The sequence below is a fragment of the Amphibacillus jilinensis Y1 genome (genome assembly GCF_000306965.1).
Taxonomy (GTDB): Bacteria; Bacillota; Bacilli; order Bacillales; family Amphibacillaceae; genus Amphibacillus_C; species Amphibacillus_C jilinensis.
Map to the genome: position 1 here is coordinate 627,225 of NZ_JH976435.1, position 48,889 is coordinate 676,113.

52 protein-coding genes and 2 pseudogenes are annotated in these 48,889 nt (G+C 35.6%); 12 read left to right on the top strand and 42 right to left on the bottom strand.

Going from position 1 to position 48,889, the window contains the following annotated elements:
• Nucleotides 1-5: 5 nt before the first annotated feature.
• From B494_RS0109975 to lpdA, 5 genes are all read right to left on the bottom strand, one after another.
• Nucleotides 6-2,048: a methyl-accepting chemotaxis protein gene (locus B494_RS0109975; RefSeq protein ID WP_017472257.1), complete on the bottom strand. Its 2,043-nt coding sequence runs from the start codon at nt 2,046-2,048 to the stop codon at nt 6-8.
• 292 nt (nt 2,049-2,340) lie between these two features.
• Nucleotides 2,341-3,573, bottom strand: coding sequence for a dihydrolipoamide acetyltransferase family protein (locus tag B494_RS0109980; protein WP_017472258.1), 1,233 nt, complete (start codon nt 3,571-3,573; stop codon nt 2,341-2,343).
• A gap of 19 nt (nt 3,574-3,592) precedes the next feature.
• Nucleotides 3,593-4,579 (bottom strand): alpha-ketoacid dehydrogenase subunit beta, encoded by a 987-nt coding sequence (locus tag B494_RS0109985; RefSeq protein WP_017472259.1) that lies wholly within the window; start codon nt 4,577-4,579, stop codon nt 3,593-3,595.
• 17 nt (nt 4,580-4,596) lie between these two features.
• Nucleotides 4,597-5,580 carry a thiamine pyrophosphate-dependent dehydrogenase E1 component subunit alpha gene (locus B494_RS0109990; protein ID WP_017472260.1) on the bottom strand — a complete coding sequence of 328 codons (984 nt, stop codon included), beginning with the start codon at nt 5,578-5,580 and terminating at the stop codon, nt 4,597-4,599.
• A gap of 18 nt (nt 5,581-5,598) precedes the next feature.
• On the bottom strand, nt 5,599-7,026 hold the full coding sequence (gene lpdA, locus B494_RS0109995; protein WP_017472261.1) for a dihydrolipoyl dehydrogenase: 1,428 nt from the start codon (nt 7,024-7,026) through the stop codon (nt 5,599-5,601).
• A gap of 294 nt (nt 7,027-7,320) precedes the next feature.
• On the opposite strand from lpdA, the gene B494_RS20545 reads away from it, so the two are divergent.
• A protein-coding gene (locus B494_RS20545; RefSeq protein WP_144032153.1) for an IS3 family transposase occupies nt 7,321-8,876 on the top strand; the annotation gives its coding sequence in 2 pieces (ribosomal slippage) (nt 7,321-7,960 and nt 7,960-8,876; 1,557 coding nt in all).
• A gap of 107 nt (nt 8,877-8,983) precedes the next feature.
• Here the strand turns inward: B494_RS20545 and B494_RS0110010 are convergent.
• From B494_RS0110010 to B494_RS0110165, 31 genes and pseudogenes are all read right to left on the bottom strand, one after another.
• Nucleotides 8,984-9,616, bottom strand: a complete 633-nt coding sequence (locus B494_RS0110010) for a type 1 glutamine amidotransferase family protein (RefSeq protein WP_017472262.1) — start codon at nt 9,614-9,616, stop codon at nt 8,984-8,986.
• 75 nt (nt 9,617-9,691) lie between these two features.
• The gene (locus B494_RS0110015; RefSeq protein WP_017472263.1) at nt 9,692-10,654 is read right to left on the bottom strand and encodes a helix-turn-helix transcriptional regulator; all 963 of its coding nucleotides are present in this window, start codon (nt 10,652-10,654) and stop codon (nt 9,692-9,694) included.
• 136 nt (nt 10,655-10,790) lie between these two features.
• A pseudogene (gene tnpA, locus B494_RS20550) lies at nt 10,791-10,999 on the bottom strand (IS200/IS605 family transposase); the annotation flags it as partial.
• A 184-nt stretch (nt 11,000-11,183) separates the two neighbouring features.
• The gene (locus B494_RS0110025; protein WP_017472265.1) at nt 11,184-12,542 is read right to left on the bottom strand and encodes an aspartate kinase; all 1,359 of its coding nucleotides are present in this window, start codon (nt 12,540-12,542) and stop codon (nt 11,184-11,186) included.
• A gap of 162 nt (nt 12,543-12,704) precedes the next feature.
• Nucleotides 12,705-13,298 (bottom strand): SafA/ExsA family spore coat assembly protein, encoded by a 594-nt coding sequence (safA, locus tag B494_RS0110030; RefSeq protein WP_017472266.1) that lies wholly within the window; start codon nt 13,296-13,298, stop codon nt 12,705-12,707.
• Nucleotides 13,299-13,355: 57 nt separating this feature from the next.
• Entirely contained in the window at nt 13,356-14,084 is a 729-nt protein-coding gene (gene spo0A / locus B494_RS0110035) for a sporulation transcription factor Spo0A (protein ID WP_241211416.1), read from the bottom strand.
• Between the two features lie 455 nt (nt 14,085-14,539).
• Entirely contained in the window at nt 14,540-15,820 is a 1,281-nt protein-coding gene (gene spoIVB / locus B494_RS0110040; RefSeq protein WP_017472268.1) for a SpoIVB peptidase, read from the bottom strand.
• 174 nt (nt 15,821-15,994) lie between these two features.
• Complete coding sequence (gene recN, locus B494_RS0110045; RefSeq protein ID WP_017472269.1) at nt 15,995-17,722, bottom strand: DNA repair protein RecN; 1,728 nt, start codon at nt 17,720-17,722, stop codon at nt 15,995-15,997.
• 31 nt (nt 17,723-17,753) lie between these two features.
• On the bottom strand, nt 17,754-18,203 hold the full coding sequence (ahrC, locus tag B494_RS0110050; RefSeq protein ID WP_017472270.1) for a transcriptional regulator AhrC/ArgR: 450 nt from the start codon (nt 18,201-18,203) through the stop codon (nt 17,754-17,756).
• A gap of 26 nt (nt 18,204-18,229) precedes the next feature.
• Nucleotides 18,230-19,051, bottom strand: a complete 822-nt coding sequence (locus B494_RS0110055) for a TlyA family RNA methyltransferase (protein ID WP_017472271.1) — start codon at nt 19,049-19,051, stop codon at nt 18,230-18,232.
• Nucleotide 19,052: 1 nt separating this feature from the next.
• Entirely contained in the window at nt 19,053-20,948 is a 1,896-nt protein-coding gene (gene dxs, locus B494_RS0110060) for a 1-deoxy-D-xylulose-5-phosphate synthase (protein WP_017472272.1), read from the bottom strand.
• A 33-nt stretch (nt 20,949-20,981) separates the two neighbouring features.
• Nucleotides 20,982-21,566: a hypothetical protein gene (locus B494_RS0110065; protein ID WP_017472273.1), complete on the bottom strand. Its 585-nt coding sequence runs from the start codon at nt 21,564-21,566 to the stop codon at nt 20,982-20,984.
• Between the two features lie 695 nt (nt 21,567-22,261).
• The gene (locus B494_RS0110075) at nt 22,262-23,146 is read right to left on the bottom strand and encodes a polyprenyl synthetase family protein (protein WP_017472275.1); all 885 of its coding nucleotides are present in this window, start codon (nt 23,144-23,146) and stop codon (nt 22,262-22,264) included.
• Nucleotides 23,139-23,375: an exodeoxyribonuclease VII small subunit gene (locus tag B494_RS0110080; RefSeq protein WP_017472276.1), complete on the bottom strand. Its 237-nt coding sequence runs from the start codon at nt 23,373-23,375 to the stop codon at nt 23,139-23,141. The genes B494_RS0110075 and B494_RS0110080 overlap by 8 nt, the downstream gene beginning before the upstream one ends.
• A complete protein-coding gene (gene xseA / locus B494_RS0110085; RefSeq protein ID WP_017472277.1) occupies nt 23,368-24,717 on the bottom strand; it encodes an exodeoxyribonuclease VII large subunit in 1,350 nt (449 codons plus the stop codon). The genes B494_RS0110080 and xseA overlap by 8 nt, the downstream gene beginning before the upstream one ends.
• Before the next feature lie 18 nt (nt 24,718-24,735).
• On the bottom strand, nt 24,736-25,587 hold the full coding sequence (folD, locus tag B494_RS0110090) for a bifunctional methylenetetrahydrofolate dehydrogenase/methenyltetrahydrofolate cyclohydrolase FolD (protein WP_017472278.1): 852 nt from the start codon (nt 25,585-25,587) through the stop codon (nt 24,736-24,738).
• Between the two features lie 17 nt (nt 25,588-25,604).
• Complete coding sequence (gene nusB, locus B494_RS0110095) at nt 25,605-25,988, bottom strand: transcription antitermination factor NusB (RefSeq protein WP_017472279.1); 384 nt, start codon at nt 25,986-25,988, stop codon at nt 25,605-25,607.
• A gap of 362 nt (nt 25,989-26,350) precedes the next feature.
• Nucleotides 26,351-26,746: an Asp23/Gls24 family envelope stress response protein gene (locus tag B494_RS0110100; RefSeq protein ID WP_017472280.1), complete on the bottom strand. Its 396-nt coding sequence runs from the start codon at nt 26,744-26,746 to the stop codon at nt 26,351-26,353.
• Nucleotides 26,747-26,788: 42 nt separating this feature from the next.
• The gene (gene accC, locus B494_RS0110105; RefSeq protein ID WP_017472281.1) at nt 26,789-28,153 is read right to left on the bottom strand and encodes an acetyl-CoA carboxylase biotin carboxylase subunit; all 1,365 of its coding nucleotides are present in this window, start codon (nt 28,151-28,153) and stop codon (nt 26,789-26,791) included.
• Between the two features lie 9 nt (nt 28,154-28,162).
• On the bottom strand, nt 28,163-28,642 hold the full coding sequence (accB, locus tag B494_RS0110110; protein ID WP_017472282.1) for an acetyl-CoA carboxylase biotin carboxyl carrier protein: 480 nt from the start codon (nt 28,640-28,642) through the stop codon (nt 28,163-28,165).
• A gap of 434 nt (nt 28,643-29,076) precedes the next feature.
• Nucleotides 29,077-29,676 carry a SpoIIIAH-like family protein gene (locus tag B494_RS0110115; protein ID WP_017472283.1) on the bottom strand — a complete coding sequence of 200 codons (600 nt, stop codon included), beginning with the start codon at nt 29,674-29,676 and terminating at the stop codon, nt 29,077-29,079.
• Between the two features lies 1 nt (nt 29,677).
• Nucleotides 29,678-30,322 (bottom strand): stage III sporulation protein AG, encoded by a 645-nt coding sequence (gene spoIIIAG, locus B494_RS0110120; protein WP_017472284.1) that lies wholly within the window; start codon nt 30,320-30,322, stop codon nt 29,678-29,680.
• A gap of 2 nt (nt 30,323-30,324) precedes the next feature.
• Complete coding sequence (gene spoIIIAF, locus B494_RS0110125) at nt 30,325-30,933, bottom strand: stage III sporulation protein AF (RefSeq protein WP_017472285.1); 609 nt, start codon at nt 30,931-30,933, stop codon at nt 30,325-30,327.
• A 138-nt stretch (nt 30,934-31,071) separates the two neighbouring features.
• Entirely contained in the window at nt 31,072-32,253 is a 1,182-nt protein-coding gene (spoIIIAE, locus tag B494_RS0110130) for a stage III sporulation protein AE (protein WP_017472286.1), read from the bottom strand.
• A 23-nt stretch (nt 32,254-32,276) separates the two neighbouring features.
• Nucleotides 32,277-32,666: a stage III sporulation protein AD gene (spoIIIAD, locus tag B494_RS0110135; protein ID WP_017472287.1), complete on the bottom strand. Its 390-nt coding sequence runs from the start codon at nt 32,664-32,666 to the stop codon at nt 32,277-32,279.
• Between the two features lie 4 nt (nt 32,667-32,670).
• Nucleotides 32,671-32,877: a stage III sporulation protein AC gene (gene spoIIIAC / locus B494_RS0110140; protein ID WP_017472288.1), complete on the bottom strand. Its 207-nt coding sequence runs from the start codon at nt 32,875-32,877 to the stop codon at nt 32,671-32,673.
• A 15-nt stretch (nt 32,878-32,892) separates the two neighbouring features.
• Nucleotides 32,893-33,402: a stage III sporulation protein SpoIIIAB gene (gene spoIIIAB / locus B494_RS0110145; RefSeq protein ID WP_026065219.1), complete on the bottom strand. Its 510-nt coding sequence runs from the start codon at nt 33,400-33,402 to the stop codon at nt 32,893-32,895.
• Nucleotides 33,347-34,321 (bottom strand): stage III sporulation protein AA, encoded by a 975-nt coding sequence (gene spoIIIAA / locus B494_RS0110150; protein ID WP_017472290.1) that lies wholly within the window; start codon nt 34,319-34,321, stop codon nt 33,347-33,349. The genes spoIIIAB and spoIIIAA overlap by 56 nt, the downstream gene beginning before the upstream one ends.
• A 220-nt stretch (nt 34,322-34,541) precedes the next feature.
• The gene (gene efp, locus B494_RS0110155) at nt 34,542-35,099 is read right to left on the bottom strand and encodes an elongation factor P (RefSeq protein WP_017472291.1); all 558 of its coding nucleotides are present in this window, start codon (nt 35,097-35,099) and stop codon (nt 34,542-34,544) included.
• Nucleotides 35,100-35,187: 88 nt separating this feature from the next.
• The gene (locus B494_RS0110160; RefSeq protein ID WP_017472292.1) at nt 35,188-36,249 is read right to left on the bottom strand and encodes a M24 family metallopeptidase; all 1,062 of its coding nucleotides are present in this window, start codon (nt 36,247-36,249) and stop codon (nt 35,188-35,190) included.
• A 116-nt stretch (nt 36,250-36,365) separates the two neighbouring features.
• On the bottom strand, nt 36,366-36,833 hold the full coding sequence (locus B494_RS0110165; protein WP_017472293.1) for a YqhR family membrane protein: 468 nt from the start codon (nt 36,831-36,833) through the stop codon (nt 36,366-36,368).
• Between the two features lie 173 nt (nt 36,834-37,006).
• On the opposite strand from B494_RS0110165, the gene B494_RS0110170 reads away from it, so the two are divergent.
• Nucleotides 37,007-37,381, top strand: coding sequence for an SA1362 family protein (locus tag B494_RS0110170; protein ID WP_017472294.1), 375 nt, complete (start codon nt 37,007-37,009; stop codon nt 37,379-37,381).
• A 264-nt stretch (nt 37,382-37,645) separates the two neighbouring features.
• Here the strand turns inward: B494_RS0110170 and B494_RS0110175 are convergent, their stop codons facing one another.
• Complete coding sequence (locus B494_RS0110175) at nt 37,646-38,536, bottom strand: patatin-like phospholipase family protein (RefSeq protein WP_017472295.1); 891 nt, start codon at nt 38,534-38,536, stop codon at nt 37,646-37,648.
• Nucleotides 38,537-38,628: 92 nt separating this feature from the next.
• Nucleotides 38,629-39,051, bottom strand: coding sequence for a transcriptional regulator MntR (mntR, locus tag B494_RS0110180; protein WP_017472296.1), 423 nt, complete (start codon nt 39,049-39,051; stop codon nt 38,629-38,631).
• A 186-nt stretch (nt 39,052-39,237) separates the two neighbouring features.
• Here mntR and B494_RS0110185 point away from each other — a divergent pair, with 186 nt between their 5' ends.
• From B494_RS0110185 to B494_RS0110195, 3 genes are all read left to right on the top strand, one after another.
• Nucleotides 39,238-39,654 carry a rhodanese-like domain-containing protein gene (locus B494_RS0110185; RefSeq protein ID WP_017472297.1) on the top strand — a complete coding sequence of 139 codons (417 nt, stop codon included), beginning with the start codon at nt 39,238-39,240 and terminating at the stop codon, nt 39,652-39,654.
• A 402-nt stretch (nt 39,655-40,056) separates the two neighbouring features.
• Nucleotides 40,057-41,688 (top strand): DEAD/DEAH box helicase, encoded by a 1,632-nt coding sequence (locus B494_RS0110190; protein WP_017472298.1) that lies wholly within the window; start codon nt 40,057-40,059, stop codon nt 41,686-41,688.
• Nucleotides 41,666-42,448 (top strand): YqhG family protein, encoded by a 783-nt coding sequence (locus tag B494_RS0110195; RefSeq protein ID WP_017472299.1) that lies wholly within the window; start codon nt 41,666-41,668, stop codon nt 42,446-42,448. The genes B494_RS0110190 and B494_RS0110195 overlap by 23 nt, the downstream gene beginning before the upstream one ends.
• On the opposite strand, the gene B494_RS0110200 is transcribed toward B494_RS0110195, so the two are convergent.
• Together B494_RS0110200 and B494_RS0110205 are read right to left on the bottom strand one after the other, a co-directional pair.
• Complete coding sequence (locus B494_RS0110200; protein WP_017472300.1) at nt 42,445-42,633, bottom strand: hypothetical protein; 189 nt, start codon at nt 42,631-42,633, stop codon at nt 42,445-42,447. The two genes, B494_RS0110195 and B494_RS0110200, sit on opposite strands and share 4 nt — an antisense overlap.
• Before the next feature lie 203 nt (nt 42,634-42,836).
• Nucleotides 42,837-43,331 (bottom strand): shikimate kinase, encoded by a 495-nt coding sequence (locus B494_RS0110205; protein WP_017472301.1) that lies wholly within the window; start codon nt 43,329-43,331, stop codon nt 42,837-42,839.
• Between the two features lie 225 nt (nt 43,332-43,556).
• Here B494_RS0110205 and comGA point away from each other — a divergent pair, with 225 nt between their 5' ends.
• Genes comGA through B494_RS0110240 form a run of 7 tightly spaced genes read left to right on the top strand, consistent with a single transcriptional unit; the run spans nt 43,557 to nt 47,412 of the window.
• On the top strand, nt 43,557-44,564 hold the full coding sequence (gene comGA, locus B494_RS0110210) for a competence type IV pilus ATPase ComGA (protein WP_017472302.1): 1,008 nt from the start codon (nt 43,557-43,559) through the stop codon (nt 44,562-44,564).
• Complete coding sequence (gene comGB, locus B494_RS0110215; protein WP_017472303.1) at nt 44,536-45,591, top strand: competence type IV pilus assembly protein ComGB; 1,056 nt, start codon at nt 44,536-44,538, stop codon at nt 45,589-45,591. The genes comGA and comGB overlap by 29 nt, the downstream gene beginning before the upstream one ends.
• 11 nt (nt 45,592-45,602) lie before the next feature.
• Nucleotides 45,603-45,920: a competence type IV pilus major pilin ComGC gene (gene comGC / locus B494_RS0110220; RefSeq protein WP_017472304.1), complete on the top strand. Its 318-nt coding sequence runs from the start codon at nt 45,603-45,605 to the stop codon at nt 45,918-45,920.
• Entirely contained in the window at nt 45,910-46,353 is a 444-nt protein-coding gene (locus B494_RS0110225) for a prepilin-type N-terminal cleavage/methylation domain-containing protein (protein WP_017472305.1), read from the top strand. Before comGC ends, B494_RS0110225 begins: the two co-directional genes overlap by 11 nt.
• On the top strand, nt 46,343-46,678 hold the full coding sequence (locus tag B494_RS0110230) for a hypothetical protein (protein ID WP_017472306.1): 336 nt from the start codon (nt 46,343-46,345) through the stop codon (nt 46,676-46,678). Before B494_RS0110225 ends, B494_RS0110230 begins: the two co-directional genes overlap by 11 nt.
• Entirely contained in the window at nt 46,626-47,078 is a 453-nt protein-coding gene (locus B494_RS0110235; RefSeq protein ID WP_083855762.1) for a ComGF family competence protein, read from the top strand. The genes B494_RS0110230 and B494_RS0110235 overlap by 53 nt, the downstream gene beginning before the upstream one ends.
• The gene (locus B494_RS0110240) at nt 47,047-47,412 is read left to right on the top strand and encodes a competence type IV pilus minor pilin ComGG (RefSeq protein WP_017472308.1); all 366 of its coding nucleotides are present in this window, start codon (nt 47,047-47,049) and stop codon (nt 47,410-47,412) included. Before B494_RS0110235 ends, B494_RS0110240 begins: the two co-directional genes overlap by 32 nt.
• Nucleotides 47,413-47,437: 25 nt before the next feature.
• On the opposite strand, the gene B494_RS0110245 is transcribed toward B494_RS0110240, so the two are convergent.
• Together B494_RS0110245 and B494_RS19910 are read right to left on the bottom strand one after the other, a co-directional pair.
• Nucleotides 47,438-48,061, bottom strand: coding sequence for an MBL fold metallo-hydrolase (locus tag B494_RS0110245; RefSeq protein WP_017472309.1), 624 nt, complete (start codon nt 48,059-48,061; stop codon nt 47,438-47,440).
• A 285-nt stretch (nt 48,062-48,346) separates the two neighbouring features.
• Nucleotides 48,347-48,889, bottom strand: a pseudogene (locus tag B494_RS19910) (transposase); the annotation flags it as partial.

A 48,889-nucleotide genomic window follows, 5' to 3' on the forward strand; every position in this document is an offset into this window, starting at 1 on the left:
CTCTGTTACAATTGAAACTTTTTAACCATCGTATCTAACTTGCCCGCAAGCGTTAAGAAGTATTCAGATTGTGCTTTCAATTTATCCATCAGATCCTTTTGTTCTTCAGTAAAAGCAGCAGTTTCTTCAATCCCTGCCAGACTGTCTTCTGAAATACTTGCCACTTGATGCATACCTTTATGGATTTCCTGACTATTTTTTTCAATATGAGTCATTGATGATGCAACAGCTTCAATTGTTCGATTCATTTCCAGCATTTGTTTTCTTATATCGTCAAAACTTTCCTTCGTTTGTTTGATTTGTTCAAGGCTATCATGAGATTGTGATGCTGTATGGTTTAATGTTTGTACTAATAGTGATGACGCTTCTTTTATTCCATTAATAACATTGGAAATGTCTACTGAAGAATGACTCACTTGCTCAGCTAATTTTCTTATTTCATTAGCCACAACGTTAAATCCCTTTCCAGCTTCACCGGCACGAGCGGATTCAATTGCAGCATTTAATGCAAGTAAATGCGTTTGCTCGGTTATCTGATGAATGACTTCAGTTAATGATACAATATTATCCGTGCTCTGCTCTAGCGCTTTAATATTAGTAACAGAATTTAAAACGTCTTGATGGACTTGATGTATTTGTTCTAATGAAAGGTTCATTTGCACTGAACCTTGATGAGATAATTGATCAACATCACCTGCCATTCCTTGCAGAAGACTTGATTGTTTTTCGACTAAATGTATCTCTTGACCAAGTTGTTGACTTGATTTAGCTATATCACTTGACGTGTTTGCTTGATCTTCGGCTCCCGTTGCAATCTCTTGCATCGTTGAAGTCATTTGATCACTTCCAACTTGTAATTCGCTACTTACTTTATCTAAGTGAAGGCCTTGATTATTGATATCCGTTGATGCTTGTTTCGTTTCCTTTAAAGTTGAATGGAGATTTTCTATCATTTTATTCATGGCTAAAGTTAATTGTCTCACTTCTCCACTGCCTTGAACAACTATCTTCTCATTAAGCTTTCCTTCGGCTACATTTAAAGCTTTATTTTTCAATGTAATTAAAGGCTTAGACAAATTATTTGCAATGAAAATTGAGCTAAGGATAACAATAATTAATGTCACGACAGCAATTAGCGCTACGATGTTTCTCAGTTGTTTAATACTATTAAGCATTATATCCCTTGGTTCACTGACTAAAAGAGCCCAATCATTGCCCGGATAGTCATTATAACCAGCACTCATCGCGTAGCCTATAATAGAATCCACACCTATACTTGATTGACTATTTATAATACCGGATTGATCTGGATTCGCTTCATGAATGCGTTGATAAACTTTGCCATCGCGATCTAATTGTTCAGAAATTTCCGGACTATCTTGGTCAATACTAGCTGAAGAAATTGTATCCGCGATTTTATTACCATCATGATTTACCAATTCTATAATATTGTGGTCTGATGTGATAGCATTAATATCATTCCAGATGTGTTCGACATCAAAAGCTGCTTCTATCATACCTAAGTATGTTTCTTCTCTATATATCGGAAGATAAAACATGATTACATAAGCATCGAGGGAAGCATCGTAGATAATATCAGAATATGATTGCCCTTCTTCGATTGCTTGCTCCCACCAGGGTTGGTCCTTAGAGTAGTCAGTTGATGGTTGACTCGTTGTTTGACTAACTAATGTGCCAGAATTATCTAAAATAGAAAACGATTTAAAATATGTATAAGTGGTCAATTGATGGTTTAATTCTTCTTCAATGTCATAATCATGAGATAGAAGAGCTTCTACTGATTCTAATTTAGTTATGTTCTTTATTTCCCTTGTTCGTTCATACATAAAACGATCTAACTTCTCCATGTGAAGTTGAGCGAAGTTTTCAACCTTCTCACCCACTTCATCTTCAAGCGAATGTGCAGCCAATTGATAGACGATACTTCCTATCAGTAAAACTGGAATAATTGATATGATACTAAATGACCAAACTAATTTTTGTTTAATCCCCCCGCGTTGTTGTTCTCTCTCTGCTTTTCTTTTCACTTAAATCACCCTTTTATTCCTTTAATTAAATTGTGAATTTATCACAATCAGACTATCGTAATATCGGATGATTTAACCTTATTTTAAATATTTTGTAAAAATTTCTTAAACTCTACATGTTATAAAGTTCACAATTTGTTCACTTCAACACAAAATATAGCTACAGTTCATTGGTGATTTAGTAAACAAAATGTCGAAGGTCAAAAGTCGACTTCTCAAAATTCACCCCTAAACATGAGAACCTGAGTTCATATTTAGGGGTTACTTAATTACGTTTAATATATCAATTTGTTTAGTAAATAGGTGTTGTATTTCCCGAAATGTTTTCTAAAATTGCTTTCACATGTGACATAAATTGACCACAAATAACACCATCGAGTATTCGGTGATCGAGGGATAAACATAAATTAACCATATCACGCGCAGCAAACATATCATCAATAATAACTGGTCTTTTAACAATTGATTCCACTTGTAGAATCGCTGCTTGGGGATAGTTAATAACACCCATCGATTGAACAGAACCAAATGTACCGGTGTTGTTCACAGTAAAAGTACCGCCTTCCATGTCCTGATGGGTTAATGTACCACTCTTTGCTTTTTGAGCTAAAACATGTATTTCTTTTGCTATACCTTTAATACTTTTCTCATCAACATTTTTAATAACAGGGACAAAAAGCTCTGATTCATTCCCCACGGCGATAGATAAATTAATATCTTTATGCTGAATAATCTTATCATTCGCCCAAGAACTATTTAATTCAGGGAATTTTTTCAAAGCTTTAGCAACTGCGTTTAAGAAAAAGGCAAAATAAGACAGGTTATATCCCTCACTCTGCTTAAAATGATCTTTCTCTTCGTTTCGATAGCGAACCAAATTCGTTACATCTACTTCAATCATCATCCAAGCATGCGGAATTTCCGAAGTAGATTTTACCATGTTTGTAGCAATTGCCTTTCGCATGCCAGTTACAGGAATTTCTTTATCCGCCAATAGGCTTGTTGATTTTTCAATTGTTGAAGTATTTAGTGTTGGCGTTTCTGTAACGTGTTTTTGTTTTTGTTCTTGTTTCGTTTGGTTAATGTGCTTATTAATATCCTTACGTGTTATACGGCCACCCATTCCTGTACCTTGAACAGAATCAAGATCAATTTGATGCTCTGAAGCCAATTTTAATACAGCTGGTGAATAGCGATTCTTCATCGTGTTTAACTCTTTAGTAGAGCTTATTTCTTCGTGATTATGCTCCATTTCTGGCTGATTAGATACGGTTGGTTCCATCGACTCAACTTCTATTTCGCACAAAGGTGTACCGACATCAATAGTTGTTTCTTCTTCTACTAAAAGTTTTGTGATTTTCCCACTAAAGCTAGCCGGAACTTCCGCATTGACTTTGTCAGTCATTACTTCTACCAGTGGTTGATACTTCTCAATTACATCACCTACTTGTACCAACCATTGACTAATGGTCCCTTCAGTAACACTTTCACCAAGCTGTGGCATAGTTATTGTTTTAACGGTCATCTTATTCCCTCCCAAGCAATTAAAATAAGGCCAATTCTAACATTGCTTGTTTTATTTTGTCTTGATTAACCATAAATGCTTTTTCTAATGTGGGTGCATAAGGCATCGCAGGTACATTAGGTCCAGCTAGACGCTTAATCGGAGCGTCAAGTTCAAACAAACAATGTTCACCAATAATCGCTGATACTTCACTAATTATGCTACCTTCTTTATTATCCTCGGTTATTAACAATACTTTTCCTGTTTTATTAACAGCATTAATAATCGCTTCTTGGTCAAGCGGATAAATTGTTCTTAAATCGAGTAGATTTACTTCTATCCCTTGTTCTTCAGCTAACTCTTTAGCTGCTTCTTTAGCATAATGCACACAAAGTCCGTAAGTAATAACCGTAATATCAGTTCCCTCTTGTATGAGGTTAGCTTTCCCTATTTCAATGACTTCTTCGTTGTTGTCAATTTCTTCTTTAAGTAGGCGATACGCCTTTTTATGTTCAAAATATAAGACCGGATCTGGGTCTCGTATTGCGGCTTTTAGTAAACCTTTTGCGTCACGAGGACTTGAAGGCATAACAATTTTTAAACCTGGTTGATTGGCAAAGATAGCTTCTATGGACTGAGAATGATAGAGTGCCCCATGCACGCCACCGCCATAAGGTGCTCTAATGGTAATCGGACATGTCCAATCATTATTTGAGCGATATCTTATTTTTGCTGCTTCCGAAATAATTTGATTGACAGCTGGTAAAATAAAATCTGCAAATTGCATTTCTGCAATAGGAATCATGCCATACATAGCAGCACCTATCCCAACTCCAGCAATAGCCGACTCTGCCAATGGTGTATCAATCACACGCTTTGCTCCAAATCGTTCATATAAACCTTCTGTAGCTCGAAAGACTCCACCTCGTTTACCCACATCTTCCCCTAAGACAAACACACGTTCGTCGCGTTCCATTTCTTCTTCCATGGCTGTTTTGATTGCCTCTATATAAGATACAACTGGCATTTATAATCCTCCTTTTCTTACTGATATACACCATCGAATAATGTATCCGGTGATGCGTAAGGTGCAGCATCAGCATAATCTGTCGCTTCATCAATCAATGATTTAATCGTTTGCTCCATCTCTTTTTCATTTTCTTCTGTTAAAATATTGTGAGCTATCAAATATTCCCTAAATGAAATTAAACCATCTTTCTCCTTCGCCTGTTTAACTTCTTCTTCTGAGCGATATGTTCGGTCATCATCATCACTCGAGTGTGGTGTGAGACGATAACTAACGGCTTCGATCAGAGTAGGACCAGATCCCTCTCTCGCCCGATCTGCTGCTTGTTTAACTGATCTATAAACAGCAAATGGATCATTACCATCAACTGTTTCACCGTGCATACCGTAACCAATAGCACGATCAGATATTTTTTCACACGCCACCTGCTCGTTTAAAGCAACGGAAATAGCATATTGATTGTTTTCCACCATAATGATAACCGGCAATTTGTGAACAGCTGCAAAGTTAGCCCCTTCATGAAAATCACCTTGATTAGAAGAGCCTTCACCTAAAGTGACGAAAGCAATAGCATCATCATTATTCATCTGACACGCTAAACCTACCCCAACAGCATGAGGAACTTGTGTTGTAACAGGTGATGATCCTGTTAGCATCCTTAATTTTCTTGAACCGAAGTGACCTGGCATTTGCCGGCCTCCTGAATTGGGATCTTCTGCTTTAGCAAATGCTTGCAACATCAACTCTTTTATCGACATACCTAGAGCAAGTACCACACCAACATCACGATAATAAGGTGCAGTGTAATCTTTCTCACGATTCAATGCAAAAGAAGCTGCAACCTGTTGAACTTCTTGACCTTGACATGAAACAACAAAAGGAATTTTACCCGCCCGATTTAACAACCACATCCGTTCATCTACACGTCTCGCTGTTAACATAATACGATACATATCTAGTACTTCTTCTTCCGAGAGACCAAGTTCAGTATGTTTAGTCATTATTATTCTCCTTTCAATTTAACCATGTATTTGTTTTCCATGGATAGCTAATGCTGTTTCTTGCATAACCTCGCTAAGCGAAGGATGAGGATGAATCGTTTGTCCTATTTCCTCGGCTGTAGCATTTAACACCATTGCTAATCCTGCTTCAGATATTAAATCTGTCACATGGTTTCCAATCATATGAATACCAATGATATCTTCTGTTTCTCGATCTGATATAATTTTTACAAAACCAGTCGTATGTCCTTCAATAACGGCTTTTCCAATCGCAGAAAAAGGCATTTTAGCTACTTGCACAGCCTTACCTTCACGTCTAGCTTCTTGCTCTGTTAAACCTACGGTTGCTATTTCAGGTTGACTATATACACAACTTATCACGAAATTTTCTTGTGGCAATTGCTCATGTGTATTCGCAATATGTTCAACAGCTAGTTTGCCTTCATGTGCTGCTACATGCGCAAGTTGAGCACCCCCGATACAGTCACCCACTGCATAAATATGTGACTCTTTGGTCTGGTAATATTGGTTAACTTTAATAAAACCATGATCATCTAATTCTATTGAAGTATTCTCGAGTCCTAAATCATTAGTAAACGCTTGGCGACCTATCGAAACAAGAACGGTATCAGCTGTAGCTTGTTTACTCACATTTCCTTGTAAGGTCAAGCTTAATTTAACCTGAGCTTGATCAATAACCTCATATTCTCCAATATTTGCTTCAGTTAATATATCTACACCTTTTTTAGAAAGTTCCTTTTTCATTAATCTTGATATATCTTTGTCAAAATTAGGTAATATTTGCTGATCCGACTCAATCACAGTTACCTTTACACCAAAATCACTTAACATTGATGCCCACTCAATACCAATCACACCACCCCCAACAATCATCATTGAGTCAGGTAATTTTTCGAGATTGAGCGCTTGGTCAGAAGAAAGAATGAACTTTCCGTCAAATGGCATACTTTCTATTTGGCGCGCTTTTGTACCAGTAGCAATTAAGACATTCTTACCAATCAACATTACATTTTCTCGATCATCTTTATATTCGACAGAAACAGTCCCAGACATGGGAGAAAAAATAGAGGGTCCAAGCAACCGTCCAAATCCATCAAAAACATCAATCTTATTTTTTTTAATTAACTGTTGAACACCTTTATGAAGCTGATCAACAACTGATAATTTTCGTGCTTGTACTTCACTAAAGTTTATCAGCGCTTGATTGGTTTCAATTCCAAATAATGAACTGTTTTTTACAGTCTGATAAATAGCAGCACTTTTTAATAATGATTTTGTTGGAATACAACCGCGATGTAGGCATGTACCTCCTAATAAATCTGCTTCGACAAGTGCAACAGAAAGGCCGAGTTGCGTTGCTCTAATAGCAGACACATACCCTCCCATACCACCACCCAATATGACTAGGTCATAATTTTTCGCCATAGAAAAGCTCCTTTATCTACAATAATCTTATTATTAATATAACCTTCCCTTCCATCTTATCGTTAATCGCTTCTTTTAGCAAGAAACATTTATACAAGATATTAGTAATAGGTAATAAATTTATCCTTTATATTGTTTGAATTGGGGTAGCGTCAGGAAAATGCGGATTTACAACGATAAGGAAATTCCAAATTAAAAAGCCCAACTTCTCTGCAAAACAAAATATGATATGCTCCCCTAAAGGTAGACAGATTAAAAAATAAAAATCTGACTGCTTATAGGGGAGTATTTATTATGTCCAAAAGATCTTACTCTGCAGAAGAGAAATACGAGGTATTAAAGAAATTAGATAAGCAGTGTTCAACATATGAACTTGAGTCAAAATATAATGTGCACCATACAACGATTGTGGACTGGAAACACAAGTATGATAAGTATGGTTTGGAGGGTCTAAAAGCGTCTTCCACTTGGAAAAAGTATTCAAAGGAATTGAAGCTAGCTGCCATTAGAGATTATCTGTCTGGGAAGTATTCGATACGTGCGGTGGTTAGGTTGTATGAAATATCGAGTACTTCTGTCCTCAGAGGTTGGACAAAGAAGTATAATAGTCATAGAGATTTAAAAGACACGTCAAAAGGAAGGACGAGCGCTATGACTAAGGGAAGAAAAACGACTTGGGAAGAACGAATACAGATTGTAATGGATTGCCTGGGGAACGAAAAAAATTATCAAGAAACAGCTAATACTTATAATGTTTCTTATCAACAAGTTTATCAGTGGGTTAAGAAGTATGAAGATGGTGGAGATGAAGCGCTGAAAGATAAACGTGGTCATAAGAAAGAAGAAGCTAAGCTAACTCCAGAAGAGAAAACCAACCTTCAAATGAAAAAGTTAGAAAGAGAAAATGAACGGTTACGTGCGGAGAATTTATTCTTAAAAAAGTTAGAGGAGATCGAAAGGAGGCGAAAATAAGCCAAATCCGGTTTGAGGATAAATATATCGCTATTCAAGAGCTTCACCAGGATGAAGGTTTAAGCATTCGTTTACTTTGTGAAATTGCAGGAATTGCACGATCTGCATACTACAAGTGGCTTAACCGTACACCTTCCTCCAGAGAAATACTAAATAAAGAAATTATCAAAGAGATGAAAGCTCTCCATGAAAAAGTGGATGGCATATTTGGTTATCGCCAAATGCTGCTTCACATGAATAGAAAGTTCGAGGAGAAGTTTAATCATAAAAGAATCTATCGGTTGATGAAAGTGGCTGGATTACGCTCTCTCATTCGTGTCAAGAAGAAGCACTATAAACGCTCTACACCTCAACATGTGGCAGACAATATATTAAATCGTGAATTTACAGCCGAGAAACCAAATGAAAAATGGGTAACGGACGTGACAGAATTTAAGTATGGCCAATCAAAAAAGGCCTATTTAAGTGCCATCCGTGATCTTTATGACGGATCTATTATAAGTTATGTTCTAGGACACTCCAACAATAATCAACTCGTATTCAAGACACTTTATCAAGCCACAGTACTATTGAATGGTGACCATCCTCTTATCCATAGTGACCGTGGATTTCAATACACATCTAAAGGGTTCAAACGCAAGATAGATGCGGCAGAGATGACACAAAGTATGTCACGAGTTGGGCGGTGTATTGATAATGGCCCAATGGAATCATTTTTCGGAACACTGAAATGTGAGAAATATTATTTGCACAAATATAAGACATTTGAGGAACTTACTACTGCGATAGATGAGTACATCCATTATTATAATCATGAAAGATACCAAAAACGATTAAAAGGCCTTAGCCCTATGGAATATAGAGCTAAAGCCGCTTAAATCATTTTTATTATTTCCACTGTCTACTTGACAGGGGGCAGTTCGTTTTCAGTTACTTCATTATTTTTATTTGAACTAATATAAGACTGATAAGTTGATTTTCTAGCTCAGTTATTTATTGAATTCATTAATTGGAAGAAGTATTCAGGTTTATGAGTCTTATTTAGGTTATACCATGAATGTAATGTATCTGGTGCAAAAACATCTAATTTTTTCAATACTTCCAACGCAAATTCCAGAGGAGCTATTCCTGATGCAGTAACTAAATTCGCATCAGATACCGCAGACCTTACCTCATAGAACTTTTCTCCTTTATAGTTAGGACATACCATTTTAGTGTATTCTAAATTATTACTTGTATGCTTTCTAGTATCTAAGTATCCCATATTCGCAAGGGCCTCAGTTGCACCACAAATTGCAGCAACAATAGTACCAAGCTTTAAAGCTTGACCTATTCTTTCCAAGATGGGTTGATGAATTTCTTCATTCCAAGTAGTTCCACCTGGTAAAATTAAAAGATCTTTATTCTCAAGAGTACATTCATTAAGCGAAATATCTGCTTTTATGCTCAGTCCTCCCATAGTAGTAATCCTTTCTTTATTAGCCCCTACTGTAACTACTTTTAAAGGTACTAAATCTTGTTTGAAATATCTTCCTGAGTTTAGTTCAGCAATTAAATATCCATATTCCCAGTCCGACATTGTATTAAATACATAAAGAAAAACTTTTTTTGTTTGCATCCAATAACACTCCAATCACATTTAATATAGCCAAATATAACATAACTTCCCTGACACCTAGCGTCAGGGAAGTTATCAAATTTGATGAAATGTTATTAATTCCGACAAAACTTCAATAATTCTTTTCTTAAGACTGATTGGCTCAATGACTTTAATAGATTTATTGTACGGTAAAAGTAAATAAGGTACATATGTATGTATAATATCTTTCTCAAGGAGAAATACTGCTTGATTTGAAGTCCGTTCTTGTAAATAATGTTCTAAAAACCAATGTTGGCAAATATCACCCAATGCCTTTTTATCTCCATTAATGACCAAAGAAATAATTCCTTCCTTATCTTCTATAGTTGGAACAAGGTTTTTCATAAAAAAGTCACGCGCTGAAAAATTTTCTGGTCGGTTAAACTTATTTTCGGTTAACATTAGACTTTCCATTCGATCTACTCTAAAACTACGGATATCATTCCTAAGATGACAAAACCCTATCACATACCACTTATTATTCCAATAAATAATTCTGTACGGATCGACCAATCTATAATTTAATTGCTTTTCTCCACTTTTATGGTAAAGAATTTTTACTGAGTACTTGTTAGCTAAGGCCTGCTCCAACTCCTTCAAAAAAGGTTCTATAGCGAGGGAACTTAATCGACTTATTACTTCAAGACTAGTTAAATGTTGATTTATCTTTGTTTCCTGCTCTTGATTCGAATATTTTCTTAGCTTTGAAATAGCCCTATTTAGTGCTTCACCTCCATAATACCCGGCTTCTTCTGCAAAAATAGCAGCGTGAAATAGCGAGGTTTGCTCCTCACAATCAAAAAAAAGAGGAGCTTCAATAAAATTGTTCAACAACGTGTATCCACCATTATGTCCTGCGTCTGAAATTATAGGTACACCACTTATTGAAAGTGTATCAATATAACGATACACAGACCTTATATTCATCTCTAACTTTTCTGAAATTTGTTTCGCAGTAATTTTTTCACCTGAACGAAGCATCCATAGAATCGCTAACATATTGTCAATTTTAGGCATATACTCCACCTCTATATGAAATTTTTTTCTACGATATTGGGTTGGTTCAAAATGTAGCATCAGCTTCAAAGGGCCAGTGCTTTAAACATAGTTATCAATTAAGTAGCCCATACATAAATTGAGAAACATTGAGTTATGGTGGAATACTAACTAACATATGAATGTGATCTTTACATGCATTTGCTCCATGTATTTCAACACCTTTTCTTTCACACAGCTCTCTTACGATTTCTTCAATACTTTTTTGTATTTCCCATAAATTATTTTCCTTCTATATTTTGGCGCGAAAACGAGATGATGCTTACAACTCCATTGTGTATGTACTAAACTATTCTTGGCCAGCACTGGACATGCCTCCTTCTTTGGTGAGATTTGGTGTTCGGGAAACCAATCTTATCTTACCATGAAGTGAGGCTTTTTTGCTCCCTGGAACCCCCGGCATATCCAGGGTTTTTCAAAGACCATAAAAAACCGAAAGATCCATCAAAGATAAATGATAAATCTTTCGGTTTAAAGTAAAACACAACTATTACATGATATCTCCTTCAAAAAAAGCATGATATAGTGCTTGAACAGCACGCTCCACACCATCTTCTTTAATACCAAACATTAACGATACCTCCGAAGAACCTTGGTTAATCATCTCAATATTAACATTTGCCTGTTCAAAGGCTTTAGTCGCTCTGGCTGCTGTACCAATATGACAATGCATTTCTTCTCCAACAATCATCACAAGTGCAAGTCCACGTTCTGTATAAACTAAATCAGGTGATAATTCGTGGTTAATGCGATTGATGACGATTTGTTCCTTTTCTTCTGTCATTTGATCCGCTCGTAAAATTACGGATAAATCATCAATACCTGAAGGGGTATGCTCATAAGATATTCCTTCATCTTCAAGAATATTTAGTAAACGTCTACCAAATCCAATTTCACGATTCATTAAGTACTTACTAACATATAAGCTCATAAACCCTTTGTCACTTGCAATCCCCACGACTGGATTACCTCGGACTTCTTTTTCTGATACAATAATCGTTCCAAGCGCATTTGGATTATTGGTGTTTTTAATACAGACAGGTATCTTTGCTTTAACAGCTGGAATTAATGCTTCAGCATGAAAAACAGAAAAGCCAGCATATGATAATTCACGCATTTCTTTGTATGTTAGTGAAGTGATCTCTTTAGGCTGGTCAACAATTTGAGGATTTACACAGTAGACCGAATCCACATCAGTAAAATTCTCATATAATTCAGCTTCAACACCGGCAGCGACAATTGATCCTGTAATATCAGAACCTCCACGAGAAAAAGTAACTAACTTTCCTTTTTTCGTATAACCAAAAAACCCCGGAATAACAACAATTTCTTTACTTTCTCTTAATTTGTATAATTGTTGGAAACTCTCATCTAAAATTTGAGCACCACCTGGTTGATCACTTAAGATAATACCAGCATCTTTAGGGTTTAGATAACGTGCGTTTAACCCTAAAGTTAGTAAATACTCGCTTAATATTTTAGCTAATGAGTCTTCTCCTATCGCTTTAATAGCATCTAGCTTAAACTCGACGGCACCGCCATCCTCAAATATCTTTGTTACATCTTCCTGTATCTCTGTTAAAACTTGATTTGATAAGTTGAGGTCTTTAATAATCGATTCGAATCGTGTTAATACAGCGTTAAGTTCTTTCTTGTGCGGATTTCCCAACCGATAAGCCTCACCTAACTTAATTAATAAATCGGTAACCTTAATATCCTCTGACGACCTTTTACCAGGTGCAGACACAACAATAACACGCCGCTCTGCATCGTCCTTAATAATGCGAGCAACTTTTTTTAACTGTTCAGCGCTCGCTACTGAACTCCCCCCGAATTTGGCTACTTTCATGATACACATCTCCAATATTTTTTTCTAATATTAAAATATTATCATAAATGTACCGAATTTGTTATATTAAAATTCAGATTATTTATGAAGATATTGAAGATAATCAAGGGATAACCGCTTTATTTGTTTACAGCAGTGAAATTTTCAACTTAATTGGCTTATTTATCGTTTAATAAACATTTGTGTCCAATATCTTCCGTCTTCCACATAACCAACACCAATGTGAGTAAAATCTCCAAGTATATTTGCACGATGACCAGAGCTATTCATCCATTCACGTACGACTTGATGTGGTGTTTGTTGTCCCCTTGCTATATTCTCAGCTGCTCTTTGATAACTTACACCAAAATCTTCTAGCATGTCGAACGGTGAGCCATAGGATGGGCTTGTATGAGCAAAATAGTTATTTTCTAACATGTCAGCAGATTTATGCCTTGCAACTCTTGACAGCTGCCAATCTGGTCTTAATTCTGGTAGACCATTAGCTGCTCTTTCTTGGTTAGTCAATTGAATAACGATATGCTCAGTGTGCTTTATCGCATCAATGTTCGGAATCTTAATCTCATCGTTAGGATAAATTAAATCTGGATCATTTAGTTGTGGATTTGCTTCAATAATTTCGGTAACACCAATTTGGTAGCGCACCGCTATTTTCCACAGTGTATCACCTGGTTGAACAAGATAAGTACTTTCTGCAAAAACACTTACAGAAGCCATAAACATAAACATAAGTGTTAAAAACATTATTTTTTTCAATGAAAAAAACCTCCTTTTTGTTAGTTTTCTTCAAAAAAGAGGTTTTTATTCACTATTTTAACTTGCGCGATATTCCAGTCTTAGATGATCAGCTACCATGGCGATGAATTCTGAATTAGTTGGTTTAGCTTTTGAACTGCTGACAGTATAACCAAACAAATCTGAAATCGAATCAATATTTCCCCGACTCCAAGCCACTTCGATTGCATGGCGAATAGCGCGTTCAACCCTGGATGGTGTTGTGTTATATTTTTTAGCTATATCAGGGTAAAGCACCTTTGTTATTGAACCTAATAACTCAATGTCATTGAAAATCATGGTAATGGCTTCACGTAAATACATATAGCCTTTTATATGAGCAGGGACACCAACTTCATGAATAATGTTAGTAATGCTCGCTTCCAGATCAAATTTATTTTGTTTATGGTCAGCATGTTTAGCTGTTTTTCGCTCTTTAACAGGTTTACCGTTAACTTGTCTTACTTGATCTGCTAAATAATCTAAGTCAAAAGGTTTAAGAATAAAATATGAGGCCCCTAAATCAGCCGCCTTCTTCATAACGTCTTCTTGTCCAAATGCAGTTAACATAATGACATGTGGCTGTTTGGGTAAATGGAGTTGCTTCATTTTTGTTAACACAGCTAAACCATCCATGTGTGGCATAATAATGTCTAGTATGATTACGTCTGGCTTTGTGTTTTCTATTAACTGCAAACTATCTTTACCATTGTAAGCAGTACCTACCACCTCTAAATCACTTTGTTCATCAAAATACTCATCCATCATTCTTACTAATTCTTGATTATCATCGACTAAACAAACTTTTATTTTTTCCACTACCGTTTCCTCCTTATTTTACCTTTATACACCTAAGTTTATTCGACAATTATAAGGATTTCCCTTTTTTTATTGATAAAAAAAATAATATTCGATCAAACTTCTAGTCATTCGATTAATTTTGGTTAATTTCTTAATTTATATCCACTTTCTGTATCTTTTGTCGAATGATATTTAAACCTATTATAACATATTTTTCTAAAACATGTGTTATCTGACTAAAGCATGCTATGCTTTGTTTATTACAAATAGCCACCCACAGATTAGATTTAGGCAGAAGCTAACGGAAGCCATGTCTGATCCAACTACCGATCAGGAAAGCGCTCACTAATTAAAAATTCTTAATAATAATGAAAAAAAGACAAATGAAGCACTCATTCGTCTTTTTTTCACTGATCCCCGCTTTAACTGGCTTTATTTAATGTGTTAACATGATCGATTCCTGCTTCATCCAGCATCCATTCAATATGAATGCCATATCCAGAAGTTGGATCGTTAACAAATACATGTGTCACAGCACCAATTAATTTATCATTTTGTATGATCGGACTTCCACTCATCCCTTGAACGATTCCCCCCGTTTCTTTTAGAAGCCGTTCATCTGTAATGCTTAAAACCATCCCTTTAGTTGCTGGATTTTTTTGTTCGACTGCATTGATAATTTCAACATCAAATGCTTCAATTTTTTCACCGTCAATTACTGTTAATATTTTTGCTGGTCCTTCTTTCACTTCATTTGGTTTAGCTACAGGTAACGGATTTGATAATGGGCCACTTTTGAGTTCTTCTGCTAATTCACCAAACACTCCAAAAGAACTGTTTTTAGTTATGTTACCTAACAAGCCATCTTTTTTGTTAAATGAAGCCCTTTTTTCACCTGGTATTCCATTGTCACCTTTTTGAATTGAAGTAATAGTAGATCGAACAATAGTTCCTGAATCAATTTCTATCGGTTCACGTGTATCCATGTCAGAAATAACATGGCCAAGTGCACCATATTTTTGAGTTATCGGATCATAAAAAGTCATTGTCCCGATTCCCGCTGCAGAATCACGTATATAAAGACCTAATCTATAACCATCCGTTTTCTGATCAAATTTTGGATGAAGTTTTTCTTCAAATACTTTATTATCCCTTTTAAATTTTACATCTATGGCTTCATTAGTACTTCCTGCTTCTTCTACAATAGGTGCAATGTCTTCAATTGATTTAATTTCATGGTCATTCATAGCTAATATACTATCTCCGATTTCAATACCAATATCTTGACCCGGTGACATTAAGTTATCTTCATCACCGACTTTGTGGTAACCTACTACTAAAACACCAAGTGTTTGTAAATTCACGCCAATTGACTGTCCTCCCGGAATAACTTGATAGGAGTCATCCACATTTACGTTTACTCTTTTTAAAGGAATATTGTTGTATTTATAAGTCACTTCGGTTTCACCGAAGTTTACTGGAAAGATTTCATTATCCTTTAACGCGATAATATCTTGCTCTTCCTCCGCTACAATTTTTACGCGTTCACTTAAAGGATTGATAACAACAGGTTCTTCACTGGTATATAATGTTAAATGGGTTGGAATTGCTAAAAAATTGTTTATAGTCGGAAAAAACGGAATCAAAAGCACAAAAACAATCATTGCTATGCCCATAATATATTTTGGTCGTTGTTTCTTCACAATTCACGCTCCTCTTCTTAGTCAATTTATGTTTTATCTGTACCTCTAATTTGACCTTGAATAGGTGTTTTTAAACCCAGTAAAGTTCTCAAAAACATGAGAACATTTCCTGTCATTTAAGATTATTTCCAATATAAAAGCACATCAGTGACATTCACTAATGTGCTCCTTAATCTATTTTCGTTTAAATACGTTGGCATGATCGATTAATTCTCGCGCGTGTTCAGTCGATGTTTCTGTTAGGGTTGATCCCGTCATCATTCTTCCGATTTCTTCTACCCTTTGTTTAGCAGTTAATGCTTTAATTTTAGTGGAAGTTGCATTGTTAATAACTTGCTTTTCAATTAAAATGTGGGTGTCAGCCATTGCAGCTACTTGCGGTAAATGTGTAATACATAAAACTTGTGAACCATTTGATATTGCGTGAATCTTTTCCGCAATGGATTGTGCGACACGTCCACTTACACCAGTATCAACCTCGTCAAAGATAACACTAGTTACACCTTGATGCTTGGCAAAAATGGTTTTCATTGCTAGCATAATTCTAGACAGCTCACCGCCGGAAGCAACCTTATGTAATGGTTTTAGTGGTTCACCCGGGTTAGTCGATAATAAAAATCTGACTTGATCAATACCTGTTGGTCCTAATGCAACATGGGTTCCGTTTAATACAGGATCGTTACCTTGCCCTTCTTTAAAGCTTATTTCTGCTTTAAAGGCTGCCTTCTCTAAATACAGGTCTGCCAATTCTACTTGAAGAGTTTCCATCAATTCTTTAGCAGCTTGTTGACGAAGATCATGTAAATGGCTTGCTTCGGCTAAGGCATCTGCAGAAAGTTCTTTAACTTGATCGACTAAATATTGCAAAGATTGCTCTCTATTTTCTAAATCATCTATCTCATCTTCTATTTGGGCAGCGTATTCAATAATTTCGTCTACAGAGCTTCCATATTTCCTTAACAACCTTTCAAGCTCATTCAATCTAGATTCGACAGTATTTAGTCGGTCTGGATCAAATGCGAAATTGTCTAAATATTCACGCAACTGCCCAGCAATATCTTCTAGTAAATAATAATGATTTGAATACTGTTCCATGGAATCTTGTAGTTCTGACTCAAAAGCAGCTGCAGATTCAATAGCAGATAAACCTAATGAAAGCCAATCTAAACCATGTTGCTCTCCCTTTAAAGCTGTATAAGCTTCTTGAACGCTATGATATATTTTCTCATAATTGGCTAATTTATTACGCTCTTCTCTTAATTCATGATCTTCATTTGGTTTCAGTTCAGCGTTTTTCAATTCATCAGATTGAAAATGAAGAAGATCTAATCGTTGGACAATTTCCTGTTCATTTTCTTTCAAATGCTGATACTTTTGCTTGATAGCGTTTAGCTTTTGATAAATTCTTTTATAATCTGAGGCTACCTCGTTTAAATCATCTTTTTTATAAAGATCTAATAGTTCAAGGTGTCGATCGTGATCCATCAATGATTGTGTCTCATGTTGGGTATGAATATCTATCAATGCTTGACCAAATTCACGTAAAATTGCCAAAGTTATTAATGAACCATTAATTCTACAAATACTTTTTCCATTTGCACTTATTGTTCGATGGAGCACAATCATCCCTTCAGCATCTAATTCAACACCATATTGATCAGCTAATTGATAAGCGCGGTGCTTCTTGTCTTCTAAAATGAATAAACCTTCTAAAGTCGCTTTCTTTGCTCCATGTCGTATAAATTCAACTGATCCCCGGCTTCCAGTTAATAATTGTATGGCGTCAATAATAATTGATTTACCTGCACCAGTCTCTCCAGTTAAGACAGTTAAACCATCATTAAATGGGATCGTTAATTGTTCAATAATAGCAAAGTTTTTTATTGAAAGCTCAGTTAGCATAACTGTTTCCCCCAAATCGTTTAAACATTGTTTAAAGCATATCAAGAAATTGTTTTTCGACCTTTTCGGTTTCTTCTTCGTTTCTACAAATAATTAAAATCGTGTCGTCACCGCAAATAGTTCCTAATACTTCGTCCCAATCTAAATTATCAATTAAGGCACCTAATGCCATAGCATTACCTGGTAATGTCTTTAAAACTAAAAAATGAGTAGCTTTATCTATTTTAATAAATGCATCTCTCATTAATCGCTTTAATTTTTCTAGCGGATTAAACCTCTGGTCTGCTGGTAAGCTATATTTGTATCCGCCATTTGACATAGGTACTTTAACTAAATGAAGTTCTTTAATGTCCCGTGAAACTGTTGCTTGTGTCACATGATAGCCTTGACTACGAAGCGCGTCCACCAATTCATCTTGTGTTTCTACATCATGATTGGTAATGTATTCACGTATTTTTATGTGGCGTTGACCCTTATTCATATGATCATTCCCTTCTTAATATAAGGTTAATCAAGCATATTATGTGATTGTTGAACGACATTCACGATCTCTTCTTGCCAATTGATTTGTTTAAATTGATCGTGTTGCTTTGCTTTGAAATGTGCTAAAAATTCTATGTTTCCATCTCCCCCCGTAATAGGTGAAAATGTTAATTTTTGTAATTCAAATTGCAATTCATGGGCAAAGTTAATAATCGATGCTAACACATGGCTATGCACTTCAGGGTCACGAACAATGCCTTTTTTACCAACTTGCTCCCTACCCGCTTCAAATTGAGGTTTTATTAAAGCTACAACATCTCCATTGCTAGTAATAATGTCAGCTAGAGCAGGAAGAATTAACTTTAATGAAATAAATGATACATCTATTGTAGCAAAGTCTGGAAGCCCATGTTCAAACATATCCTGAGTAGCATAGCGAAAATTAGTTCGTTCCATCACAATAACCCTTGGATCGGATCTTAACTTCCAATCCAGTTGATTGTAGCCTACATCTAAGGCATAGCATAGCTTTGCACCATTTTGCAACGCACAATCCGTAAAACCCCCAGTAGATGCACCAATGTCAACCATCAAACGATCTTTAACACTTAAATTAAAATAATGTAGGGCTTTTTCTAACTTTAATCCACCACGGCCAACATACGGTATTGGTTTTCCTTTAATCGTTAAAGGGATATCAGCAGCAACTTTTACCCCTGGCTTATCTAACCTTTCTACATCTGAAAATACCAGACCAGCCATTATTGAACGTTTAGCTTTTTCTCTTGTCTCAATTAAACCTCTTTCCACTAACAGGACATCTAGTCTTACTTTTTTTGTTGTCATTTTATCTTACCCTTTTTATGTGAGTAGGTAAAAGCGATTGCACTTGTTGAACAATATTAGTAACCTTTAAGCCTACTTCTTCAAGTAAATATTCTACATCACCATGTTCAATAAATTGATCGGGAATACCCATTCTTTTAATATTTATATTCGAATAACCTAGTATCTCAGCAAACTCAAGAACTGAACTACCAAAGCCACCTACTAACATAGCTTCCTCAATAGTTAATATTGGTTTTCCTGATTTAAACACATTCTTTAAATACAATTCATCCAAAGGTTTAATAAACCTTGCATTAACTAATTCAACCTTTATGCCATATTGGGCCAAATATCTTGTAGCTTCTTCAGCTAAAGCAATAGTTGGACCAAATGTCAAAATTACAACATCTTCTCCCTTAGATAAAATTTCCCATTCACCAATTGTTAACTGGTTACGATGTTGCTTCACCTCAACACCTAAAGCATTACCTCGGGGATAACGTATCGCAACAGGACCTTGATGATAATGCATACTTGTTTCGATCATGTCACGACACTCGTTTTCATCTTTAGGCATCATAATAATGATATTTGGCAATGAACGTAAAAAATTAATATCAAATACACCATGATGTGTCTCGCCGTCTGCACCGACTAAACCAGAACGATCAATCCCAATAACTACGTTTAATTTCACACGGCATATATCATGGAGCACCTGATCATATGCACGTTGTAAAAAGGTTGAATATATCGCTAAAAAGGGTTTCATATTTTGAGATGCTAACCCTGCAGCCATCGTTGTTGCGTGTTGTTCGGCAATACCTACATCATAAAGTCTTTCTGGATATTTTTTTTGGAATCCTTCCAATTTTGATCCCAATATCATAGCAGGTGTAATAACAACTAAATTTTGATGAAAAGATGCTTGCCTCATTAATTCATCACTTACAACCTTACTCCAAGACACCCCATTAGTTTTAGGTGTGATTTTTTCTCCAGATTCAATCTTGTATGGTCCTACTCCATGCCACTTGTCTTTTTCATCCGTTTCTGCTGGCAAATAGCCTTTACCCTTTTTCGTGATCACATGTAAAAGAACCGGCCCGTTTGTTTTCTTAGCAAAACCAATATGATCCTTAAGCGCTTTAATATCATGTCCATCCACAGGACCAAAGTAAGTAAAGCCAAATTCCTCAAATAGCATGCCTGGGACCATAAAATATTTCATACTATCCTTTAAACGTTCTGTCGCATTGGCTAAGACACCACCTACTGCTGGAATTCGTTTTATTAACCATTCTAACTCTTGTTTAGCTTTATTATATTTAGCTGCACTACGCATGCGACCTAAGGCTTGGTGAAGTGCACCCACATTATTAGCAATAGACATTTCATTATCATTTAAAATAACGATCATATTCTTTTTCTCATGTCCAATATGGTTAAGTGCTTCAAAGGCCATACCGCCAGTTAAAGCCCCATCTCCTATAACTGGAACAATATGATAGGATTGTCTTTTTAAATCTCTGGCAATCGCCATACCCATTGCGCCAGACAATGATGTAGAACTATGTCCCGTCTCCCATACATCATGTTCACTTTCATTTACCTTTGGAAAACCAGATAGCCCTTTATATTGTCTTAATGTTTTAAAGGCATCAGCGCGACCTGTTAGGATTTTGTGTACATAAGATTGATGTCCAACATCAAATAAAATCTTATCTTCCGGGCTTCTAAATTCACTATGTAAAGCCAAAGTTAACTCAACCACACCCAAATTCGGCCCTAAATGGCCACCTGTGACCGCCAATTGTTCAATTAAGAAGCGACGAATTTCAAAAGCCAATACTTCTAACTCATCTTCTGTTAATCCTTTTAGGAAAGAAGGATTTTTAATTTTCGTAAGGTCCATCTAGGAATCCTCCCCGATTCTTTCTTTCAAATATTATTTTTTCTTTAATAACTTTATTTTAAATTTACTGTCTAAAAATGCAAGCGTTTTACCAACTAAGATAATTATCGTTGTCGTGTAGTGAATGCCCAAAAATTTCCCAATCGCTTTACCTCCGACTGTTAAGGCAGCAACGATACTTGTCATTATAACATTAATAGTTAGTTGTACGACAGAACCATCACTATGACCTAACACATTTGCTAATTGTAAGACCACAAGTGCTGAGGCTGTTCCACTAATAACACCTGAAATGTCACCAACCACATCGTTACAAAAGCTAGCAAAACGATCAGCATTCCGTACAACAAGAACAGCTTCTTTTGCACCAAAAACACGTTCTGAAGCCATTGCATGAAAAGGTTTCTCAACCGCAGCAGTTGCCGCTACACCCAGTGTATCAAAAAACACACCTAAAAATACAATAGTCAATACAATTATTATGCCAAGGCCCCATGCCACTCCACTTAGTATAGCAGATGAAATAACTGAAAAAATTGCCGCTAGCACAAATGTGATAACGGCAATACTTAAACTAAACTTTATCGATTTATTTAATTGCGATCGACCTTTCGCCATGTAACGTTCCCTCACATTTAATATGTAATTGGAATGGTCACTTAAAAAGTAAAAACTACGGCTTAGGTCCAGTAGGTTTTCCCAGATGCATACCGAATGTTGCCATTCTGGCGGTTCCCCTTTAAATGCATCTTAGCTTCGTCACCGAAAGCTAGACTGGATTGCCACTCAGACCGTACTATAATCCCTTTTAAGTGTCCTGTTGAACAGTCTAGGAGATTTCCCCAACAATTCTTAACCACTTCCTAGCCTCTTTTGCAATTCTGATTTCATATAGACGAAACATCATATTTGGTGGCCTACCAAATACTTGCATAACTATAATCCCCTCAGTAATCACTCAAGGCAGGCTACGCTGTCAGTAGGATCCCCTTTTCACCTACTGTACAGGTTCATACCCCATTCCATCATAGTGCTTTGGCTAAAGAGCTACAACAGAGATGGGCCTCCGCGGAAGTAGGGTCAACGCCCACATGCCTTTGTGGATCGCCCTACGACCTTAACTCCCAGCACCGACCCAAGGCTGGGCGCCTCAAGCCGACACAAGGAACTTCATCGATGTGCCCTTTGGCAGATTTTTAGGCCTGCCTTCAGAAGTGGAGAATCGACTAGAATACTGCACCATTCCTTATGTATATAGTATAACATATTTTATTGTTTATGACCATTTGATCAAAGCTGTTTAAAACAGTGACTTACTGATCTCGATAACTTAAGTAATCAATCAGCTCTGCAAGCATTGAACTTTGTATACCTACATCAACTAATATTTGTTTTGCAATATCAACTTTTTCTTGCTTCTCTTTTAAAGCACCTTCTAAACCATATATTTTCGGATAGGTGCTTTTTTCCTTTTCTAGATCGCTACCTATATTTTTACCAATTTTTTGTTGGTCACCACTTACATCAAGGATATCATCTTGAATCTGAAAAATTAATCCCATCTGGTCGGCACAATCTTTAATCGCTTCTAGCTTTTCGGATGAAGCACCAGCCATATATGCTCCCATCTCCATTGCATAGATGAGCAATTGCCCAGTCTTCAAACGATGAATATTCTCTAATGCTTCTAATTCAATTTTTTTGTTCTCTGCATCAATATCTAAGATTTGACCAGCCACCATACCACTACCACCAGCAGCTAAGCTCAATTTTTTACTAGCATAGACTTTTTCCTCTGGCGTTAAAGTTTCCGCCTCATTTATAACTTGAAAGCTTAATGTTAGTAGGGCATCCCCTGCTAAAATAGCAGTTGATTCATCAAATTTAATATGATTGGTAGGTAATCCGCGCCTTAAATCATCGTTATCCATTGCTGGTAAATCATCATGGATAAGAGAATAGGTATGAACCATTTCTAGCGCAGCTGCGATGGGAAGCACCTTACGCTTATCCCCCTGAAAAGCTTCACAACATGCTATCATTAATACTGGCCGCACTCTCTTCCCGCCAGCATTTATTGAATAAAGAATCGATTGTTTCAACCGTTCTGGAAGCGATTGTTTCATGATTATCTCTTGTAAAGTATCATTCAAAATTTGTCGGTTCACATCAACAAATTGACTTAATAATTCATTCATCTTTTGACTCCTCAAATGCGATTGCCTTTGCTTCTCCGTTTTCATCCACAATATGAGCAACTTGTTTCTCAACTTCAGCTAATTTATCATCACACCACTTAGATAATTTAACACCTTTTTGATAATAATCAATTGCTTCTTCAAGTGGGATATCAGCCTCTTCCAGTTTCTTTACGATGTTTTCTAATTCACTCATTACATCTTCAAAGCTTCTTTTTTCATCACTCATTTTGATCCTCCTCTATCCCCCATATTTGACAGTCTAAATTTCCATCTTGTAATTTAAAGGTAACTTGCTCGCCTGGAGCAACTTGCTTAACAGATTTAATTAAACCTCCAGATGATGAATAACCAATTCCATAGCCCCTTTTCATGGTCTCAAGTGGACTAAGGACTTTCAACTTATCCAATTGTTTTTCGAATTGAACAACTTTATTTCTAAAGTGGGATTTAAAATTATTCTCTAGAGCATTGGTCAAATAATTTGCTTTTTGTTGGTTTAATTTTATTTGTTGTGTTGGATGTTTTGAATATAATCGAGACATAAGTTGCTGAAAATGAAATTGCTGTCTTGTTAAATATGATTTCATATTTCTATGGATGGATTCTATTAATCGATCAAGTTCCTGCTCTTTTTGAGAAAGGAGTTGCTTAGGATACTTAAATGCGTAACTCGATTGAATTTTATTTAGCTTTACTTCATTTCGATTGATCACTGCTCTTATTCCTCTATCCAGGCTTCGGCGATTACTTTCTATTTGGTTAACGATATCTTTCTTAGATGGCACAGCTAACTCAGCTGCTCCTGTTGGTGTAGCGGCCCGGAGATCCGCAATAAAATCAACAATCGTAAAATCAGTTTCATGGCCGATACCAGAGATTATCGGAATGCGAGAGGCTGCGACAGCTCTTGCGACCATTTCTTCATTAAATGGCCAAAGTTCTTCAATAGATCCTCCACCTCTAGCCAAAATCAAAGTATCTATCGTTTGATCATGATTGGCTTGCTCTAATTTTTTGACAAGATCAAATTTTGCTCCGTCACCTTGAACAAGTGCAGGGAATAACGTTACCTTTACTAGTGGAAACCGTCTCCTGATAGTCGTTAAAATATCCCGAATAGCCGCTCCTGTTTCAGAAGTAACAATACCTAAATGTTGGGGAATGGTAGGGATGTTTTTTTTATTTTGTTGATCAAACAACCCTTCCTTTTCTAACTTATCTTTAAGTTGTTCAAACGCTAAATGTAATGCCCCTACTCCATCCGGTATCATCTCATGGACATAAAGTTGATATTGACCCTGAGGTTCGTATACATTTACCTGCCCTTTTACAATAACATCCATTCCATCTTCTGGCCTAAACTTTAAAAAACGATTATATCCAGCGAACATCACTGCAAGTATACGGGCATTGTCGTCCTTCAATGTAAAATACATATGACCACGACTGTGATGTTTAAAGTTGGAAATCTCTGCTTTCAACCATATGGTTGATAAATGATCGTCTAACTCAAACTTGCGTTTTAGATAACGCGTTAGCGCTGTTACCGTAAGATATTTTTGATTCATATTCTATCATTCCTACACTTATTTAGTTTGAGCAATTGCTGCTTTAATGGTATTTTTCATCAACATGGTTATTGTCATAGGACCCACACCTTTTGGAACTGGTGTAAGATAAGCAGCCTTTTCTTTGACCTGTTCAAAATTCACATCACCTGTTAGGGAACCATCTTCTATTCGATTAACACCAACATCGATAACAGTTGCACCTTCCTTAATATGTTCACTTGTGATAAAACCGGCTTGTCCAACTGCTACAATTAAAATGTCTGCTGTCTTTGTATACAATGACATATCTTTTGTTTTAGAGTGACAATAAGTAACCGTTGCGTGTTCATTCAGTAGTAATTGACCAACAGGTTTACCAACAATGTTACTACGCCCTACAACGACAACATGCTTTCCAGCGATTTCTATATTTTTCGACTTTAACATGGTTAAGATTCCTAATGGTGTACACGGCAAGAAAGTGTCTTGATTTGTTAATAATCTTCCAATACTTATTGGATGAAAGCCATCAACATCTTTATCCGGATTAATCGCCTCAATAATATGCTGTTCATTGATATGTTCAGGTAAAGGTAATTGAACTAAGATACCATTAACACCTTTTGAGTGATTTAAATCGTTAATTAGTTTTAACAACTCCGTTTCACTCGTTGAACTTGGCAAAGTAATTAATTCTGAATCAATACCAATAAAATCAGCCGCTTTTTGCTTCCCTGAAACGTAAGATTTAGATGCAGGATCATCCCCGATTAAAATAACAACGAGTTTAGGTACAACACCTTTATTTTTCAATTTCTTAACCTCTTGTTTCATATCTTCACGTAAAGATTGAGCAAGCTGGTCACCATAAATAATCTGTGCTGACATTTTAACATCCCCCTTATTTAGTCGTTACTCATTTTAGACAAAACGCCATTAATGAACTTACCGGACTTCTCGTCCCCATAAACATGAGCTAACTCCACTGCTTCATTAATAGCTACGCCTTTAGGTGTCTCTAGTTCATAAAACATTTCATATGTTGCCATCCGCAAAAGGGTTCTTTCCACGGTAGCTAGTCGATTAAAACTCCAGTTCTCTAAATGGTTTTCTATCTTTTCATCAAGTAATTTTTTAGTGCTTACTACACCACTAACTAATGTGTCAAGAAACTGATCGATACTTTGATCTTCCATTATCAACGCCATTGCTTCTTGCACATCAAAATTTTCATTATCGATCGAAAAAAGTATTTGAAATGCCTTTTCTCTTGCAGTTCTTCGATTCATATCCATTCTCCTTATTCAGCTATACATACTACCATTATCCGTTCAATAAACACATCATTAAACTCAATACTATCATATCTAATTTACTTAAAAAAAGCTACATCGCATCCACCCCAACTTCATCCATTAAGGTAAGAGAAAGAACGATCTCGTCCAGGCAGAAGCTATCGGAGGCTAATGTCTGATTCAGTCAACGACCAAGGTGTAGAACGAAAACGCCCAGTGATTTGAGTTTCATTTTTAAAAAGGCTTCGATCCTTTAATTAACCAGCGTTATTAACGTTCCCGTTCATAAAAAAAAAGCTGACTTTTTAAAAAGCCAGCTCATTGAAAGGACAACTGGAACCTACTTACTTCATCGTTTAATTAGGATTCTCTTGTTGGACATCCTTCTCCATTTGTACGCCTACAACATGTACGTTTATTTCTTCAATGTCAAGTGCAGTCATTGTCTTTAAAGTCTGTCTAATATTATGCTGTATCTTTTGCGCCACTACTGGAATGGTTACACCATAATCTAAAACAACAAACACATCGACTGCAACCCCGGTTTCAGTCAATTCAACTTTAATACCTTTACCGTGTGACTTAAGTCCAAAACGCTCTGCAACTCCAGTAGCAAAGTTGCCCCTCGTTGAGGAAACGCCTTTGATTTCAGTAGTTGCAATACCTGCTATAACTTCAATCACAACAGGCGCTATCTCTACGTTTCCTAAGCTTGAATCTTCACTTACATTTAAAATGGTTTGCTCACTCACTTTAGATCCACCCCTTTAACGATAATCGAACGAATTGCTGCCCTAGTCTTTTGAATGATTCTCCATAATTGGATGTAACTCAAGGAACTTTGTATTAAAATCACCTGATAAAAACACGTCATGCTCTAACACTTTTTTATGGAATGGAATCGTTGTAGAAATACCTTCAATAAAGAATTCACTTAACGCTCTTTTCATACGATCAATAGCTTCTTGCCGAGATTGACCATATGTAATTAATTTAGCTATCATCGAGTCATAGTATGGTGGTATTTTATACCCTGGATAAGCTGCAGAATCAACCCTAACACCTAACCCTCCAGGTGGTAAATAAAGATCAATTAATCCGGGGGTAGGCATAAAGTTTCGATTTGGATCTTCTGCATTAATACGACATTCAATAGCCCAACCATTAAATTCAACATCACTCTGCTTAATGGTCAATGGCTGGTGACTAGCGACTTTAATTTGCTCTTTAATTAAATCAATCCCTGTTATCATTTCGGTGACAGGATGTTCTACTTGAATACGTGTATTCATTTCCATAAAATAAAATTTTTGTTCTTTCTTATCGAAGATAAATTCAACCGTACCTGCCCCGGAATAGTTAACCGCTTTAGCAGCCTTTACCGCTGAAGCCCCCATTTGTTCACGAATGGTTTCATTAATGGCAGGAGAAGGGGTCTCTTCTATCAATTTTTGCAAGCGACGTTGGACAGAACAATCTCTCTCACCTAAGTGTATCACATTTCCAAAGTTATCTGCTAGTACTTGTATTTCTACATGGGAGAAATCTTCAATAAACTTTTCAATATATACACCTGGATTTCCGAAAGCTTTCTCAGCTTCTTGTTGCGTCACTTTAAGTGACTTTAACAAATCTTGCTTTTCTCTAACCACACGGATACCTTTACCACCACCACCTGCTGTAGCTTTTAAGATCACTGGGAAACCAATTGCTTCGGCTAATTGAATAGCTTGTTCCTCTGTTTCAATAATCCCTTCAGAACCAGGAACGATAGGAACATTTGCTTGTTTCATGGTATCACGAGCTACATCTTTCGTCCCCATTTTTTGTATCGCATGGACGCTCGGACCAATAAATGTAATATTGCACTTCGCACAGATCTCAGCAAAATCGGCATTTTCTGATAAAAAGCCGTAGCCAGGATGTATGGCATCAACTTCAGTTAAATTAGCAATACTCATAATCGGGGTAAAATTCAAATAACTTTCTTGACTATTGGCAGGGCCAATACAGTAAGCCTCATCCGCTAATTGAACATGTAATGCATCTCGATCGGCTTCAGAATATATAGCTACTGTAAGAATACCCAGCTCTTTACATGCCCTAATAATCCTCACAGCAATTTCACCACGATTTGCAATTAATATCTTTTTAATCATAATAGCCTCCTATTTTTTCTTCACGCCAAATAAAGGCTGTCCATACTCAACAAGCTCACCATTTTCAGCTAATATCTCAACAATTTCCCCGTCTACTTCAGCTTCAATTTCATTGAATAATTTCATGGCTTCCACAATACAAACCACTGTGTTCTTAGTAATTTGGTCACCCACTTCAACGAATGGACCACTCTCGGGCGAAGAGAACAAATAGAACGTTCCAACCATAGGAGAAGTGATTTGATAATCATAAATGGGTGCAGATCCTCCCGTCACCTCAATTGAATCTTCATCAGCCTCTTGAAGGCTTGCTTCTGTACGAGGCGGCTCAACTTTTTGGGATTGAGCATAAGAAACAGGCTCAGTATAAGAAACGGGTTGATTTTTCTTTAACTTTATCTTTTCACCTTCGTATTCATAGACCATTTCATCTAATGATGACTCATCTAAACATTTTATTAAATCTTTAATTTCACTAATTTTCAACAATGTTACCACTCCTCATGACATAATAAATATCAAAAACAAAATATTAATAACAGGTACTAATGATTACTCTTAACATTTTATTAAAAGATGACTGAAACTTCAACTATTCTTTTTTGTTCAAGTTAACAAGCTTAAATGAATAAAAGGCTTATTAGAGCTCGTCCATTTATTTATCCCGGATAACGGTCCACCTCAAAATAGAGTGTTGAGCTAATCTATTTAGATGGTTGATAACAGACGCTAATCTTCTGATTCACTAAGCAACCTATCAGTAGACACGAAAGAAAACGCACACTGATTGAGGGTTCGTTCGTTTTATGCGTGTTTAACCTTTCACTTTGCCAGCTATCGCTTTTATTTAGATTATCCAAAAATAGTTTTATACATGCTAATAAATAAACAAAGCGCAATTGCTATAATTGCGCTTTGTTTATTTATGTTTGCGAAGGTTGAAACTTTACTTCTACTTGCATAGGGCCAAATTCATCATAAACCATTCGCATAATTTGATTGGCCTCAGTTTCGGATAACTGCTCGGCTTTAACAGTCACTACCACGTTCTCATTCATTGAACGAACGAGTACATCGGCGTAATCATATTCAGACTTCAATGTTTCTTCCACAATAAGCTCTTTTGTAGATAATTGATCAATTTTCTTCATTTCATCATAGGCTTTGTTTTTCTCTTCAGTTGAAGCTGTACTTGAGGCAACTACAGTCTCTAACTGTTCAATGCGGCTGCTTCTTGTTTGAGCAAGTTCCATTCGAATTAATGTGAACAATTCTTCATCAGAAGTAATTGATGATATATTAGATTCCACATCTTCATCTACTTCTCCTGAATCCTCATCAATGTTCTCATCTGATAATTCTATTTCAATATCGTCTTCATTTGTCATTTCTGTTGTCTCTTCATCTTCTTCTTGAAAAATGAAGGCAAAATCTTCTTCATTGGGTGAATTCATATAATATACACTAAGAACAATCATTAAGCTTAATAAGGTTAATAACCAAACCGTTTGTTTTTTTAACACGTTAACCCTCTCCTTTACTCCTTGGCATAATTGATATTCGGTGTGGCGGAACATCTAATACACGAGAGACTGCTTCTGTAACCGACTGTTTAAGATGCATTTGCTCTACACCTTCTGCTACAACTAAAACACCACGAACTGTAGGTTTTTTACTTTGAACAACTAAAGGGATTTCTTGTTCACCTTGTCTAATAATGACTATTTGCTGTTCTTCGGTTAAATCTTCAATATTTCTTGTCCCACCTCCTTGATCTGTTTCCACTGTAGTTTGTGTTCCAACAATTAAGTTTTTTTCAAATACTTGTTCACCTGTTGCATCCAAGTTCACCATAACCTCAACTTCAGCCACCCCATTAATCATTTCAAGCATATTTGCCAAGTCATCCTGATAAACCTGTTCGAGTTCAAAGAGCGGATCATCACTACTTTTATTTAGAAAGACATCTGTCTCATCCCCCTCTATACTCTCATGTTCATTAATACCATTGTCTATCGACTGATTATCATCAGTGAACCACTGGTTGAGCAAAAGTAAAAAAACACCTAAACATGCTAAAATTATTAGATAACTAGACTTGCTAAACTTAGATTTACTTCCTTGCTGTTTACTTAACCAATCGAGCAATTTCTTGAATGGATTGTCCAATACTACCCCCCCTCCCAGTACAAAATGACTTGTTCTTGATCTACTTCTAATTTCTGACTTAACCAATTTAATAGCATGGGTCTGTCATAATCGAAGTCATCATGTTTTTGACGACTTCGATCCGTTTGATCAATTGTAATTGGAGCGATTTCTCCTGTATGTTGTTGAGCTTGGTCAAAGTGGAAATGAAATATTAAGTCTTGAAAATCAAGGGACCCCGATAATGCTGCGTCTATTACAACATTGGTTAGTGTATATCCGAATTCATTGACAAGTGATTCTTCTAAATTATTTTTTAATCGATTGGCTAGCTCTTCTATAACATATGCATCATTGTAAGCTTGTATTTCTTTTTTTTGCAGTTCAACCGCATCCTCTACCGATTTACTTGCATCATCGTTAAAAAGAAAGTCAATAACTTTGTCTGATTCATTACTGATATTAAGATTAAATAATTCAGTAATCGGCTCAATAAAAAACAATATAAAAATGAGTGATAGAGAGAATTGAACATACTTTTTCATTTTATGATCAGGTAAAATCATGCTTATAATCACCATAAGCATCATTAAGATAATGATTTGACTAATCCAATTTATTAAATAGGTCATGTCAGCCTCCTTTATCACAGATAACCGTCCGCATCTAGTTTATTTTAGGTGAGAGTTAATGGACGCAGCTAATGTCCTCATTCACTCAGCTAACAATCAGGGGGAGAAGAACGAAAGCGCCGACTGATTGAAGGTTTTTTATCGAATCATTAATGTTAAATTGCTTGCAATAAGCAGCATAACAATCGTCATTAAAAACATGAACGAGACAACTAATAAAACAGCCAATAAATAAAAAATGTGTTCAGCAATTATCGATACACACTTAACAATTTGACTCTCCCCTATAGGTTGGAGGATAGCAGCCGCCATTTTATAGCTAAAACCTATCATAGCAACTTTAATAATTGGAATACCTACAATTAACAATATGGTTACTAAGCCGAATATTCCCAGGCCATTTTTTAATACTTGTGTAACTGCAAATATAGTATCTGTGGCCTCAGAAAACATTCGACCGACCACTGGAATGAAATTATTAGTAACAAATTTAGTTGTTTTGATAGCTAAACCATCTTGAATAGCTGTTGTCGCTCCTTGAACAGACAAAACAGTTAAAAAAACGGTCAAGCTAACCATCAGCATACCGAGTGCTATTTGTCTGAATAAGTCAGCTAATTTAGTTAATTGGAAAGTCTTATTTAGTAAGCTAACTAAATGTAAAAGGAATGAGAAGAAAATGAGTTTCAATATCACCTTATCTGTTAAGACAACTATTAAATGTAGAAACGTAACGATAACGGGGTGGAAAAAAGATATCGAAATAATCCCCCCTAAAGTTGCCATTAAACCTAGTAATAACGGTAAAAGTGCTATTATAAAACCATGCATCTGACTAATGGTAACTGTAATTAATTGACTGACTATACTAAAGCTTTGTAACGCTAGGGTCGTTAGTAATAACATTAAAACGAAGTTAGCGACCGTGCTAATCGACTCTGAGTGAAACGCTGTTTGTATATTTTTAATTAATGCAGAGATAATCGTAATAACAATAAGCTGTCCAAGTAACTTGCCATTCGCGATAACCTCATAACCAATCATGTTAATAAAAGCTACTATCCAGTCTTTTATCGATAAGGAATGATTACTATTTATTAAATCTTTAACTGTCATTCTTTCAACTTCAGGCAAATAGTCTTGGTATTCATATCTAATTTCATCCCAGTATGCTTCAAAGTCGGATAGATTCAGTTCATCAAAGAGGTCGATATTTTCATCTTCTACCTGGGGAATGTCTGCCGATTGTGCGTAACTTAATGATTGAACAGAGAAAAGCAAGATGATTACCAAATATAATACTTTATTCGTAACTTGCATGTTTGCCTCCCAGAAAAATTCACTTAATTTGGAATAAAGTGAATAATGGCTTCAATTACTGCAGTAAGTACGGGAACTGATACAATTAAAATAAACACTTTACCTACTAATTCAATTTTAGTTGCAATAGAGTTAAGTCCGGCGTCTTTCGTTAATTGAGATCCTAATTCCGTTAAATATGCAATACCGATGATTTGAAAGATCGTATCTAAATAAATAAAGTCAAGCTGGAATTGGCCAGCTAAGGATCGCAATAAATCAATAATTTCACCTAAGGGTGACAATATAAAATAGAAAAGTAAACATGTTGTGATAATAAGCAAAACCATTGCAATAGTTGGTTGATAGGGCTTTATTAGCGTAATGAGTAGACTAGCTACTATTCCGATCATTATGATCTGAACAATAAACATAACTTTAGCCTTGGAATAAAAAAACAGATTTTATTTGTTGAAAAAGATCTGCTATGCTATCCATTACCATCATTAATACAATAATAAAGCCAACTAATGTAATAAATTGAGCATATTCTTCTTTTCCTAGTTGTTTAAGTATGGTGTGAATCATCGCCACGACAATACCAATTCCGGCAATTTGGAATATTATTGAAGCATCTTGGTGCATATTATCTACCCCTTTCTATATCAAGATAAGTGCAAGCAAAATACCGGTGAGTATTCCAATTCCTCGATACACTTTACTAAATAGCAAGCAATTTTTTTGCGCTTCTGTTAGTAGTCGGTCTAAATGAAGCAGTGTTAACTGTAGTTGCTTTTGTTGTTGATCTAAATCATAATGCCCTAGTGTAGCGCCAAATTGACGTAAGATATCAAGGTCTTTTCGATCTAATGAAGAACTCATATCTAACTGCTCTATTTCTTCTTTCCATAGATTATCTAGTTGATTGTTATTTTTCATTTGCTCGCCAATATTGTTAAAAAATACATCAAGTGGCTTGCTTATTTGATTTGCAATATGCAAACAAATATCTGAAATTGGAAATTGACTATAGATTATTTCTGCTTCCATTATCTGCAAAGCATTTTTAAATAACAGAAGTTGTTCAGGTCTTTTTTTTAATCGATTAGCATGATCAAATCCGATCAAGGAACAAGCGCTTATCAAGAGTATTGCTCCAATCCAATTCATTGTTATCACCCCGGTTCATCTCGATAACTTGTCCCTTACTATTTAGCACTTGCGTTTGATTGCGTTGATGTCGACCTAAAAGAATAAATCGGTCAAAATATTGTTGTTCTAATAAAGAACGTAATGGTTTTCTTTTTTTAAGGTTAATATAGCTATCACTATGTGCTGAACATATCACACTAACACCTGATCGAATGGCTTCTTGAATAGCAAAACAATCGTCTTGTGAGCCGATTTCGTCTACGATTAAAACATCTGGAGACATAGAACGGATCATCATCATCATGCCTTCTTTTTTTGGACAACCATCCAATATGTCTGTTCGAAGACCTATTTGATAATTAGGAATACCGTTTTTACAACCCGCTATCTCAGATCTCTCATCAATAATCCCTACTTTCATTGCAGCGCTATTGCCCCAACCATTTCCGATTAATCGTGATAAATCACGTAGTAGAGTTGTTTTTCCAGATTGAGGTGGTCCGATTACAAGTGTATTATAGTAGCTGAAGTTTGCTTTTATATGCTTGATCATCTGATTGGCACACCCCATTTTTTGCTTAGCAACTCTAATATTAAATGACGAAATACTTTGAATTTGTTTGACGGCTCCATGCTGTAATACCGTTTTACCTGTTATCCCAACACGATGTCCACCAGCTATTGTGATATATCCATTTCGTAATTCCTCTTCTAATCGATAACGTGAATATTCACTTAATTGGTTCAAAATAAACTGACCATCTAATTCATTAACTACCATGTCTTCAAACATTTTATAGGTTGCTTGTTTAATAATCTCTAATGGACGATTTATGCGCACTCTAATTTCTTCAATATCGTTCCAATCATTACTTAACATCTTTAATTTTTGATGATAATGTTCAGGAAATAAAGCTATTAGTTGATCAGCAACCATATATATACCCTCCTTATAAACCAAGCTATCATTATTTCTAATATATGATTACCATATATGAATATGACCGAGAGAATTGACAGAATGCTTTAAAATATTCACTCCTTTATTCACCACAGATAAGCGTCAGGTTCGCTTTATTCACACGTCGTCTAAATAGAAAAAAGACAAGAGGAATAAATCCTCTTGCCTTCATGATAACTTCTCTAGTTATACGTAATTATGCTCGTGATACATATTTACCGTCTGATGTACTTACAATTAATCGATCACCAACGTTTACGAAAAACGGAACTTGCACAGTTAAGCCTGTTTCCATTACCGCTGGTTTAGAGCCACCGCTAGCCGTATCTCCTTTAATCCCGGGTTCTGTTTCTACTACTTCTAATTCAACATTGTTTGGTAAAGAAACACCCAACGTTTCACCTTGATAAGAGATAATATTCACTTCCATATTTTCTTTTAAAAACTTTAATTCATAACTAATTTGACCTGCAGTAATTTCGGTTTGCTCATAAGTTTCCATATCCATGAAAGTATGCAATTCGCCTGAAGCATATAAATATTGCATTTTACGATTATCAATATGTGCTTTTGCAACCTTTTCACCGGCTCTAAATGTTTTGTCTTGGATATTACCATTTCTTAAATTCCGTAACTTTGATCGAACAAAGGCAGCGCCTTTTCCTGGTTTAACGTGTTGAAACTCCATGACTTGCCAAATATTTCCGTCTACCTCAATGGTTACACCTGTTTTAAAATCATTTACTGAAATCATTATGGTTCCTCCCTCATACCCTATTGTAAAATTACTGCAAGAAAGCTTGTATACTTCATTAATCTCTCTAGATTTATATAAGCCACACCTATAATATAATAAGCTCTTTTGGTGCTTTATTCAAGCTTGTATTTCCATCTGCGGTAATGATAATGTCATCTTCAATACGACAGCCGCCAACTTTAGGGATATAAATGCCCGGTTCGACGGTCACAACCATATTTTCTTTCAAAATTGTTGTTGATGTTGGAGCAAGCCGTGGGTTTTCATGGACTTCTAGACCTAATCCGTGCCCAGTCCCATGTCCAAAATATTGTCCATAGCCCTTCTCTTTAATATAATCACGCGTTAGTGCATCCGCTTGTTTACCAGTTATACCAGCTTTCGTACCCTCCAGTCCTTTTAAATGCGCATCCAGTACAGTCGTGTAAATATCATGAAGTTCTTCAGATATTTCACCGACAGCAAACGTTCTTGTCATATCAGAGCAGTACCCCTGATAGAATGCACCGAAATCTAATGTGACTAATTCTCCATTTTCAATTCTTTTCTCAGAAGCTACACCATGCGGGAGCGCAGAGCGATAGCCAGATGCGACAATAATATCAAAACTTGATGATGTGGCACCTTTTTTTCTCATAAAAAACTCTAATTCATTTGCTACTTCAATTTCAGCCATACCCGGTTGAACCGTTTTAAGGATGTGATCATAAGCAACATCTGATATGTATGCAGCTTCTTTCATAATGGCTAACTCTTCATCTGTTTTAATCAATCTAATATTCTCTATTATCTGTTCAGTAGGAAGGAGCTTAGCCTCAATCCGCTGATCATATTGTTGAAACATAGCAAATGACAAATCATTCTGCTCAAATCCAATTCGCTTAAGTTGATATTGTTCACTTAATCGATGCACTTCATCAATAGCCGATTTTTTATGTTCTATAATTTCGAAACCAACGGCTTGTTCATTTGCCTGCTCAGTGTATCGGAAATCTGTTATAAAAAATTGTCGATCTGTTGTTAGTAATACAACACCAGCAGTACCTGTAAATTGACTAATGTAGCGACGATTGTATGGATTAGTGATAATTAGAGCGTCTAAGTCTTGTTCAATTAACACTTCACGGACTTGCTTTATTTTGTCCATCAATATGTTCCACCCTTCTAAAAGATCAATTAAATATTCACCCTAAATTTAAGTGTATCACATATTAATATGTTTTGACGACAATATCATTCTGTTCATTTACCTTTATCAGTCGATTATTGATCCATAAAATCATATGAAATAGTGTAGCCAATAAAAACACCATACATAATCATAATACAAAGGGTTGTCACCAAAGTATGTTGGTCAAGCTCTGCTAATCTTGGTATCGCAGGTAACCAATTCGAAAAAACAAGGAAGATAACTAACCATATGGCTAAACCGAATAAAATTCCGGGCGTTATACCTGTTAACCGTCTTAAGAATAAATAATAAACAAATGCAATAAAAATAGATATAATACTAATAACAAGTATGGAAATCATTTCACTAAACCAACGACTTCCCCATTGTTCATTTGTCCATGGAGTGAAAATCAATGTATATGGAGTAACTTTTGTGAAGTTAAAAAAGGACGCAACGGCAGCTACAGAGCCCCATAACAGCCCAGCAAACAACCCTGTTATACAAACCCGCCATCTTAACACTTGAATTGTTTCTGTTTTTTTGTTGTTATCTAACATTTTGCTTCACCTCAACTGATAAGTTAACCAAAGCGAAAAAGATTTATTCAATTATGGTTTTTTGAATAAAATATTATCTATTGCCGATAATATATGTAAATGATTGATTACAAAATTAATAATGAGGGAAAAGATTATTAAAATAACTTTGATCAAAGAAATGAGGTCATCCTATGAAAAGAAATTACCGTACCCCTCTCATGATTTATCTATTACTAAGTCTAGCTGGGTTAGGATTGTTTAACCAATTATTCTTTAACTCATCAAGCTTCCTTAGAAATATTATGATGATTATTGGTGGTGTTGCGATTGTTTATCTTTTAGTCTATGTCTTTTTCCTACGCAAACAAACAACGAATGAGCTAAAGAAATATCGACAAGCCGTTAAACAATCCAAAAGACGCAATAAAAAAACTGCTATTACAAAATCACGACACGTAAGACCGAAATCCGTTTCACCTCTTAGCAAGAAACGTTCTAATAATCCACCGCATCTCAGAGTGATTGATGGAAAAAAATCAAATAGAAAGGGACGTGCATCATTGTAAAGCGAACCTGCAATCAGCGGGGGCGCTTTTGGTGCTTTTCTCCCGCTGATTGGTTGTTGCGGGAGTCAAGGCATTAGCGTCCGTTAACTCTCGCTCAAATAAACTAGATCTACGCGCTATTTTGAAGTGGGTGTTTTATGAACGATGATCTGTGATAAACAATTGTCTAGCTATTCAATTTAGCTAATTCTTTATTATTGACATTCTCCTGCTGCACCTTGATAGAAAATAGCTAACATGCGCAGAAGCTATTCTCCATCAAAGTTATCTAAACTGTTTCTGTAAGAAATCATTGGTTTTTTCTTTACCTATTTTTATCAACTCTTCTCTAGTCGCTTTCGTTAAGGAGAAATCTGCGATGTTAATATGATCCGCATTTAAAAAGACGATATTTGGTTGATTTAATTTGGAGATATATTTTAAGTCTAGTGCATGTTGCATCGTTACGATTAATGTTTTCGTGTAAGCTAAGCCATTATTGATTTGAGGGTTTGTCAAGTATTGCTCTTTAGATTGCAATTGAAATCCAAGTACAGGTCGTTCTAACTTTTGCTTTGGTTTCTTAAATAACCAAAGTGGCAAACTACTTAACAAAGCACCATCGACAATCAAATGTTTTCTCGCTTCCTGATCATAGAGCTTTTTTGGTTTAAAAAGATAAGGTAAGCTTGCACTCATGCGGATAGCTCTTGCAACAGAGAATTGTTCAGGTGATAAGCCATAAATTTTTTTCAAATCATCTGGAATTACAATTAAGCGACCTAGTGTTAAATCAGCAACAGTTAATTTTAATTGATGGCTCTCAAGTTGATCGAAGGTATAAACCCCCTTCTTTGCTAAAAGTTTACCCAGCCAATCTTCCAAAGCTTTCCCGTTGTATAGCCCAAACGTTTTGTATAATGATAGCCATTTCAAAAAAGGGAAATACTTTTCCACTTTTGAACCATCAAGAAACTGCTTTAAATCAAGATCAAGCATTAATGCTTTTAACTCTGATGAACGATAACCTGCTGCTACTAGTCCTGCTACCATTGCACCCGCGGAGCTCCCTGCCAACCGAACAAACTCAAACTGTCTCTCTTCAATTGCTTCCAATGCGCCAATATATGCAAACGCCTTTACGCCTCCACCAGAAAATACACCGTCTATCCTCATTGTCATTCTCCTTTGGCCGCTTTTGTTAAAAACTATGCTGAGTAACCAAAAAAAACAACCGATTTACAATATTGTAAATCGGTTGTTTTTACTTATTCTTGATCAGCTTTTTGTCTTAGTTCTGCTAATTCCTCGGCTCTTTTGGGATTTATTTCAAAATATTGAACCAAATCACCAATACGATCGATTGAATTCCAACTTAAATGGTGCTCAATACCTTCTACATCCTGATAGATGTTCTCTTGATCTACACCAATTAGTGCTAGAAACTGCTCTAATAATTCGTGACGGTAAACGAGTCTTTTTCCTATCTTTTTTCCTTGTGCAGTTAGAATCAAGCCTCGATATTTTTCGTAATTTAGATAACCATCTTTATCTAATTTTTGAACCATTTTGGTAACGGAGGAAGGATGAACTTCAAGCGCATCTGCTATATCTGATACTCGCGCGTACCCTTTTGATTCAATCAATAAGTAAATTTGTTCTATATGGTCTTCCATACTTGGTGTTGGCATAATCGTCCTCCAATTCTCCATGCAAAAAAAACTGCCTAATCCAATAATTCTCCCTTAAAGGATACAATAGTTTTTACATCTAGACAAGTGAATTCATTTTTACATTTTAATCTTAATATTTTCATTTTGAAAAATAGATTTAAACATCGTATAATAAAAGCAGACTGAAATAAAGGGGAAAAAGAGATGAATTTAATTATTGGATTAGCATGGGACTGGATTGCCTTACTTATCATCGTAATAGGTTATATTGGTTACACTTTATATCGATACTTTAAAACAAGAAAGATTATTACTACTTTAACTGAATCCGAGTTTAAAGAAGGTTATAGAAAGGCACAGCTTATTGATGTACGTGAACAAAAGGAATATGATGCTGGCCATATATGGGGAGCTAGAAATATTCCTGTTACACAATTAAAACAACGCCAAAAAGAACTGCGTAAGGACATGCCATTATATTTATATTGCCAATCTGGCTCTCGATCTAGTCGGGCAGCCTGGTTGCTCTACAAAAATGGCTACAAAGAACTTTATGATTTAAAAGGTGGTTTTAAGCAGTGGAAAGGTAAAATTAAAAAAACGGACAAACCAAAGTATTAATTAATGTCCTCTCCTTATATCAATAACAGATGATGTTAAAAGTAAATAGTTAAAGCGAAAGATGAATGATAAGTTTTAATCAAATTATCATTCATCTTTTTTGTGTTGTATCCTAAAGAAAGCTGTGTAGCAGACCTGTTTCTTCATAATGATCGATAAAATCTCAATGTACTTTAACTTCCTTCAGCGTTTTACAATATACGAGAATGAGTGAACTACTCCCACCACTTATCACTCTTGTGGTTTGCTTGAAGTGGTGGCTTCTTGGGTAATCGCCACTTTTGATAGCTGACGAAATTGACCAAGCTAACCCTCTTGTTCCAAGCGTTTATATTTTCATTAGGCACTTGCTATTAAAATTTTATTATTGGTTATACTAGCTAGTGAAGGTGGGGTTATACGATGCATATCGAACTAACACGTGATCTAGAATTTATTGATCACCTTTTAGAAGGTATAGACCAAAATCAAACATTAGCTGACTGGAAGCACTTCAAGTTAGCTTATCATGTTGCAGACACATTACTTATTCCGCGTTCAAATAAGTTGAAAGCATTAGATCAACTACACCACATTGACTTTCTACCACACCAAACAGACACGGCAAGTAAAGTCATTCACGAAATGAACGGCCGGGCCATTTTAGCTGATGAAGTGGGTCTGGGTAAAACAATTGAAGCCGGATTGATTTTAAAAGAATATATTTTGCGAGGTTTGATAAAGAAGGCACTTATCATTGTCCCTGCATCTCTCGTCAACCAATGGGCTAGCGAATTACATGAAAAATTTTTTATTCAAACAACCATCGCAAAGAAAAAACCCGTATGGACAAATGATGATATTATGATTACTTCGTTAGATTTAGCTAAAAGAGAGCCTCATTGTCAAGCGATATTAGCACAAACATATGATTTATTGTTAATTGATGAAGCTCATAAACTAAAAAATAACAATACGAAAAATTATCAATTTGTACAAGCCTTATCAAAAAAGTATTGTTTACTTTTAACAGCTACCCCTATACAGAATAAGTTAAATGATGTCTTTAATCTAGTTACATTGTTGAAACCAGGTCTATTAGGCGATCAGCAAACATTTCTAAAACGCTTTGACAAACCAACACGTGACCTTGATCAACATTTACAACGATTAATTCAAAAAGTGATGGTTCGAAATTTGCGTCACGAAACTGTTCTAGATTGGACCAAACGTCACATAAAAAACATTTCCGTTACATTCACCGAAGAAGAGTATAACTTTTATCAAAAGCTTGAGCAAGCAACACTTGGTCATCAATCCGTTAACAAAACCCTCTATTTAAGAGAGTTCTGTTCTTCTCGAGAGGCCTTATATACAACCCTTATAAAAGAAGACAGCCCATTAACAAATGAATTAGTAGCTGATTTAGGACAACTTCCGCATCACAGTAAAGCGATACAATTAGTTAAATTAATAAAGGATATTAATGATAAATGTATTGTTTTCACAGAATATCGAGCAACACAAGTTTATTTGCAGTGGCTTTTAAAAGAAAATCAAATCTCTTCAGTACCATTTCGTGGTGGATTTAAGCGTGGTAAAAAAGATTGGATGAAGCAACTCTTTCAAGAACAAGCCCAAGTCTTAATTGCAACTGAAGCTGGTGGTGAAGGCATTAACCTCCAATTCTGCAATCACTTAATCAATTACGATTTACCTTGGAACCCGATGCGTATCGAACAGCGAATAGGACGGATTCATCGCTTTGGACAAAAAAATGATGTTCATATTTACAATTTCAGTATAGAGAAAACAATAGAAGAACATGTCTTACAGTTGCTCTATAATAAAATCCACTTGTTTGAGCGAATTATTGGGCACCTTGATCATATTTTGGCTGAACTTAACCTTGGTTCATTAGAAAAAGAAATAACGCAAATGGTGTGTCAATCTAAATCAATTGGAGAAATAAAGGTAAAGATGAACAATTTAGCTGAGGTCATAGACTATGCACAAGAGGAGGATGTCCATAATGGCAATAGAGAATCTTCATGACTTTCTTGTCACTTATTTCACTACTAATCATTGTCAAGTTAACTCCAATAAAAAAGATGGAACCTTAAATGTTCAACTTACTGAAGAAATGGATGAGCGATTAATGAATCGCCCCTTCTACTGGCAATATGTTAGAAAATTAAATCAAGTCGGGTCACCTTTGGAATTAAAGATTACCACGCAATATAATAAAGCGAATAAGGATAGGGCTTATCTTTCTTTTGGGACAGAACGATTCAATAAAATTTGTAATGACGCATTATCAAAAGGTAGATTCACAAAATTATATCAAAGCATAGCACCAAGGCAACAAACGGCCCTTTATCCATGGTTGATTATAAATGTGAAGATGAGTTATATAGGGAAACAACAGGAAGAAGATCTAAAATCCTATGGCATTCATCTTATCAACGGTACAATTATTGATCAAGCTTTTGAATGGTTAGAGCAAAAAGAATGGACGACTACCATCCCAGACTTTTGTTATCCTATTACACCACTTATTCAAGTTAGAAATGGATATTTGAGAATTGAACACTTTATACTAGAACAATTACAAGCTAAGCAACATCAATGGGCAGAAGCTTCATATCAACATCTTCAAGAAGAAATTCAATTACTAAATTATTCTAAAGATCGTGAGCAAAGCGTTGATGAGAATCACTATTTGAAGGAAAAAGAAAATTTAAAAGCCATTTATCAACCTAAAATTTCACTTCAGGTCATAAATGGCGGAATGTTCTACTTAGCAGAACCTTAATCTTGATTAGCTATAGAGTCAAATGTATGTTTAATGACGTTTGGAAACATACCAAACCACTTTTCCGAAAAATTAATTTGCTGATTGTGATTTGATTTTTCTTTGTTGCTCTCAGGTGTTTTGGTTCTCTGGTGGTAATCGACTACTAGTTCAATAATAAATTCAATCGTTGATTGGTCAGCCATAAGCCTACTCCTTTTTATCATAGATAACCACCCGTAAAATACCACTTCAAAGTAGATCGTTTTAGGTGGATGCCAACGAACGCTAATGTCCGATTCACGCAACGACCAATCAGCGGGATCGCCTACTGACTGAAGGTTCGTTGTATAGGTAGCTTACCCTTAGCAAAGCTTTTCATACACTGGCATAGCTGATTTGTGATTTGTTATTCATTCATGAGTGAAAGAATGTGATCTACAATCTTTTCAGTTTGCATTCTGTCTGTTTCAACAACATACATAGCCACTTCCAGATATTTAACCTCTCGCTCTTGCAATAATTTCTCTTTATCACGCGTGTTATCTTGCCAAATCGGTCTATTTTCATCGTGTTTCAATCGATGATAAATAGTAGACCAACTTGCTTTTAAATAAATAACCTTTTTCCCTTTTAGCCATTCTCTATTTACTGATTGCTCAATAATACCTCCTCCAGTAGATATAACATGACCTTCAAATGGTGAATCTTTTAAGACTTGGTATTCATAAGCCCGAAATGCCTCTTCGCCTTCATCAGCAAATATCTCTTTTATCGTTTTATTTTGGATATATTCTATTTCTACATCTGTATCGATAAAAGCGCATGATAACCTTTTTGCTAATTGTCTGCCAACCGTCGACTTACCGCTTCCCATAAATCCAACAAGATAAATACTCTTCATTATATCAGTCCTTTCTATTGTATCTCTGCCCATTTCAATTATTTATTTTGAAGTATGTCGTAAATAATAATGTTAAATTTTTGTCCTAAAAATAAATAGAATTTTGCGTCAAAAAATGTTGATACTTAATTTTCTCACTGTTAGCGGTTAATTATTTTAAATTCTTAGTATATAATGCAGTTTGATTATTATCGACGTTAGCGTTATATTTCCATATAGAAAGGAGTGATCAACATCTATTCAGCTACTCGATTTATTCAAGAATTGCTTAAAATAGCTACAAGTAATAGCGCAACAGATATACATTTTTTCCCTGATTATACCTCAGTATTAATTTTTTTCCGCATTAACGGCGAGCGAAAATACCACTTTAAAATTCATCATAATCAATATCGAATTGTACTTAATCACTTCAAATTTTCCTCTGGTATGGATATTGGTGAAACTCAAAAACCACAAGATGCGGCCTTACAGATAACATTAAACAAGACTAACATTAATTTACGTTTATCTACGCTTCCTGTAAAACAGATGGAAAGTCTCGCGATTCGCATACTACCTCAACTACACACAAAAGCACTTGAAGATTTGATATTATTTCGCTATCAAGTACAACAATTCAAACAGATTATGACTAGAAAGGCTGGTGTCATTTTATTAACAGGTCCTACCGGATCAGGAAAAACAACTTTATTATATGCTTTACTTGATCATTTACTAATAGAACAAGCCTATCAAACCATTACATTAGAAGATCCAATCGAAAAAGAGATGTTTAATTTTCTTCAAGTTCAAATCAATGAGAAAGGTGGCATGACGTATCACACTGGCCTAAAAGCAGCATTAAGGCATGATCCCGACCTGTTAATGGTAGGAGAAATTCGCGATCAAAACACAGCAGAATTTGTCTTTCATGCAGCATATACCGGTCATTTAGTTTTTTCAACCTTACACGCAAAAAATGCTGCAGGTACTATACATCGTCTATTAGAAATGGGTATTAAACCCATTGACCTTTCACAAAATTTAATTGGAGTTGTTGCCCTTCAGCTTATCCCTATTTTCAATTGCCAACAAAAGAAACAGCGGGCAGCAATTCTGGAGATATTGAGCGAAAGTCACCTATCTGCATACATTAACGACTTAGATGAAACACAATTAAAACATCAAACTTTTAATGAATTAAAGAGGAAGGCTTTTGCTTATGGTTATGCTGAATCAGCGAGTGTTTGATACGAGCAGATCATTAAGATTATCTTTGCAAGAGCAAATTAAGTTGCTAAACAGATTATATCGGCTACTAAAACACGGTTATTCCCTTTTAGCTGCACTAGATGTCTTAAAACGTCAAAAACATTGGCATGAAGTCATAGAGTATTTTCAAAGTGAATTAACGAAAGGAAAAGCATTTGACGATGTGTTAAGTGATTTAGCTTTTGACCAAAAAATTGTAACGTTTATTTATTTTGCTTCGCGACATGGCAATTTGATTCAAACATTACAACAAGCGATTCAATTTGTCTCTCAACACATGCATTTAAGCAATCATTTTAAGAAAGCGATTCGATATCCAATTTTCCTTATAACAAGCTTTTTAATCATCTTATTTTTTGTACACTCACTCGTCTACCCTTCTTTTCTACAGCTTTATTCTACCGCCACACACACTTCCTCTTTTTTACTTGTTTCTATAAAAGTAGTAGATTTCATATTTGCAGCTTTCCTTTTCATCTGCTTAATGTTGCTATTGCTCATTTTTATATGGTTTACTTATCGCAATAAACTTTCGATCAAGCAAAAAGCACGACTTATTAGACACCTTCCCATGGTTAAGCACTATATAAAAAAACAAGTTAGCTTCTCAGTGGCGATTCACCTCAGTTCCCTGTTAACAGCTGGTCTTTCTCTTAAAGATAGTCTTAAAATCATAAATGACCATAATCAACACTCTCTACTAAGCTATTATTGTAGTTTTTTAGTAAGTGCGTTAGAAGACGGTTTAACAATGGAAGAAGCTTTACATCAACAAGGTAACTTCGAGCATGAGCTAACCATAATATTTGAGCACAACCAAAGTCAACATTTATTGAAAAGAGATTTATTATCATATTCTACTTTTATGCTAGAAGATTTGCAAACCACCATAAAAAAATTAATTCGTTATATACAACCAACTGTTTTTATGGTGATTGGAATTAGTATTATTTTAATTTATTTATCAATAATGCTTCCGATGTTACAACTTATTCAAACCATATAGGAGTTGATTAGATGATTAAAAAAGAAGACGGCTTTACTTTAATAGAAATGTTGATTGTCCTGGCAGTTATTGCGATTTTATTAATTTTGCTTGTACCTAATCTATCAGAGCGAAATCAAGATATCCATACAAAAGGCGAGGATGCATTAGTCCAAATGGCAGAAGCTCAAGTGCAAGCTTACTATATTGACCATGGTAAATATCCTGACTCCATCAAGCAACTCGTTGATCAAAATTATTTAACAACAAATTTATTGGCAAATGGAACGAAAGAGATTGTCTTTGAAAATTCAAATTCATACAAAGTGATTGTTCGAAATGTTCCTTAGAAAACAGCTTGGTTTTTCCTTAATAGAACTATTAATTGTGCTTACTCTTATTAACGTGCTGTGGTTAATAAGTGCTAATCACTATCATAAAAAACTTAACCACATAGCATTTGAACAATGGTATCAACAGTTTGAATTGGATATTATTGAATTACAGAAACATACAATGGTCACTAACATTACTTATCACATACAATTTTATCCTAGTTCAAATCGATATGAACTTCGGCAAGGTCCTTTTGGGGAAGGTCTTGTTAGAAGAGAGTGGCCAGAAGAATGGAAAATCACAATGCTAACTCTACAAAATCAAATTAGATTTACACGTACAGGGACGATTAGAAGCCCTGGAACCATGCAAGTAAAAACAAATACGGCCATCTATCATATCTATTTCCCATTTGGAAAGGCACGGTGTTATTATATTGAAATCTAAACAAGAGGGATTTATTTTATTCGAAGCTTACGTCGGCTTAGTACTTTTAATGTTAGTCATTTGCACAATACTTCCTGTCATTATTCAATATAAGATTGAGCAATCCATTTTAGCAGAACGTGTCGATCATTATCATTTTCTTTACAACACCATTCAAACAATTAAGGTAGCTGATCTTCCACTATCAATGTCTCATAAGCTAAACGAAAAGATTGTAGAAATTGATTTTTATATTTTAAATAATCAAATAATAGGTAAAGGAACATGGACAAATGCAAAAGAACAACTTGAAGAAATATTCGTTTATTTCCAATTATCAGAGTGAAATGGGCTTTACCATAATCGAGATGTTACTTGCTTTTTCTATTATATTGATTATCTTAACCATTATCCCTTCCATTTGGAAAACCACAAATCTTCATAGACCAACTGAAAGGTTCTCTGTTTATCAATTCTTCCATTTTATATCAGACCAAGTTCATGAAAATAAATTGACAAATACAAGTGATGACCAAATTTTGTTGACAACAATAGATGGCGACTTTATAAGATTTTCTATGCATAATAATCTAATTCGCAGACAAGTTAATCGCTCTGGACACGAGGTTTTTTTACAAAATGTAGCTACATTACGGGTGACTACAGAAGATGATTATCTATTACTTACATTAACGATGGAATCTGGAGGTGTCTATGAAAAAGTTATTCACTTGTTTTCACAATGACAAAGGGACAATCACTGTTTATCTATTCTATTTAGCCACCCTACTCTTATTGCTGGCTGTTTCAGTTGTCCAATATTATCAAAATGAAACAAACCTTGCCGAAATGGAAATAGAACATTTAAAATTAGAAATGTTACAACAGTTAGCCTATCAATCCTTAATTAACGACTGGGAACAATGGGAAGGTCAAGAGAAGGTTGAATTTCAATATCCAATTGGAGAAGCAAAAGTATCAATATCAAAGCAAGCGGAAGCACTTACAAAAATTATCATTAGTGGATCAACAGAACCGCCATATCAACGCTCTAGGACTTATCATTATAATAACCCTTGAGCGCAGTATATGGTTTTTAAGCAAATTATGGCGTTACAAAGGGATTGTGCACCTTCTCATAACCAATCGTTGTTACAGGTCCATGACCAGATAATACTTTGTATTCAGCTTCTAAACGATATAATTTATTTCGTACAGAATCGATTAATGTAGCTTGATCCCCACCAGGTAAATCCGTTCGTCCAACACCCGTCCTAAACAAACAATCGCCAACAAATGCTAATTGATTTGCTTCAAATATAAATGTTACTCCCCCAGGTGAATGCCCAGGCGTATGTATCACTTTAAATTCAAATGAACCTATGACCATTGCGCCCATTTGCAAGTAAGCATCTGCTGGCCTAGCAGTGATCTCCCCTAAGGGAAAATATTTTGAGCTATTTAAAGACGGATCTGTTAACCATTCTGCCTCTAATTGATGCAAGTAAACTGGGATTTCGTAATCATCTCGCAGTTCATCTACCGCACCAATATGATCAAAATGGGCATGTGTTAATAATATTGCAATTGGTGTTAACGCTTCTTTAGTAATAAAAGCCCTAATGCGTTCTGCTTCGGCACCTGGATCTATAATGATGGCTTGGGTACCTTCGTAAATAATATAGCCATTTGTTCCTAATTGCCCTAATGACATCGTTTCTACATGCATTAAATTTCACTCCTTAATTAAAATAGAAATACTTAAAAACTTAATTAATGAAATAAACTCATTGTTTATGGTTCTCTGTCAAATGTGGTGGTGTAATGTTCACTCCACCATTCATCTTTGTTAAAAGCTCTTTTTCCATAAAGTAGTGCTATTGCTAAGCCGCAGAGGGAAATATACTCGCTTTCCGCGGACGAACGCCCAAGCCTCCTCGCAAAGACCGCTGTGGGGTCTCGGTCGCCCGTTTTTCCGCAGGAGTCTCGCATATTTCCTCTGCTATGTGCTATTTCAAACGAGAGCCTTTTTAACCTCTTGTTGCCATAATATTTTATTCTTCAAACGTTGAAAATTTTTGATACCAAAAGAGTCTCGCTTTTAAAACCCTTTATCGTATTGTTAATGCCTTCGATATAACCATTATTAAATGGATACATGAACGATTGTAAGATCTCTTGTTTCCAACGTATAAACATTTTTCTTACGCGGTGAAATGCATCAATGTTAGAAGCACGCATCCATTCTAGACATGCCTCCATTCCTTTTCTAGCTGTCTTCTCATCACTTGTCTTAAACCATTCATCTAATTTGTTCTTTAACTCATACGCTTCTTTTAAGCGTGGATCCATTTGTAAAAGCTTCTCAACCTTTTCTCGTCCTTTCCCTGACAATTTATAGGGGGATTTCCACAATGACTTCTTACTCCGTTTCATATGAATCCGCGTTTGTTTATCTACATTGCGTTGGACTTCCCGCTGAACTTCATCTAAAGCCCAATATACTTGACGCATGAAGTGAAATCGATCAGCTATAATTAATGGATTTCCTAGTACC

Bases quoted from the DNA above. Each gene is read 5' to 3' on its own strand.
- dxs (WP_017472272.1), bottom strand. From the start codon at position 20,948: ATGGACCTTACGAAAATTAAAAATCCTTCTTTCCTAAAAGGATTAACA.
- xseA (WP_017472277.1), bottom strand. From the start codon at position 24,717: ATGAATCAAAAATATCTTACGGTAACAGCGCTAACGCGTTATCTAAAA.
- B494_RS0110165 (WP_017472293.1), bottom strand. From the start codon at position 36,833: ATGTTAGATAACAACAAAAAAACAGAAACAATTCAAGTGTTAAGATGG.
- B494_RS0110065 (WP_017472273.1), bottom strand. From the start codon at position 21,566: ATGGCGAAAGGTCGATCGCAATTAAATAAATCGATAAAGTTTAGTTTA.
- B494_RS0110245 (WP_017472309.1), bottom strand. From the start codon at position 48,061: ATGCATGTAGAAACGATGTCATTAGGGCAATTAGGAACAAATGGCTAT.
- comGB (WP_017472303.1), top strand. From the start codon at position 44,536: ATGGTTATGCTGAATCAGCGAGTGTTTGATACGAGCAGATCATTAAGA.
- spoIIIAA (WP_017472290.1), bottom strand. From the start codon at position 34,321: ATGGTTGCTGATCAACTAATAGCTTTATTTCCTGAACATTATCATCAA.
- B494_RS0110175 (WP_017472295.1), bottom strand. From the start codon at position 38,536: ATGAGGATAGACGGTGTATTTTCTGGTGGAGGCGTAAAGGCGTTTGCA.
- mntR (WP_017472296.1), bottom strand. From the start codon at position 39,051: ATGCCAACACCAAGTATGGAAGACCATATAGAACAAATTTACTTATTG.
- B494_RS0110185 (WP_017472297.1), top strand. From the start codon at position 39,238: ATGAATTTAATTATTGGATTAGCATGGGACTGGATTGCCTTACTTATC.
- ahrC (WP_017472270.1), bottom strand. From the start codon at position 18,203: ATGAATAAGGGTCAACGCCACATAAAAATACGTGAATACATTACCAAT.
- B494_RS0110160 (WP_017472292.1), bottom strand. From the start codon at position 36,249: ATGGACAAAATAAAGCAAGTCCGTGAAGTGTTAATTGAACAAGACTTA.
- B494_RS0110225 (WP_017472305.1), top strand. From the start codon at position 45,910: ATGTTCCTTAGAAAACAGCTTGGTTTTTCCTTAATAGAACTATTAATT.
- B494_RS0110055 (WP_017472271.1), bottom strand. From the start codon at position 19,051: ATGACAACAAAAAAAGTAAGACTAGATGTCCTGTTAGTGGAAAGAGGT.
- B494_RS0109985 (WP_017472259.1), bottom strand. From the start codon at position 4,579: ATGCCAGTTGTATCTTATATAGAGGCAATCAAAACAGCCATGGAAGAA.
- B494_RS0110010 (WP_017472262.1), bottom strand. From the start codon at position 9,616: ATGCAAACAAAAAAAGTTTTTCTTTATGTATTTAATACAATGTCGGAC.
- B494_RS0110235 (WP_083855762.1), top strand. From the start codon at position 46,626: ATGCAAAAGAACAACTTGAAGAAATATTCGTTTATTTCCAATTATCAG.
- accC (WP_017472281.1), bottom strand. From the start codon at position 28,153: ATGATTAAAAAGATATTAATTGCAAATCGTGGTGAAATTGCTGTGAGG.
- B494_RS0110015 (WP_017472263.1), bottom strand. From the start codon at position 10,654: ATGCCTAAAATTGACAATATGTTAGCGATTCTATGGATGCTTCGTTCA.
- B494_RS0109980 (WP_017472258.1), bottom strand. From the start codon at position 3,573: ATGACCGTTAAAACAATAACTATGCCACAGCTTGGTGAAAGTGTTACT.
- lpdA (WP_017472261.1), bottom strand. From the start codon at position 7,026: ATGGCGAAAAATTATGACCTAGTCATATTGGGTGGTGGTATGGGAGGG.
- B494_RS0110200 (WP_017472300.1), bottom strand. From the start codon at position 42,633: ATGGCTGACCAATCAACGATTGAATTTATTATTGAACTAGTAGTCGAT.
- B494_RS0110080 (WP_017472276.1), bottom strand. From the start codon at position 23,375: ATGAGTGATGAAAAAAGAAGCTTTGAAGATGTAATGAGTGAATTAGAA.
- B494_RS0110195 (WP_017472299.1), top strand. From the start codon at position 41,666: ATGGCAATAGAGAATCTTCATGACTTTCTTGTCACTTATTTCACTACT.
- B494_RS0110025 (WP_017472265.1), bottom strand. From the start codon at position 12,542: ATGAAAGTAGCCAAATTCGGGGGGAGTTCAGTAGCGAGCGCTGAACAG.
- spoIIIAE (WP_017472286.1), bottom strand. From the start codon at position 32,253: ATGCAAGTTACGAATAAAGTATTATATTTGGTAATCATCTTGCTTTTC.
- spoIIIAD (WP_017472287.1), bottom strand. From the start codon at position 32,666: ATGTTTATTGTTCAGATCATAATGATCGGAATAGTAGCTAGTCTACTC.
- B494_RS0110170 (WP_017472294.1), top strand. From the start codon at position 37,007: ATGAAAAGAAATTACCGTACCCCTCTCATGATTTATCTATTACTAAGT.
- folD (WP_017472278.1), bottom strand. From the start codon at position 25,587: ATGTCAGCACAGATTATTTATGGTGACCAGCTTGCTCAATCTTTACGT.
- recN (WP_017472269.1), bottom strand. From the start codon at position 17,722: ATGCTAACTGAGCTTTCAATAAAAAACTTTGCTATTATTGAACAATTA.
- spoIIIAC (WP_017472288.1), bottom strand. From the start codon at position 32,877: ATGCACCAAGATGCTTCAATAATATTCCAAATTGCCGGAATTGGTATT.
- B494_RS0110240 (WP_017472308.1), top strand. From the start codon at position 47,047: ATGAAAAAGTTATTCACTTGTTTTCACAATGACAAAGGGACAATCACT.
- B494_RS0109990 (WP_017472260.1), bottom strand. From the start codon at position 5,580: ATGACTAAACATACTGAACTTGGTCTCTCGGAAGAAGAAGTACTAGAT.
- B494_RS0110075 (WP_017472275.1), bottom strand. From the start codon at position 23,146: ATGAATGAATTATTAAGTCAATTTGTTGATGTGAACCGACAAATTTTG.
- spo0A (WP_241211416.1), bottom strand. From the start codon at position 14,084: ATGATGGATGAGTATTTTGATGAACAAAGTGATTTAGAGGTGGTAGGT.
- B494_RS0110205 (WP_017472301.1), bottom strand. From the start codon at position 43,331: ATGAAGAGTATTTATCTTGTTGGATTTATGGGAAGCGGTAAGTCGACG.
- spoIIIAB (WP_026065219.1), bottom strand. From the start codon at position 33,402: ATGAATTGGATTGGAGCAATACTCTTGATAAGCGCTTGTTCCTTGATC.
- comGC (WP_017472304.1), top strand. From the start codon at position 45,603: ATGATTAAAAAAGAAGACGGCTTTACTTTAATAGAAATGTTGATTGTC.
- efp (WP_017472291.1), bottom strand. From the start codon at position 35,099: ATGATTTCAGTAAATGATTTTAAAACAGGTGTAACCATTGAGGTAGAC.
- nusB (WP_017472279.1), bottom strand. From the start codon at position 25,988: ATGAATCGAAGAACTGCAAGAGAAAAGGCATTTCAAATACTTTTTTCG.
- spoIIIAF (WP_017472285.1), bottom strand. From the start codon at position 30,933: ATGACCTATTTAATAAATTGGATTAGTCAAATCATTATCTTAATGATG.
- B494_RS0110190 (WP_017472298.1), top strand. From the start codon at position 40,057: ATGCATATCGAACTAACACGTGATCTAGAATTTATTGATCACCTTTTA.